This is a genomic window from Flavobacterium sp. CSZ, assembly GCF_015350725.1.
GTDB lineage: Bacteria > Bacteroidota > Bacteroidia > Flavobacteriales > Flavobacteriaceae > Flavobacterium.
Map to the genome: position 1 here is coordinate 57672 of NZ_JADKPQ010000018.1, position 57671 is coordinate 115342.

Annotated in this window: 53 protein-coding genes and 2 tRNA genes (1 of these 55 only partly in view); 27 read left to right on the top strand and 28 right to left on the bottom strand. The window is 34.6% G+C overall.

Translation table 11 applies throughout. From position 1 onward, the window contains the following. From IRZ78_RS19325 to IRZ78_RS19340, 4 genes are all read left to right on the top strand, one after another. Positions 1 to 1225, top strand: partial view of a trigger factor gene (locus IRZ78_RS19325; RefSeq protein ID WP_194618079.1) — the 3' portion only. Its footprint begins 98 nt before the window's first position; 1225 of the gene's 1323 nt are visible here — the last part of the coding sequence; the start codon falls outside the window, past its left edge; it ends in the stop codon at positions 1223 to 1225. A gap of 372 nt (positions 1226 to 1597) precedes the next feature. Next, positions 1598 to 2272, top strand: coding sequence for an ATP-dependent Clp endopeptidase proteolytic subunit ClpP (gene clpP / locus IRZ78_RS19330; RefSeq protein ID WP_055095106.1), 675 nt, complete (start codon positions 1598 to 1600; stop codon positions 2270 to 2272). Between the two features lie 175 nt (positions 2273 to 2447). Further along, complete coding sequence (gene clpX, locus IRZ78_RS19335) at positions 2448 to 3680, top strand: ATP-dependent Clp protease ATP-binding subunit ClpX (RefSeq protein WP_194618080.1); 1233 nt, start codon at positions 2448 to 2450, stop codon at positions 3678 to 3680. A 130-nt stretch (positions 3681 to 3810) separates the two neighbouring features. Beyond that, the gene (locus tag IRZ78_RS19340; protein WP_194618081.1) at positions 3811 to 4476 is read left to right on the top strand and encodes a murein L,D-transpeptidase catalytic domain-containing protein; all 666 of its coding nucleotides are present in this window, start codon (positions 3811 to 3813) and stop codon (positions 4474 to 4476) included. Between the two features lie 165 nt (positions 4477 to 4641). On the opposite strand, the gene IRZ78_RS19345 is transcribed toward IRZ78_RS19340, so the two are convergent. Then, positions 4642 to 5601 carry a helix-turn-helix domain-containing protein gene (locus tag IRZ78_RS19345; RefSeq protein WP_194618082.1) on the bottom strand — a complete coding sequence of 320 codons (960 nt, stop codon included), beginning with the start codon at positions 5599 to 5601 and terminating at the stop codon, positions 4642 to 4644. Between the two features lie 168 nt (positions 5602 to 5769). Here IRZ78_RS19345 and IRZ78_RS19350 point away from each other — a divergent pair, with 168 nt between their 5' ends. From IRZ78_RS19350 to serB, 5 genes are all read left to right on the top strand, one after another. Continuing rightward, complete coding sequence (locus tag IRZ78_RS19350; protein WP_194618083.1) at positions 5770 to 6174, top strand: SRPBCC family protein; 405 nt, start codon at positions 5770 to 5772, stop codon at positions 6172 to 6174. A gap of 151 nt (positions 6175 to 6325) precedes the next feature. Further along, entirely contained in the window at positions 6326 to 6733 is a 408-nt protein-coding gene (locus tag IRZ78_RS19355) for a VOC family protein (RefSeq protein WP_194618084.1), read from the top strand. Further along, positions 6733 to 7179: an SRPBCC domain-containing protein gene (locus tag IRZ78_RS19360; RefSeq protein ID WP_228520538.1), complete on the top strand. Its 447-nt coding sequence runs from the start codon at positions 6733 to 6735 to the stop codon at positions 7177 to 7179. The genes IRZ78_RS19355 and IRZ78_RS19360 overlap by 1 nt, the downstream gene beginning before the upstream one ends. 59 nt (positions 7180 to 7238) lie before the next feature. Beyond that, positions 7239 to 7685, top strand: a complete 447-nt coding sequence (locus IRZ78_RS19365) for a VOC family protein (protein ID WP_194618085.1) — start codon at positions 7239 to 7241, stop codon at positions 7683 to 7685. Between the two features lie 271 nt (positions 7686 to 7956). Next, the gene (gene serB, locus IRZ78_RS19370; RefSeq protein WP_194618086.1) at positions 7957 to 9186 is read left to right on the top strand and encodes a phosphoserine phosphatase SerB; all 1230 of its coding nucleotides are present in this window, start codon (positions 7957 to 7959) and stop codon (positions 9184 to 9186) included. Positions 9187 to 9588: 402 nt separating this feature from the next. Here serB and IRZ78_RS19375 read toward each other — a convergent pair whose 3' ends face one another. After that, entirely contained in the window at positions 9589 to 10314 is a 726-nt protein-coding gene (locus IRZ78_RS19375) for a hypothetical protein (protein WP_194618087.1), read from the bottom strand. Beyond that, positions 10315 to 11823, bottom strand: coding sequence for a GH3 auxin-responsive promoter family protein (locus tag IRZ78_RS19380; protein WP_194618088.1), 1509 nt, complete (start codon positions 11821 to 11823; stop codon positions 10315 to 10317). It abuts the gene before it with no gap. Between the two features lie 241 nt (positions 11824 to 12064). On the opposite strand from IRZ78_RS19380, the gene IRZ78_RS19385 reads away from it, so the two are divergent. Then, a complete protein-coding gene (locus IRZ78_RS19385) occupies positions 12065 to 12859 on the top strand; it encodes a DUF2797 domain-containing protein (protein ID WP_194618089.1) in 795 nt (264 codons plus the stop codon). Between the two features lie 258 nt (positions 12860 to 13117). Beyond that, a complete protein-coding gene (locus IRZ78_RS19390; RefSeq protein ID WP_194618090.1) occupies positions 13118 to 14197 on the top strand; it encodes a glycosyltransferase family 9 protein in 1080 nt (359 codons plus the stop codon). Positions 14198 to 14266: 69 nt separating this feature from the next. Here IRZ78_RS19390 and IRZ78_RS19395 read toward each other — a convergent pair whose 3' ends face one another. The 3 genes from IRZ78_RS19395 to sppA form a co-directional block, all read right to left on the bottom strand. Further along, entirely contained in the window at positions 14267 to 16891 is a 2625-nt protein-coding gene (locus tag IRZ78_RS19395) for an AsmA family protein (protein WP_194618091.1), read from the bottom strand. A gap of 175 nt (positions 16892 to 17066) precedes the next feature. Further along, complete coding sequence (locus tag IRZ78_RS19400; RefSeq protein WP_194618092.1) at positions 17067 to 18014, bottom strand: alpha/beta fold hydrolase; 948 nt, start codon at positions 18012 to 18014, stop codon at positions 17067 to 17069. A 14-nt stretch (positions 18015 to 18028) separates the two neighbouring features. Then, a complete protein-coding gene (sppA, locus tag IRZ78_RS19405; RefSeq protein WP_194618093.1) occupies positions 18029 to 19786 on the bottom strand; it encodes a signal peptide peptidase SppA in 1758 nt (585 codons plus the stop codon). 269 nt (positions 19787 to 20055) lie between these two features. Here sppA and folK point away from each other — a divergent pair, with 269 nt between their 5' ends. Beyond that, a complete protein-coding gene (gene folK / locus IRZ78_RS19410; RefSeq protein WP_194618094.1) occupies positions 20056 to 21189 on the top strand; it encodes a 2-amino-4-hydroxy-6-hydroxymethyldihydropteridine diphosphokinase in 1134 nt (377 codons plus the stop codon). A gap of 120 nt (positions 21190 to 21309) precedes the next feature. On the opposite strand, the gene IRZ78_RS19415 is transcribed toward folK, so the two are convergent. The 3 genes from IRZ78_RS19415 to IRZ78_RS19425 form a co-directional block, all read right to left on the bottom strand. Beyond that, a complete protein-coding gene (locus IRZ78_RS19415) occupies positions 21310 to 23496 on the bottom strand; it encodes a T9SS type B sorting domain-containing protein (RefSeq protein WP_194618095.1) in 2187 nt (728 codons plus the stop codon). Between the two features lie 108 nt (positions 23497 to 23604). Then, the gene (locus IRZ78_RS19420) at positions 23605 to 24147 is read right to left on the bottom strand and encodes an RNA methyltransferase (protein WP_194618096.1); all 543 of its coding nucleotides are present in this window, start codon (positions 24145 to 24147) and stop codon (positions 23605 to 23607) included. Between the two features lie 78 nt (positions 24148 to 24225). Continuing rightward, positions 24226 to 24660 (bottom strand): DUF1573 domain-containing protein, encoded by a 435-nt coding sequence (locus IRZ78_RS19425; RefSeq protein WP_055095086.1) that lies wholly within the window; start codon positions 24658 to 24660, stop codon positions 24226 to 24228. A gap of 158 nt (positions 24661 to 24818) precedes the next feature. Between IRZ78_RS19425 and mutS the strand changes: the two genes are divergently transcribed. The 4 genes from mutS (at position 24819) to IRZ78_RS19445 (ending at position 28284) form a co-directional block, all read left to right on the top strand. Then, positions 24819 to 27425, top strand: coding sequence for a DNA mismatch repair protein MutS (gene mutS / locus IRZ78_RS19430; protein ID WP_194618097.1), 2607 nt, complete (start codon positions 24819 to 24821; stop codon positions 27423 to 27425). Positions 27426 to 27574: 149 nt separating this feature from the next. After that, positions 27575 to 27647: transfer RNA gene (locus IRZ78_RS19435), tRNA-Gly, on the top strand. Positions 27648 to 27661: 14 nt separating this feature from the next. Continuing rightward, positions 27662 to 27747, top strand: a tRNA-Leu gene (locus IRZ78_RS19440). 153 nt (positions 27748 to 27900) lie between these two features. Further along, a complete protein-coding gene (locus IRZ78_RS19445) occupies positions 27901 to 28284 on the top strand; it encodes a DUF1508 domain-containing protein (RefSeq protein ID WP_194618098.1) in 384 nt (127 codons plus the stop codon). A gap of 238 nt (positions 28285 to 28522) precedes the next feature. On the opposite strand, the gene IRZ78_RS19450 is transcribed toward IRZ78_RS19445, so the two are convergent. Both IRZ78_RS19450 and IRZ78_RS19455 read right to left on the bottom strand, forming a co-directional pair. Then, complete coding sequence (locus IRZ78_RS19450) at positions 28523 to 28735, bottom strand: hypothetical protein (protein ID WP_055095081.1); 213 nt, start codon at positions 28733 to 28735, stop codon at positions 28523 to 28525. A 348-nt stretch (positions 28736 to 29083) separates the two neighbouring features. Further along, complete coding sequence (locus IRZ78_RS19455) at positions 29084 to 30313, bottom strand: glycosyltransferase N-terminal domain-containing protein (protein ID WP_194618099.1); 1230 nt, start codon at positions 30311 to 30313, stop codon at positions 29084 to 29086. A gap of 136 nt (positions 30314 to 30449) precedes the next feature. On the opposite strand from IRZ78_RS19455, the gene IRZ78_RS19460 reads away from it, so the two are divergent. The 4 genes from IRZ78_RS19460 (at position 30450) to IRZ78_RS19475 (ending at position 33436) form a co-directional block, all read left to right on the top strand. Continuing rightward, on the top strand, positions 30450 to 31583 hold the full coding sequence (locus tag IRZ78_RS19460; protein WP_194618100.1) for a DegT/DnrJ/EryC1/StrS family aminotransferase: 1134 nt from the start codon (positions 30450 to 30452) through the stop codon (positions 31581 to 31583). A 2-nt stretch (positions 31584 to 31585) separates the two neighbouring features. Then, a complete protein-coding gene (locus IRZ78_RS19465) occupies positions 31586 to 32026 on the top strand; it encodes a nuclear transport factor 2 family protein (RefSeq protein ID WP_194618101.1) in 441 nt (146 codons plus the stop codon). An 18-nt stretch (positions 32027 to 32044) separates the two neighbouring features. Next, positions 32045 to 33058 (top strand): UDP-glucose 4-epimerase GalE, encoded by a 1014-nt coding sequence (galE, locus tag IRZ78_RS19470; protein ID WP_194618102.1) that lies wholly within the window; start codon positions 32045 to 32047, stop codon positions 33056 to 33058. A gap of 156 nt (positions 33059 to 33214) precedes the next feature. Beyond that, positions 33215 to 33436, top strand: coding sequence for a hypothetical protein (locus IRZ78_RS19475; protein WP_194618103.1), 222 nt, complete (start codon positions 33215 to 33217; stop codon positions 33434 to 33436). 97 nt (positions 33437 to 33533) lie between these two features. Here the strand turns inward: IRZ78_RS19475 and fabD are convergent, their stop codons facing one another. Together fabD and IRZ78_RS19485 are read right to left on the bottom strand one after the other, a co-directional pair. Next, complete coding sequence (gene fabD, locus IRZ78_RS19480; protein ID WP_194618104.1) at positions 33534 to 34409, bottom strand: ACP S-malonyltransferase; 876 nt, start codon at positions 34407 to 34409, stop codon at positions 33534 to 33536. Between the two features lie 71 nt (positions 34410 to 34480). Further along, a complete protein-coding gene (locus IRZ78_RS19485; protein ID WP_194618105.1) occupies positions 34481 to 34843 on the bottom strand; it encodes a DUF983 domain-containing protein in 363 nt (120 codons plus the stop codon). Positions 34844 to 34992: 149 nt separating this feature from the next. Between IRZ78_RS19485 and IRZ78_RS19490 the strand changes: the two genes are divergently transcribed. Then, entirely contained in the window at positions 34993 to 35856 is an 864-nt protein-coding gene (locus IRZ78_RS19490) for a helix-turn-helix domain-containing protein (protein ID WP_194618106.1), read from the top strand. Between the two features lie 153 nt (positions 35857 to 36009). On the opposite strand, the gene IRZ78_RS19495 is transcribed toward IRZ78_RS19490, so the two are convergent. The 4 genes from IRZ78_RS19495 to IRZ78_RS19510 form a co-directional block, all read right to left on the bottom strand. Continuing rightward, a complete protein-coding gene (locus tag IRZ78_RS19495) occupies positions 36010 to 36543 on the bottom strand; it encodes a YceI family protein (RefSeq protein ID WP_194618107.1) in 534 nt (177 codons plus the stop codon). A 284-nt stretch (positions 36544 to 36827) separates the two neighbouring features. Beyond that, complete coding sequence (locus IRZ78_RS19500) at positions 36828 to 37544, bottom strand: pirin family protein (RefSeq protein WP_194618108.1); 717 nt, start codon at positions 37542 to 37544, stop codon at positions 36828 to 36830. A 522-nt stretch (positions 37545 to 38066) separates the two neighbouring features. Next, positions 38067 to 38426: a hypothetical protein gene (locus IRZ78_RS19505; protein WP_194618109.1), complete on the bottom strand. Its 360-nt coding sequence runs from the start codon at positions 38424 to 38426 to the stop codon at positions 38067 to 38069. 6 nt (positions 38427 to 38432) lie between these two features. Further along, the gene (locus tag IRZ78_RS19510) at positions 38433 to 39914 is read right to left on the bottom strand and encodes an XRE family transcriptional regulator (RefSeq protein WP_194618110.1); all 1482 of its coding nucleotides are present in this window, start codon (positions 39912 to 39914) and stop codon (positions 38433 to 38435) included. 196 nt (positions 39915 to 40110) lie between these two features. Here IRZ78_RS19510 and aceB point away from each other — a divergent pair, with 196 nt between their 5' ends. Next, complete coding sequence (aceB, locus tag IRZ78_RS19515) at positions 40111 to 41712, top strand: malate synthase A (RefSeq protein WP_194618111.1); 1602 nt, start codon at positions 40111 to 40113, stop codon at positions 41710 to 41712. A gap of 340 nt (positions 41713 to 42052) precedes the next feature. Further along, a complete protein-coding gene (gene aceA, locus IRZ78_RS19520) occupies positions 42053 to 43333 on the top strand; it encodes an isocitrate lyase (protein WP_194618112.1) in 1281 nt (426 codons plus the stop codon). A 193-nt stretch (positions 43334 to 43526) separates the two neighbouring features. On the opposite strand, the gene IRZ78_RS19525 is transcribed toward aceA, so the two are convergent. The 4 genes from IRZ78_RS19525 to IRZ78_RS19540 are packed head-to-tail and all read right to left on the bottom strand — an operon-like array spanning position 43527 to position 46067. Beyond that, positions 43527 to 44102 (bottom strand): Crp/Fnr family transcriptional regulator, encoded by a 576-nt coding sequence (locus IRZ78_RS19525; protein ID WP_194618113.1) that lies wholly within the window; start codon positions 44100 to 44102, stop codon positions 43527 to 43529. Further along, positions 44102 to 44419 (bottom strand): DUF6370 family protein, encoded by a 318-nt coding sequence (locus IRZ78_RS19530; protein ID WP_194618114.1) that lies wholly within the window; start codon positions 44417 to 44419, stop codon positions 44102 to 44104. The genes IRZ78_RS19525 and IRZ78_RS19530 overlap by 1 nt, the downstream gene beginning before the upstream one ends. A 2-nt stretch (positions 44420 to 44421) precedes the next feature. Continuing rightward, the gene (gene purT / locus IRZ78_RS19535; RefSeq protein WP_194618115.1) at positions 44422 to 45582 is read right to left on the bottom strand and encodes a formate-dependent phosphoribosylglycinamide formyltransferase; all 1161 of its coding nucleotides are present in this window, start codon (positions 45580 to 45582) and stop codon (positions 44422 to 44424) included. After that, a complete protein-coding gene (locus tag IRZ78_RS19540; RefSeq protein WP_194618116.1) occupies positions 45579 to 46067 on the bottom strand; it encodes a hypothetical protein in 489 nt (162 codons plus the stop codon). Before IRZ78_RS19540 ends, purT begins: the two co-directional genes overlap by 4 nt. Before the next feature lie 519 nt (positions 46068 to 46586). On the opposite strand from IRZ78_RS19540, the gene IRZ78_RS19545 reads away from it, so the two are divergent. Continuing rightward, the gene (locus IRZ78_RS19545; protein ID WP_194618117.1) at positions 46587 to 47369 is read left to right on the top strand and encodes a hypothetical protein; all 783 of its coding nucleotides are present in this window, start codon (positions 46587 to 46589) and stop codon (positions 47367 to 47369) included. A 41-nt stretch (positions 47370 to 47410) separates the two neighbouring features. Here the strand turns inward: IRZ78_RS19545 and IRZ78_RS19550 are convergent, their stop codons facing one another. The 3 genes from IRZ78_RS19550 to IRZ78_RS19560 all read right to left on the bottom strand — a co-directional run bounded on the left by IRZ78_RS19550 (position 47411) and on the right by IRZ78_RS19560 (position 50549). Further along, positions 47411 to 49285, bottom strand: coding sequence for a U32 family peptidase (locus tag IRZ78_RS19550; protein ID WP_194618118.1), 1875 nt, complete (start codon positions 49283 to 49285; stop codon positions 47411 to 47413). Between the two features lie 136 nt (positions 49286 to 49421). Beyond that, positions 49422 to 49967 carry a dihydrofolate reductase family protein gene (locus IRZ78_RS19555; RefSeq protein ID WP_194618119.1) on the bottom strand — a complete coding sequence of 182 codons (546 nt, stop codon included), beginning with the start codon at positions 49965 to 49967 and terminating at the stop codon, positions 49422 to 49424. A 123-nt stretch (positions 49968 to 50090) separates the two neighbouring features. Then, the gene (locus tag IRZ78_RS19560; RefSeq protein ID WP_194618120.1) at positions 50091 to 50549 is read right to left on the bottom strand and encodes a PA2169 family four-helix-bundle protein; all 459 of its coding nucleotides are present in this window, start codon (positions 50547 to 50549) and stop codon (positions 50091 to 50093) included. A gap of 367 nt (positions 50550 to 50916) precedes the next feature. Between IRZ78_RS19560 and IRZ78_RS19565 the strand changes: the two genes are divergently transcribed. Then, positions 50917 to 51972, top strand: coding sequence for a serine hydrolase domain-containing protein (locus tag IRZ78_RS19565; protein ID WP_194618121.1), 1056 nt, complete (start codon positions 50917 to 50919; stop codon positions 51970 to 51972). A gap of 60 nt (positions 51973 to 52032) precedes the next feature. On the opposite strand, the gene IRZ78_RS19570 is transcribed toward IRZ78_RS19565, so the two are convergent. Continuing rightward, positions 52033 to 53223 (bottom strand): pyridoxal phosphate-dependent aminotransferase, encoded by a 1191-nt coding sequence (locus IRZ78_RS19570; RefSeq protein ID WP_194618122.1) that lies wholly within the window; start codon positions 53221 to 53223, stop codon positions 52033 to 52035. Between the two features lie 73 nt (positions 53224 to 53296). Beyond that, entirely contained in the window at positions 53297 to 54391 is a 1095-nt protein-coding gene (locus tag IRZ78_RS19575) for an acyl-CoA desaturase (protein ID WP_194618123.1), read from the bottom strand. Positions 54392 to 54498: 107 nt separating this feature from the next. Here IRZ78_RS19575 and rsmG point away from each other — a divergent pair, with 107 nt between their 5' ends. Beyond that, the gene (gene rsmG / locus IRZ78_RS19580) at positions 54499 to 55128 is read left to right on the top strand and encodes a 16S rRNA (guanine(527)-N(7))-methyltransferase RsmG (protein WP_194618124.1); all 630 of its coding nucleotides are present in this window, start codon (positions 54499 to 54501) and stop codon (positions 55126 to 55128) included. 165 nt (positions 55129 to 55293) lie between these two features. Continuing rightward, positions 55294 to 56709, top strand: coding sequence for an alkaline phosphatase (locus tag IRZ78_RS19585; protein ID WP_194618125.1), 1416 nt, complete (start codon positions 55294 to 55296; stop codon positions 56707 to 56709). An 81-nt stretch (positions 56710 to 56790) separates the two neighbouring features. On the opposite strand, the gene IRZ78_RS19590 is transcribed toward IRZ78_RS19585, so the two are convergent. Together IRZ78_RS19590 and IRZ78_RS26250 are read right to left on the bottom strand one after the other, a co-directional pair. Further along, positions 56791 to 57300: a hypothetical protein gene (locus tag IRZ78_RS19590; RefSeq protein WP_228520539.1), complete on the bottom strand. Its 510-nt coding sequence runs from the start codon at positions 57298 to 57300 to the stop codon at positions 56791 to 56793. Continuing rightward, complete coding sequence (locus tag IRZ78_RS26250; protein ID WP_228520540.1) at positions 57297 to 57521, bottom strand: hypothetical protein; 225 nt, start codon at positions 57519 to 57521, stop codon at positions 57297 to 57299. Before IRZ78_RS26250 ends, IRZ78_RS19590 begins: the two co-directional genes overlap by 4 nt. Between the last annotated feature and the right edge of the window lie 150 nt (positions 57522 to 57671).

Below are 57671 nucleotides of genomic sequence, written 5' to 3' on the forward strand. Positions count from 1 at the left end.
CGAAAAAATGCCATTGGCAACCGTTAAAGGTTTTAGAAAAGGACAAGTTCCTAAAGACCTTGTTGAAAAACAATACGGAAAAGCTATTAAGCAAGAAGAAGTTAAAAAAGTAGTTGATTTGGCTTTAGAGCGTTTTGTTCAATCTGAAAGATTAAATCTTTTAGGAACTCCTCTTGCTAAAGAAAACGAAAACTTTGATTGGGATGCTGAAGAACTAACTTTCGAATACGAAATTGGTTTAGTACCAAACTTTGAAATTGACTTAGAAGCGAAAAATGATATCGTAAAATATATCGTTACTGCTGATGATAAATTAATCGACGGACAAGTAGAACGTATTCAAAAACAATTTGGAAAAGCAATTCCACAAGATAAAGTTGAAGCTGATTCAGATTTAACCGGAACTTTCGCAAACGAAGAAAAAGGAATCAACAATACTACTACAATTGCTGTATCTACTTTTAACAAAGCTGCTGCTGACAAATTCATCGGTAAAAAAGTTGGAGATGTTGTTACAGTAAGCACAAAAGGTTTATTTGCAGATGACCACCAATTAATGGATTATTTAAAAGTAGCTCATGATGATGTCCACGGATTAGATATCGAGGTAAACTTTACTATCGAAGCAATCAACGGAGCAGAATTGGCAGAATTAAACCAGGAATTGTTTGATAAACTTTTTGGTGAAGGAAAAGTAGCTTCTCTTGAAGATTTAAAAGCTAAAATCAAAGAAGATGCTGAAGCTCAATTCGCGCAACAAGCAGACCAAAAATTATTATTAGACGTTCAGGATTTCCTAATCGAAAATACAAAATTTGATTTACCAGCTGAATTTCTTAAAAAATGGTTACAAACTGTTGGAGAGAAAAAACTTTCTGCAGAAGAAGCTGAAGTTGAATACGCAAGATCTGAAAAAGGATTACGTTTTCAATTGATCGAAGGAAAAGCAATGGCACAAAGCAATATCCAAATTACATTCGAAGACTTGAAAGCTTTTACAACAAACGCGATCAGACAACAAATGGCTCAATTTGGACAAACAAACCCAACTGACGAAGAAGTACAAGGAATCGTGGCTAGAGTATTATCTAACCAAGAAGAAGTGAAAAGACTTTCTGAGCAAGTAGTAGCAGAAAAATTGTTAGAAGTGTTCAAAGAAAAAGCAAATCCAACAACTAAAGAAGTAACTTACGAAGAATTTATTGCTGCGTCTTACGGAGAATAATTTCTAAAACAATAAGTATATTTGAGCGTCGGGAAGTTTTTTCCTGACGCTCTTTTGTTTTAATTTATTTTTGATTACTTTTCAGAAGCTAATTCAGCTATTCGTTACAAGTTTTTTTATGGCTGCCTTTTTTTGTAAGGCAAAAAAAGAGCTTCCGTTGGTCGCTTTTTTTTACCAACAAAAAATAGTTGCCATTTCAAAAAGCTTTTTACTGCTATCTGGGCTATTTAAAAACAAGTTCAAAAACTTGAAACCTGAAACGAAATTAAACTTGAAACAAAAAACCAAGACAAATTGACATCCTTTAGAAAGAGGTACAACCTTTGATGAAGAGTAGATACAGATATAACATAAACTTAGAACACTTAAAATATGAACTACGGTAAAGAATTCAAAAAATTTGCTACAAAGCACCAGGGAGTAAATGCAATGTACTACGACAAAATCGTAGCAGCAATGAACCCAACAAACATGACTCCATATATTATCGAAGAGCGTCAGTTGAATATTTCTCAATTAGACGTATTTTCAAGATTAATGATGGACAGAATCATCTTTTTAGGAACAGGTATCGACGACCAAATCGCAAATATCGTTCAGGCTCAGTTATTATTTTTAGAGAGTGCTGATGCATCAAAAGACATTCAAATTTATCTAAATTCTCCAGGAGGAAGCGTTTACGCAGGTCTGGGAATTTACGACACTATGCAATACATTAAACCAGATGTAGCTACAATTTGTACAGGTATGGCAGCCTCAATGGGAGCAGTTTTATTATGTGCAGGAGCAGCAGGAAAACGTTCGGCTTTACCACATTCAAGAGTAATGATTCACCAGCCATCAGGAGGAGCACAAGGTGTTGCAACTGACATGGAAATCAACTTACGCGAAATGTTGAAACTAAAAGATGAATTGTACCATATTATCTCTCAGCATTCAGGACAAACTTTTGACAAAGTGCACAAAGACAGTGAGCGTGATTACTGGATGAAAGCTGACGAAGCAAAAGAATACGGAATGATTGATGAAGTATTAAGAAGAAGCTAATTTTTTTTAATGTTCAAAGTTACAAAGGGACTAAGGTTCTAAGATTAACTTGAAACTTGAAACAAATTAAACTTGAAACAAAAAAAATAAAAGTTAATAGCTTGCTAAGTTTTTGAGGTTTTATTGGTAAATCTCAGAAACTTAGTAACTTTGCGACTTATGTAACTAAAAAAGAATGGCTAAAGTAGTATTAGAATGTTCGTTTTGTGGAAGAAAGAAGCCAGAAACCAATTTATTAATTGCAGGTATAAATGCACATATCTGTGATAAGTGTATTGAACAAGCACACGGAATTGTAATAGAGGAATTAAAATCAAGCGGAAGCGCGAAACTTGTTGGGGATTTAATTTTAAAGAAACCAAAAGAAATCAGAGCTTTCCTGGATCAATACGTTATTGGTCAGGATCAGACTAAAAAAGTAATGTCGGTTGCGGTTTACAATCACTACAAACGTTTAATGCAACAGCAATTAGACGACGAAGTAGAGATTGAAAAAAGTAACATCATTATGGTAGGACAAACCGGAACCGGAAAAACATTGGTAGCCAAAACTATCGCAAAAATGTTAGACGTTCCTTTGGCTATCGTTGATGCAACCGTACTTACTGAAGCTGGTTATGTGGGTGAAGATGTCGAAAGTATTTTGACACGTTTGCTGCAAGCTGCTGATTATGATGTAACCAAAGCCGAAAGAGGAATTGTATTTATTGATGAGATTGACAAAATTGCCCGTAAGAGCGATAATCCATCGATAACACGTGACGTTTCTGGTGAAGGAGTACAACAAGCTTTACTGAAATTATTAGAAGGAACAGTTGTAAATGTACCACCAAAAGGAGGACGTAAACACCCAGACCAGAAATTTGTTGAGGTAAATACTCAAAACATCCTGTTTATTGCAGGAGGAGCTTTTGATGGAGTAGAACGTATCATTTCGAAACGTTTAAACCGTCAGGCAGTTGGATATTCTACTTCTAAAAATGTGGATAATATCGATAAAGACAATTTATTGCAATATATCATTCCAAAAGATATCAAAGACTTTGGTTTGATTCCTGAGATCATTGGTCGTTTACCGGTTTTAACGCATATGGATCCTCTTGACAGAGAAACGTTACGTGCGATTTTAACGCAGCCTAAAAACGCCTTAATCAAACAATATCAAAAATTATTCATGATGGATGATGTTGAATTTAATATTTCAGATGAAGCATTAGATTTTATTGTTGATAAAGCTTTAGAATACAAATTAGGAGCTCGTGGATTACGTTCGTTATGCGAAGCCATCTTAACAGATGCGATGTACGAATTGCCAAGTTCAGACGATAAAGTGTTGACAATTGATAAAGATTACGCAAAACATACTTTGAATAAAAATCTATTGAAGCGAATGGAAATTGCTTCATAAATCTTGATATACTTTGTCAAAGTTTGAAACTTTGACAAAGTATACCTAAAACCTGCTCCAATAAAAGAGCAGGTTTTTTTTATACTTTTTCTGTACTCTTTTCGTTTCTGTTTTTATGTAAATTGGCATTATGAAAAAAATAATCTTCATCATAATCTTTGCGTTGATGTTGTCCTGTAAAAACAACAAAAAGCATCAGGAAGCAAGCAATTTTAAGCCTGAAAAGGCATTAGAAATTACTCCTAAAGAAAAACCTCGCAGCGAAATCGAAGACATTGATTACAGCACTTATTACAAAGAAGCACTACAATATTGCAAACGCAACAATCTCAATCAGGATACATTTTTCCTGATCGATTTAGGCATGCATTCCGGTCTTAAGAGATTTTTTGTATATGATTTTAAAGAGAATAAAGTATCAAAAGCCTACATGGTTAGTCATGGTTGTGGCGAGAACAAATGGGGCGCAACGATGTCGAAAGAAAATGCCCCAATAAGCAATGAGTTTGATTCGCATTGTTCGTCAATTGGAAAATTTATTATTCTGGATCGCGGAGTGAGTCAGTGGGGTATAAAAGTGAATTATGTTTTGCAGGGAAAAGAAAAAACAAATTCACATGCCAGAAGCAGGGCAATAGTATTGCATTCCTGGGAAGCGATTTCAAGCGAGGAAGTTTATCCTCAGGGAACTCCCGAAGGTTGGGGTTGTCCTGCGGTTTCTAATACAGACATGAAAGAGATCGATAAACTTCTGAAGGAAAATAAAAAAGTCCTGATGTGGATTATTAAGTCGTAAAGCTTGGTTTGAATTTTTCGGACTGATTTTCTAATGGAAAATAAAATTTCTAATATGAGCCCTGATCGAAACGGCATCCTTTTGCTGTAGGGTTCACAGCAAAAGATATAGTGGAGAGCAGGACAGAAGGTGTTTTTAAAACGGAATTTCTGCTCCTGAAAAAAATTATTGTACTCTAAACTTTTCTCTGTATTCTATTGGTTTCATGCCCACCATTTTAAAAAATACTTTTCGAAATGCTTTTGGATCATTGTAACCAGTTTTTTCGATAATCTCCGAAATCGAAAGCTGGGTTTGCTCCAGATATTTCTTAGAACTTTCGACCCGTATATTTTGGAGATATTCAATTGGCGGAATTCCCGTAACTTGTTTGAATCGTCGTGTCATGTTTCGGGTACTCGTTGGGATATCTTTAGTGATTTCTTCCAGTTTTTCGATAGTTTGATACTGGCTTTCTATTTTTTGCTGCAGCATCGCGACCAAAGCATCGTTGTGCAAATGATTGGGTCTGAATGTGCTGAAATAACTCTGTTTATATCGGTTTAAATCGATCGAGAAAATCTTGGCAATCTGAACCGCAATTTCGTTTCCGCAATATTTCTGAACCAGTAAAATCAGTAAATGAAATGTTGAGGTCGAACCGCCGCTTGTGTATAAACTGCCGTCTGCCGTTAGGGTTTCTTCGGCTTTAAGTTTTACTAACGGAAACGCTTTTGTAAAAGCACTGCAGGCATCGACATGAGTTGTAGCCAGTTTTTCGTTTAATAATCCTGATGCGGCAAACAAAAATGCGCCTGTGCAAAAACTCGCCAATTCGGCTCCGGATCGATGTTGTTTTTGCAGCCAGGGAATGAAATTCCTGTTCTTTGCAATCATCTCACTCATATTATCTGTAGTAAAAGCAGGAATGAGAATTAAGTCTAAAATTTCATTAGAATCTTCGATAGGATTGACTTCATAACCAAATAAACGTTCCTGATTAATTTGTTCTGCCAATTGAAAAACCATAATATCAAAAGATTTTTGAGTACTTAGTTTATTGGCGGTTTCAAAAACTTCTAAAATCGCAGCTATGCTTAATAATTTATAGTCGTGCGGTACAATTAAGCCTACTTTCTTACTCATAATGATTTGTGTTTTAGAAAAATGACAACATACAAAAATAGCTAAATTGTCTTAAATGACCCTAAAGTTGACTTTTAATGTATGTTAAAGCTTTCTGTAATATTTTAAATTTGCTTAATAAATTTGTAAGTTTATATATAAACTGAGTATAAATTTAAGAAAAACACAATGATAACAGTACAAAATACGATTAATGCATCGATAGATAAAGTTTGGGAATTCTGGACACAGCCTGAACATATTAAAAATTGGAGTTTTGCTTCGGCAGAATGGCATACGCCTTATGCAGAAAATGATTTAAGAGAAGGCGGAAAATTCAAATCGACCATGGCGGCAAAAGATGGCAGCATGAGTTTTGATTTTGGAGGTGAATATACTTTGGTCGAAAAAAATAAAGCGATTGAATATGTAATGGAAGATGGCAGAAAAGTTGAAATTACTTTTACTGAAACTCCGGACGGAGTAGAAATTATCCAAAGCTTTGACCCTGAAACTCAAAATTCAGACGAAATGCAACAGGGAGGCTGGAATGCAATCCTGGATAATTTTAAAAGTTATGTAGAGCAAAATTAGTTTTTTTTGAGGTTAAAAGGTTCAAAAGTGGCAAAGGGACAAAGTCTTTAAATTCAGCAAAAAAAGCTTTGTGCCTTTGCGGCAAAAGGCACCTCTACTTAAATTATCTTATATAACTTATATGGTTTAAAATAAAAAAAATAAAAAAACTATGACAAAACAAATATGGCTGAATTTGCCAGTCAAGGATGTGGCAAAAGCAAAAGATTTTTTCTGGAAAATAGGTTTTTCTTTTAATGAGCAACACGATACACCCAGCTCAACATGCATGGTGGTAGGTGAGTCGCATTTTGTTGTGATGCTTTTTGAAGAATCATTATTTACCGGTTTTTCTCAAAACAAACTCACAGATACGCAATCAAGTTCAGAAGTTCTGATTTCGATTGATGCAGAAAGTACTGAAGAAGTAGATGAATTGGCAAAGAAAGTCGAAGAGGCCGGCGGAACTGTTTTTTCGCCCCCGGCAGAAACTCAGGGCTGGATGTATGGCTTTGGTTTTGCAGATTTAGACGGTCATCGTTGGAATGTTTTATTTATGGATTTTAGTAAATTATCATAATGATGGAAACTTTAGAATTTAAAATCAGAATCAAAGCTCCGGCCGAAAAAGTCTGGGCGGTTTTATGGGACGAGGAAACCTATAAAAAATGGACAGGAGTTTTTTGTGAAGGATCATATACAATAACAGATTGGAATCAAGGTGATAAAGTGCATTTCATGTCTCCTAGCGGAGAAGGAATGTATAGTATTATCGAAACTAAAATTCCAAATGAATATATGGCTTTTAAACATTTAGGTGAAATAAAAGACTTTAAAGAGATGCCTATTACCGAAGAAACAAAAAAATGGAGCGGGGCAATGGAGACCTATCGATTAACTCGGGATGACGAATTTATCGATTTAGTCGCTCAGATTGATACAGTCGAACAGTACATCGATTATTATAAAGAGGTTTTCCCAAAAGGATTAGAGGTTGTAAAAGAATTATCAGAGGAAAGAGAATAGAATAAAGAGGATAGATTGCAATAAACAATAAACAAAAAAACAACAAACAATAAATAATCATGGCAACATCAGTAAACCCTTATTTAATATTTAACGGGAATTGCGAGCAGGCATTTCTGTTTTATAAATCAGTTTTTGGAGGAGAATTTCCGTATATCGGAAAATTCAAAGACATGCCTGCAGGTGAAGACGGCGGTTGTGCCGAAATATCAGAGAAAGATGCCAATAGAGTAATGCATGTTTCATTGCCCATTGGAGATACTATTTTGATGGGAAGCGATAGTAACGACCAATCCGGCGATGTGGTTTTTGGAGGAAACTTTTCAGTATCTATAAATGTTGAAAGCGCTGCAGAAGCCGATAGAATCTTCAAGGGACTTTCTGCAAACGGAACGATTTATATGCCGATGAATAAAACTTTCTGGGGAGCTTATTTCGGAATGTTCAAAGATAAATTCGGCGTAAGCTGGATGGTAAACTTTGATGAATCAGAACCTATGAAATAATTCAGAAATAATTCGCCACGAATTCCTAAATTAAGCATTTAAAATTCGTGAATTCGTGGCGGAAAAAATAACATATAGAGTGGCATAATTTCTCTTTTTAGCCATCTACTCTAACTAAAAAGTTACGTTATTTTAATAGCGGAACATAATTGTTAAATTAATTCAAAAAGCACATTCTTATGTGCTTTTTCTTTTCAAAAAAACAAACAATATTCTTTTTTATCAACAATAGATTACCGATTTTTGTCGCTTCTTAAAATCAATAGATAAAATGGCAATAGAAGGTAAAGAGATTATTTTATTAAAAGTCTCAGGACATGATAAAATAGGAGTAACAGCAGGTTTAACAGCCGTATTGGCTACTTACGATGCTAATATTTTAGATATTGGTCAGGCTGATATTCATGATACACTTTCTTTAGGGATCTTGTTCGAAATCGAAGCTGGTTCAACTTCCGGTCCCGTTTTAAAAGACTTATTGTTTAAAGCATATGAACTGGGAGTTAAGGTAAAATTTATTCCAATTTCTGTAGAAGATTACGAAACCTGGGTAAAATCACAATCAAAACAACGTTATATCATCAATATTTTAGGCGAGAAACTGGCCGCTTCACAATTGGCCGCAGTAACCAAAATAATGTCAGATCAAAACCTGAATATCGATTCTATCATTCGATTAACAGGTAGAACCTCTATTGTCGAAAAAGAAGAATATCCGCGTTCTTGCATACAATTATCCGTAACCGGCGAAATTGTAAATAAGATCATTATGACGGCAAGTTTCATGGAAATTTCCAGAACCCTGAATGTCGATATTTCGTTTCAGGAAGATAATATTTACAGACGAAACCGTCGTTTGGTATGCTTTGATATGGATTCTACTTTAATCCAAACCGAAGTTATCGACGAACTAGCAGAGCTAAACGGAGTTGGAGATCAGGTTCGCGCTATTACAGAATCGGCGATGAATGGCGAAATAGATTTCAACGAAAGTTTCAAACAGCGTATGGCGCTGCTGGAAGGTTTGAGCGAAGATGTTTTGCAAAATGTTGCCATCAATTTACCCATTACAAAAGGAGCACATCGTTTGATGAAAGCCCTGAAATACTACGGATACAAAACTGCAATTCTATCGGGAGGATTCACCTATTTTGGAGAATACCTGCAAAAAGAATTGGGTATCGATTACGTTCACGCCAACCAATTAGAGATCAAAGACGGTAAACTAACTGGTAAATATTTAGGCGAAATCGTAGACGGTCAAAAGAAAGCCGAATACCTAAAAGCCATTGCCGAAAAAGAAGGAATCCACATCAACCAAACCATAGCAGTAGGAGATGGAGCCAACGATTTGCCAATGCTAAACTTAGCCGGCTTAGGAATTGCTTTTCACGCAAAACCAAAAGTAAAAGAAAGTGCATCAACCTCAATATCAAGTTTAGGTCTTGATGGAGTTTTGTACTTATTAGGATATCACGACAGGTATATCGATATGATGTAATAAAAAACGAGTGAGGTTAATTTTGTCTTTTCGAGGAGCTAAGCAATCTTGCTAACACGAGCAAATAATGTACTGCTAAGTGTGGTTGCTTAGTTCCTCGCAATGACTCGCAGCAGATCATTTTACAATAAAAATAAACCTTAGTTTTCAATAAAAAGCTTAGGTTTTTTTATGGGCATGTCCCTGTCCCTCCGGGTCGGTCTATCCGTTCCAATCTTTTGTGTCCGCCGCGGCGGACACAAAAGGATTTCCACTTCTATCCCTTATGCAACATAGCAATTCATGTATTAATGGAACTTGAGTTTTTATAAGTTTATCCATTATGCTAGTGCGAGCGTCTCGCTCGTACCCGCAAAGTAAATGATTTAAAATTGATTGTACTTGGGAGCGAAGTAATTCTGTTTATTGTCGTACAATAATTTGTCCGGTTAAAAAAATGGAATGCCAAGTTGCAAAAGTCAAAACGAACTTTTCAACTTGTAATTGATTTGTCTTACTAGAAGATTGTGTATTCATTTCAACTTTATAAAGATGATTTGAAGTTGCTAATTCAGTTTTCCAACATTCAATTATTCTACATGCAACTTCTCTTGGCTGCAGATTTTTGTCTATAAGCTTACACTTCACCAACATCATGCATTCTGGATTACCTGTCATGTCAAATTCAACATTTTTAATTAATCCTGTCTCGGTCAGCCAATGTTCAAAGTCAATTCGAAATCCAAGAAGATCATTAATATCAGAATAGGGTTTTATATTTTTATCAATAGATTTTAGAAAGGTCGAGCCATCCCAGTAATTGAAATCGGTTCTAATTATCGAAGTAATTTTTCCTTTAGCAACAGTTCTTGCTCCTTCTTTGATTTCAAAGTCCTGTCCAATAAAAAAATGTCCTACATGAAAGTCTGTACTTAATGTTTGCAAATAAACTTTTACTTTTTCGCCTGGATTACAAATTTCTTTGTCTATGAATTGCTGTGGAGCATCCCAGTTTTTTCCATTATAATAAAATTGACCACGATAACCACTGCTCACGGCAGTTTTACGGCCGCCTTCTTGTTCGGTTAGGTAGTAAATTTCGGCTTCAAGTTGAGGTTCTGTAAGTATGTGTCTATTGATAGAATTCATCTACATCTCCTTCAACTGCTCCAAATAATCCCTTTGATTCGAAAGTCTCGGAATTTTATGCTGACCGCCTAGTTTGTCACGTTCCTTTAGCCAATCATAAAATAAGTTTTCGCGAGCTACATTAATCACCAAAGGATTCAATGTCATATTGTTGTGGCGTTTGGCTTCGTAATCAGAGTTTAAAGTCTGTAAAGTTTCATCCAGCACTTTCTGGAAAAGACCAACATCAGATGGTTTTTTCTTGAACTCGATCATCCATTCATGTGCGCCTTTTTCTTTGTCCTGCATAAAAATAGGAGCAACGGTATAATCGATAACTTCGGTTTGGGTAATTTGGCAGGCTTTGGCAATCGCCTGATCGGTATTTTCGACCATTAATTCTTCGCCAAAAACATTAATATGATGTTTGGTTCTTCCCGTAACCCGAATTCTGTATGGGTTTAAGGATGTAAAACGAACCGTATCTCCAATTAAATAACGCCATAAACCGGAATTGGTTGTAATAACAATCGCGTAGTTCTTGTTCAGTTCAACATCGGCCAAACGAATTACTTTTTGATTCGGAGTTCCAAAAGTATCCATTGATATAAATTCGTAGAAAATGCCATAATCCAGCATCAGCAACAAATCGCTTGAATTGTTTAAGTCCTGAATGGCAAAGAAACCTTCAGAAGCATTGTATATTTCGTAGTATTTAAAATCTTTACTAGGTAATATTTTCTTGTATTGTTCTTTATAAGGAGAAAAACTCACACCTCCGTGAAAGTAAACTTCCAGATTAGGCCAAAGTTCTAGTAAGCTTTGTTTACCTGTATTTTCTAAAACCTTATTCATTAAAACCAACATCCAGGAAGGAACTCCTGCAAAGCTGGTCACGTTTTCGTTTTTGGTTTCGTTTATGATGGCCGCAATCTTAGCTTCCCATTCACTCATCAACGAAGTTTTACTGCTTGGCGTACTGCTAAATTCAGCCCAGATAGGCATATTCTCAATCAAAATAGCTGATAAATCTCCAAAGAAAGTATTGTTGTTTTCATAGATCTGAGAACTTCCGCCCAGACGAAGACTTTTTCCTAAAAACAATTCCGAGTCTTCGTTGTTGTTCAAATACAAACAAAGTAAATCCTTACTTCCTTTATAATGGCAATCCTCAAGTGCTTCGTTACTAACCGGAATAAATTTACTTTTCGCATTTGTAGTTCCGCTAGATTTGGCAAACCATTTTATAGGAGTTTCCCAAAAAACACCCTGCTCGCCCTGACGCGTACGTTCTATTAAAGGCTGAAGTTCTTCATATGTAGCAATAGGAACCCTTTCAGCAAAAGTGGCATAGGATGTAATCGATTCAAAATCATATTTTTTTCCTATAACTGTATTCTCAGAGGCCGTCAATAAATTGTGCAAGAGTTCTTCCTGAACTTCGTTGGGATATTTTAGAAAAAGTTCTATTTGATGTATCCTTTGTTTTAGGACCCAAGAGGCAAACGAATTGATTATTGATAAGGGCATGAGTTAATTTTTAGATTGCTGATTTTAGATTTTAGATTTCTCTTGACACGAAAATCTAAAAATATAAAATTTGAATATCGATCGACAAATACTAACTTTGCCGTTGTATCAAAAATAGTGTTTTTTTGTAAAAAACAGTTCTATAAAAGTAAAGATTCCAAGTGACAATTGGAATTTTAACAAATAAAAGTTCACAATCCAGAGTAAATCTAATATCTGAAATCTACAATCTAAAATTCTTATGACATATCAAGGAGTACTTACAAAAATGCAAACTGAACTAGGCAGCCCAATTCAATATTATTTGGTTTTCGAAGATAGTTTTCTTAATATGAATCAACTTTTAGATAAAGAGATTGAGATTAATTTTGCAGGTTACGAATGTCTGAATTGTCATAAAAAGAAAAAAATATTCCGTCAGGGATTTTGCTACGATTGCTTTTACTCCAGTCCTGCAGTGGGCGACTGGATTATGAGACCGGAATTAAGTACTGCTCATTTAGGAATCGCAGATCGTGATCTTGATTATGAGCAAAAAGTACAATTACAGCCTCATGTCGTTTACCTGGCTTTGGCGAGCGAAGTAAAAGTGGGGGTAACACGCAAAACCCAGATTCCAACCCGTTGGATCGATCAGGGTGCAACGCAGGCAATTGCAATTGTCGAGGTTCCTAATCGCTATTTAGCCGGAATTACCGAGGTAGCTTTAAAAGATCATTATACCGATAAAACCAATTGGAGAAAGATGCTTCAAAATACCAGCGGAACTTTTGACCTTCTCTCTGAAAAAGTTAAGGTGGAAAGCTTAATTCCTGATGAGGCCAAGGAGTATTTTTATTCCCAAAAAAATGATTTATATGAACTGCATTATCCGGTTTTAAATTATCCTGCAAAAGTGGTCAGTTTAAATTTGGATAAAACCCCATCCTTTCAGGGGAAATTAATAGGAATTAAAGGCCAGTACTTAATTTTTGAAAACGGAACTGTTTTTAATGTTCGCAGTTCAGAAGGTTATGTTGTTACTATAACCGTATAGGTTTATAGGTTACTCATCGGATTTTATTGGTTAACCGTCTAGTATTTATTTGCTTACAAAATAGTTTTTGTAATTTTAAATTACTTTCAAGTAGCTGAATATGTGAATGTTGATACATTTACTTACAATTTTGTAATAATTGCTTATTGAAAGAATTTAATTTTAAAAAATAAAAGAGACTAGTTTTAAACTAGTGCAACCACTCTGTTTTTTTTAAAATTTAAATGAAGATTTAATAATGCTTAAATTATTTATAAGATGGCCATTCTCAATAAACTAAATGTTTTTAGACGCGGCTTAATGCGCAATCTTACTAAGAATATTGGAAAAGCAAGATCACAAGAAGATATCATTTTAGTGGATAAAAATGATATAAAAAGAATCCTGATCTGCAGACCAAACGGAAGATTAGGAAACTTATTATTGATTACGCCTCTCGTTCAGGAAGTCACCGAAATATTTCCAAATTGTAAAGTCGATTTGTTTGTTAAGGGAACGTTAGCTCCAATCATTTTCGAAAATTACGATAATATTGATAAAATAATCGATTTGCCTAGAAAGCCTTTCAAAAGTTTATTGAAATACCTGAATGTCTGGATTTCAATCAAAAAACAAAATTATGATATTGCGATCAATGTCGATCAAAACTCTTCTTCAGGTCGTTTAGCAGTTCAGTTTTCAAATGCCAAGTATAAATTTTTTGGTGATGCAGATGAAGAAACCCAATTGGTAAAAAATGATTACGACCATATTGCCAAATATCCCGTTTATAATTTTCGAAATTACCTGACCAAACTCAGATTTCCAAAAAGCAATAAAATAATAGCGCCTTTAGATCTTAAATTGACAGCTTCTGAAATTACCGAAGGCAAGAGAATTTTAAATGACTTGTTTCATAATGATAAAAGAACCATTTGCATATTTACTTATGCAACAGGCGATAAATGTTTATCAGAAGAGTGGTGGGGAAGATTTTATACACAGCTTAAAGAAGAATACAAAAATTATAATATTATAGAAATCCTGCCTGTAGAAAATGTTTCGCAAATTGCTTTCAAAGCACCTACATTTTATAGCAAGGATATTCGCGAGATAGGTTCTGTAATTGCCAATGCCGATTTATTTATTGGAGCCGATAGCGGTATTATGCATTTGGCAAGTGCCGTACAAACTCCAACAATAGGATTGTTTTCTGTTTCGAAGATCAAAAAGTACGAACCATACGACAATTCAAGTATCGGAATAGATGTCAAATTATATACTAAAAAAGATTATCTAAAAATCATAAATTCAATTTTGAACAACGGAAAACTAAACAATTATTCAAAAGCAATTTAATAAAAAGATAAAATAAAAAAAGAGGCATCCCTTGTAATGGATGCCTCTTTTTTTGTGTAAATTTTTTGTTTATTTTTTCTTGAATAAACCATTTATTAAGTCGCTCGCTTTTTTCGTAGCTTCTTGCGTTTTCTGCTCTTTTTCTGTTTTTGCAGCCTGTGTAGTATCTTTTGCTTTTGTATTCTTATTGATTAAATCAGTAAGAGCCGAAGTACCTTTTTGAGTCAGTTTTTCTTTTTGCTGGTTTACCAGTTGAGTGGTTAAACTCGTAACAGCAGTTTTCATATCTGTAGAAACCTTCGGGTTAGAAAAATTACCTGTAATCAAGGCATTTATCGGAATGTTTTGTAGTTTTGCAGCATCCGCCGGAGACATTTTAGCAATAAAAGCGTTGGCCTCAGTTCCTAAATATTTAGCCGGTACATCTAACTTTAAGTTATAGTTCATCGTTTGGTCAAAACCGTGAGTTCCGCCAACAGTTACTTTAATATCTTGATATTTAATATCAAAAGGTTTTACGTTTACTTTTCCGTTTTCGAAAGTTAAAGCCGCTTTAATATCATTTAAATTCACCTTGCTCATATCAAGAAATTTGACATTTGAAGTCAGGGCATTCAATACCGTTGAATTTTTAGCATTTACAGTTGTCGAAAGCAATTGGCCGATTAAATCTCCTGAAATCGATTTTAGATCCGGAGTTAATTCATTAGCATCAAGATTTCCGTTTAGTTTAATAGTCGAATTCAGTTTTCCATTAATGATTCCTGCAATTGGAGCGATCTTTTTCATCATGTCTAATTGCGTAAAAGTTTGCGCAATATCTACCTGATTAAATCCTAAATTCATATCAAAAGTAGGCACTTTTGCTTTTGTAGAAACAGTTCCTGTAAGACCAATTGTTCCTCCAAAAATAGAGGTTTTAAAGTTTTCTAAAGTTGCTTTTTCATCCTTCACAATCAATTTTCCTGAAACAGCGGTTAGTTTTAAATTGTCATACAAAACCGTGTTTGCTTTTGCATTTACGGTACAATTTAAAAAAGCAGGAATCTTCATTGCTTCAGCAGGTTTTGCTGCGGTTGATTTGGTTTCTCCTTCTTTTCCATTTGCAGTTCCTGTTTTAGCAGGTTCTCCGGCAGTCATAAAATCATCCACTGCCAATTGGTTTGAACTCATATTGAAGTTTCCTCTAAGTTCTTGTTTCTTAAACATAAAACCATAAAAATTCTCCAGAACTCCATTAATGCTTAAATCACTTTTTCCGGTTGTAGCATCAAATTTTTTCAGGTTAATAGTACTTGGGTTAAACTCAACCAAAGCCGTACTGATATTCATCGATTTATTGTTTTCGTCAGTATATTTAAATCCTGACAAACTCATCGTTCCGGCATTTTTTATGTTTTGATACTGGCTTTTTTCTACAGAGGCCATATCAAATTGTGTTGTTACATCGGCTTTTAAAATACCCGCAAGAGGTTTGTCCATTTTAATTGGATAGGCTTTCGAAACATTAGCCAAATTGATGGTTCCTTTTAAAGCTGCATCTACAAACGGATTCACAGTTATGTTTTTGATATTTGCTTTAGCATTAAAAACATCCTGATCGATTCTAAAAGATAGTTTGTCTAAATTTACATAAGTATCATTCAGGATCCCCGTTTCATTGATAATTTTTGTATCGATTACAATGTTCTGAACTGATTTTGGTAAATTAGGATATTGAAAAGAAGCATTGTTTGATGCAATGGCAATATTAAATTTAGGAACAGTTTTGTCTGTTAATTCTCCTTTTGCAAAACCAGCAACAGTAAAGTCTCCCGTAGTTTTCACGCCATCTAAACTAGAAGCATAAGCAGACGGAATCAATCCGAGGAAATTGGTGAATGATGAGGTTGGCGTTTTAAACTTTAAATCATAAATCTGACCTGTATCTACCATTTGTATAAATCCGTCAAATTCTAATGGCAACTGGTTGATTAAAGCTTTATTTTCTTTAAAAGTATATTTACTTTTTTCTAAGTCAATCCCTAAAACAGCGTCAAGAGTCAGTTTTACATTTTTCATGTAATTGATTTTATCCATATCCAAAGATACTTTTGCTGTAGATTTTGTAGTTAAATCTAATTTTGAATTGGTAAAATCTCCGGTTCCTTCATGGTTTAAGCTGTCAATGACCATTTTTATTTTAGAACCCTGATCGATATATCTAAAAGTGAAATTCTCGATTTTATAATTCTGAATTTTTAAAGAAAGCGGTTTGCCTGCTTCATCTGTTTTGGTTTCCTTTTTATCTTTTAGGGCAATATCAAAGTTACCAACACCATCTTTATTAAAAATAATATTGATCAATCCATTGGTAGAACTTATTCCCTGAATGCTTAAAGGTTCGTCTTTTCCCTTAAAAAGTTCTTTGATGCTCATTTTTAAATTTAATTGGCCTAACGAAACCAATGTATCACCTTCAAAAGGAGCTTTATTGATGATTACCAGTTTTTCGATCCCAACAGTTGCATTGGGGAAATTCCTGAATAAACTTAAATCAGCATCGGCAAAACTTACTTTGGCATCAACACTTTCGTTGATGGCATCAGCAATTTTAGCTTTTATTTGATCTTTAAAGAAATACGGGATGGCAAATAATGCGGCTACAATCACAACAAGAACGATGGCTGTAATTTTTAAAATTTTCTTTAACATATAAATAGATTTGAGAGTTATAATTGATAATTGACTCCTTGCAAAAATAGTTTTTTTTGAATGAGTTCATAATAAAGTTTTTGTAAAATATAGGAATATACTTAACTTTTCGTTAAAAATAAAAATCCGTCTGAATATAGATTCAAACGGATTTTTTGTCATTTTATGATTTTGATTATTTTTTAATGAAAGAAATAATCTTAGAGGTCATGATTTCTGAAATAGTCAAACTCTCATTATTGTAGCTTTCCATATTGGCCTTATTATCACCTTCGATAGTTTTCATGATATGGTTCATTTTGTCAACAATCAATACTTCGGCATTTGTATTGGCCTGCGATAATAGTTCGGCATCTTTTACGGTTACCTGCAAATCTTTGTTTCCTTGTATAATTAAAATCGGAATTTTCAAAGCTTTAATCTCTGCTTGAGGATTATATTTAAACCAGGAAATTAAATAGGGCTGAATACTTGGTCTAAAAAGTGAATTCAGCATTGGGTCAACTTTTTGTGCGTAATGCCCGCTTTTTAAACTATCAATAATCGGGAAAGTCATTTCTTCTAATTGTTTGTTTGCTTTAGAAGCAATTTGCGACTTAATCAATTTATCAGCAGATTCTCCGGGACCGGCAATAGAAATAAATTTGTTTGCTTTTGCTCCGGCAATCATTCCTATTAGTGAACCTTCGCTATGACCTATAACAATTATTTGAGAAAAACGTCTGTCTTGTTTTAATAAGTTAATCCAGCTTTTGGCATCCTCAGTATAATTTTCGAATACCAAAGTTTGTTCTGTAACTGCTGAAGCTTTGCTTTCGCCAATTCCTCTTTTATCGTATCGTACTGATGCAATTCCGTTTTTTGCCAAAGCTTCTGCCAGCATTTTTAGCGAATTATTTTTCATCATCGGATTATTTCCGTTTCGATCTGTTGGACCTGAACCCGAAATGATTAATGCCACTGGATATTTTGTTGTGAGATCCGGAGTGGTCAGCGTACCAAAAATCTGATCGATATTAATTTTTAAGATTAAAGGAGATTCTTTAAACGTAAGTTCTTTTTTATCCTGAGCATTTAAAAGACTCAAAAATAAAAAGGCAGCAAGAGCAAATAATTTTTTCATTTTACAAAATGTAATTATTTAATATTTAATCCAAAAGGAAGCATTGCCTGAACTCCTTTTTGTTTCTGAAGTCTTTTTACCTGCTCGATAAGCATGTAATTCTCTTCACCAATTTCTTCTTTTATAAATGCTTCTTTCGATTGTGCAAAAGGCAAACCAGAAAGGATATCGTTGAAAGTTTTCTCGTATTCAGGATAGTTTTGTGTGCTGTATGATTTTACCTTGGCAATTCTTGCAGCTTCGGCAATAGCATCATTTAATCCGCCAATTTTATCCACCAAACCAATTTTTAAAGCCTCAGATCCTGACCACACTCTTCCTTGTGCAATAGCATCAACTTGTGCAAAAGTCATTTTTCGGCCTTCGGCAACATGTGTTACAAAAGTGTTGTAAATGTGTTCAACACCTTCTAAGGTAAAAGCTTTAAATTTTTCGTCAACAGGCACAAACGGACTATAATTAGCCGAGTTTTCATGCGTTTTTACCTGCTCAGTATTAATTCCTAATTTATTGGCTAATGGACTAAAGTTAGGTAAGATGCCAAAAACACCAATAGAACCCGTAATTGTATTGCTTTCGGCAAAAATAGTATTGGCATTACAAGCGATATAATATCCTCCTGAAGCCGCATAATTACCCATAGAAACTACAACGGGTTTTACTTTTTTGGTAATTTCAATTTCTCTCCAGATCAGGTCAGAAGTCAAAGCGCTTCCTCCAGGGCTGTCAATTCTAAGCACGATTGCTTTTACATCTTCATTTTTACGGGCTTCTTGTAGCGAACGACGCATAGAACCTTCACCAATCACGGTAACATCTCCTTCACCGCTTTGTATTTCGCCCTGAGCGTAAATAATTGCAATTTGATCAGTTGCTGTGTTGGTTAAAGCCGTGGTAACGTTATTTTGAGTATAATCTAAAATCGAGATTTTGTTATAATCATCATCACCGGTTACTTTAAGGGCTTTTTTAATTGCATTGTGGTACACATCTTCATACGCCACAATATCTACCAAATGTTGCGCTTTTGCCATTTCGGGCGTTCTGGCCAATAAACCGTTTGCGATTTCATTCAATTTATCAAGCGGAATGTTTCTGCTTTTTGCAATATCAGTAGAAACTGTTGTCCAGATTGAATTTAAAAGTGCCGTTACTTGTTCTCTGTTGGCATCACTCATTTTATTTTCTAAAAATGGTTCAACAGCGCTTTTGTATTTTCCGTGACGAATCACTTCCATGTGAATCCCTGATTTATCCTGAAAATCTTTAAAGAACATTACCTCAGAGGAAAGTCCTTTAAAATCTAGATCACCTGCAGGATTAATATAAACCGTATTGGCAACAGAGTTTAAATAATATTCTTTTTGAGAATAGGTATTGGCATAAGCCCACACAAATTTTCCTGATTTTTTGAAACTTTCAAGAGCGTTTCTCAAATCTTTATATTGTGCTAATCCTAAGGATGATTCATCATTTAAAATTGAAATTCCTTTAATGTTGTCATCTGTTTTTGCGGCTTCGATGGCATTGATAACATCGGTTAAACCAACTCCTTTTTTATCAGAGAAAACAGTTACCCACGGATCTTTATATTTTCCGGCATAATCGTTTTGAATTTGTTTTAAATTTAATTCTATAACAGAATCACTTTTGACAGAAACAGTATCATCTCCTCCAAAAATAGCTCCAATAAGAATTATTCCAAAAAAGAAGAACATAATAAATACGAAAATACCAATAACTGTGGCAATTACATTTCCTAAAAACTTCATAAGTATATTTTTTTTAATAAGTAGCGAAAAAGGCTGGTTTGTTACAAATGTACTCTAAAAACAAATTATTTCGGATATACGATTTGATCAAATAGTTGTACTTTTTACATTTTTAAATATCTAAATTAAAGATAGGGTATTTTGAAAGATATCTGATTTTTTTTAGAAAGTTATAAGAAATAAAAAATCAGAAACAGTTGGTAACTTCTGATTCTGGAATTAAATAATATGGGTAATTCTAAAATAGTTTTAGTTAATTTGCATTTATTATGAAGTCACAGCATCAAGTCGTTTTATCTATAGGGAGTAATCAGGGGAACAGGTTAGCAAACATCGAGGGTTGTATCGATTTGATACATCAGGAAGTAGGAACTGTAATCAGGGTTTCAAAACTATACGAAACTCCTGCTTGGGGGTTTGAAAGCGATGCTTTTTATAATTGTGCTTTGGTTTTGCATACTACTTCATCTGCACAAAAAACACTAAATCAGGTTCTAAAAGTCGAAAAACATTTAGGACGAATCAGATCAAATCAGAAAGGATATCAATCCCGAATTATCGATATTGATTTAATTGCTTTTGATGACGAAATTATTGATTCTGAAAAACTGAAAATTCCACATCCATTAATGCAAAACAGGAATTTTGTTTTGTTGCCGGTTCAGGATTTAAAATTAGACTGGAGACATCCTGTTTTTCAAAAAACCGTTTCAGAATTAATTGCCGTTTCGCCAGACGATAGTGTTTGTACAGTAGTTCAGGATTTAAAAAATCCTTTACGCGAAATAGCTTTAGAAACCTTTAATTATATTGCTTTTGAAGGAAATATTGGAGCAGGAAAAACTACTTTGGTTCAAAAAATTGCCGAAGATTTTAATGCCAAAACAGTTCTAGAGCGTTTTGCGGATAATCCTTTTTTGCCTAAATTTTATAAAGATCAGAACAGATATGCTTTTCCACTGGAAATGTCTTTTCTCGCAGATCGTTATCAGCAATTATCAGATGATTTGGCGCAGTTTGATTTGTTTAAAGATTTTATCGTAGCCGATTATCATATTTTTAAATCATTGATTTTTGCCAAAATTACTCTGGCCGAAGACGAATATCGTTTATATAGAAACTTATTCGATATTATTTACAAAGAAATGCCAAAACCTGATTTGTACGTTTATCTATATCAGAATTCAGAGCGTTTGCTTCAGAATATCAAGAAACGAGGGAGAACATACGAACAGAATATTGAGGCAGAATATTTGGATAAAATCAATAATGGTTATCTGGATTATATTAAATCCCAAAAAGATCTCAATGTTCTTATTATAGATGTTTCTGAGCGTGATTTTGTAAAAAAACACGAAGACTATCTTTTTATTTTAGATGAAATTCAGAAAAAATTGAGTTAATGTGTCAATGAGGGAATGTGTCAATTAGATAATTGTTTGAAGTCTGTTTTGAATTATCTAATTAAAAAATGTGTCATTAAATAATTCCAACAGTTTGTTTTTAATTATCTAATTCATAAGTTATCTCTTTAATGAAAAATGACCTTTAAAAACAGGATGGGTATTGTCAATTTTTAGGGCATACCAATAATCAGAAGCGGGTAGAGGCGTTTTATTGAAAGTTCCGTCCCAAGTCATTTGAGAGCCTTTTAATTGTGTTATAAGTTTTCCATACCGATCAAAAATAGTTATTTCTGCCTGAGGATAATTCTCCATTCCGGCAACTTCCCATACATCATTAAAGGAATCATTATTTGGAGTGAAAAATTCCGGAAAAACAAGAACAACAAAATTTAAAGTATTGCCACCACAGCCATTTTTTTCCTGAACAAAAGCGGTTCTTAATCCTGCAGGGACATCATAGAATATATTAGAATCCTGAAATTGTAATCCATCAACTGAATATTCATAATAATCAGCTTCTTTGGTAAGATGAATAATAGCTTTTGTGCCATTGACAGTAACTCGCGCAATTACTGGAATTAAATGTTCATCAACGGTGATTGTTTTTCTACTCGTGCAATTTTCAGGAGCTGGACTTGTAACATCAACCGTGTATGTGCCGCTGGCTGAAACGGTAATTATTTGTGCGGTTTCGCCAGTGCTCCATTTATACATCATTCCGGCAATTCCTGCATCAAGATTGACTTTTTGATATTGACATAAAATTACAGTTTCATCAGTAACAGCAGGAGGAGTATAAATTACAATGTTTACAGGTGTACGATCTGTATTAATGCAAGTGCCATTTGAAGCCTGTGCATAATAAGTAATATTGTTCGAAATGACTGGCGTTGTAAAATTATTTCCTGTATAAATACTAGTTCCTCCGGTAGAAGATGTAAACCAATTGATAGTACCAATATTTGAATTAGCTTCGATAGTTACATTGCCTGATCCGCAATTATAAACTGTTGAAGATGCTGCAACCGGTGTTGAAGGCGTAATATTTACAGTTGCCACAACCGATTTTCTGTTCGATTCGCAACCGGCATCAACGTAATAAGTTGTTGTGGTAGTTAGAGTTGGAGTAGTGTAGCTGCTTCCAGTCGCTAATAAATTTCCTCCAACGGCAGCATCGTACCAGTTAATAGTTGAACCAGTTGTTGCCGTAGCGTTGAATGTAAAACTTCCGGAATTACACACAGGATCAGGATTTGTGGCAGGTGTTGCGAAGGGAATTGTAATTTTGGTACTCGCAGCAATTTCTAGAGTCAACTCACCGGGCATGCCGCCATATTCTACAACATAGCCTTTTGGCTGATAATTACCGCTTGTATCTCCGGTATTGGATAAGTCATTCCATGATCCTTTTGTCCCAACTCCGGGTTGAGTAATATGGGCATAATCTTCATTTCCCTGATTATTTGGTTCACCATTATTCCAAAAAGCAAAATTTGGGGTTGAGCCGTTTGCTGTTCCATTCCAGAAAATTGTTCCGGCTTCAGGTCCTGTAACCCATTTCCAGATGCCTTCAGTTTCAGCATCGCTTCCACCAATCCACCCTGTCCCTGAAGCTTGTTCTCCAATTAATTTAGCTTCCTCAGCAGATAAAATAGTCGCGAGATAACCTTTTAATCCGTAATAATCACTGGCTTCGGCAGCAGCTTTTGCCGCTGTCCAGGAAATGCCGATGCTGGGAATAAATAAATAATAATGTTGAGTAGATGGAAGGTAATTGGCATTGCCAATTGTGATAGAAAAAGTTTTGGTTCCGAAAGCGGTAACCGAAGAATTAGAGAATACGACATCTTTGATAGCAGCTTCTAAATCAGTATATAAAACATTGCCGCCTGTTGCGCTTGCTATTTTTAATTTTCCGGCAGTAACATCCCAACTCGTGGTGATTGAAGGATGTGATGCAGGGTTTGAAAGTGTTAATTGATCTAAACCACTGGAATAACCAGAAGAGATTTGAACATATCCGGCTTCAGTTCCTGTTTCTAATGGGTCATGGGTAATTAAAATACTGGTAACAACATTTATAGTACTTTGTGGGCAATACAATTGATCTCCGGTAGCTTTGATTGCCGGAGGAATGATCGCAAGACTTAAATTTGAATTCTTTTTTTTGTTTGATTTAAGGGTATCATTTGAGAGTGTAATTAGATTGCTGTTTAAGGATCTAATTTTTCCAATTGAATAAGACTTATTGAAACTTAAAACAAAAAATATTATGATTATTTTTAAGAAATTGATACTTTTCATTTTATAAAAGTATCAATTTTATAATAACAAAAAAATATATTTAAATTTCTAACATTTAAAGCTTAAATCCTCTGGAAAAATAACATTTTATGAAAGTAAATTCTGCTTTTAAATCGTATTTGGCCAGTTTAATTTTTGAAACAAATCCCAAACCACAATTCCGGCACTTACTGCAATATTTAAGGAGTGTTTAGTTCCTAGTTGAGGAATTTCGATACAGCCATCGCAAATGGCAACTGCTTCCTGAGCAACGCCATAAACCTCATTGCCAAAAACAAGAGCATATTTTTGATTTTTCTCTACTTTAAAATCCTGAAGAAAAACCGAACTTTCGACTTGTTCAATAGCCATTGTTATTACGTTTTCCTTTTTTAGATTTTCAATAACTTCCAATACGTTTTCGTGATGTTCCCAGGCTACAGTTTCAGTAGCGCCAAGAGCTGTTTTATGAATTTCTTTATTAGGAGGAGTTGCTGTAATACCGCACAAGATTATTTTTTCTACCAAAAAAGCATCAGAAGTTCTAAATACAGAGCCAATATTATGTAGACTACGGATGTCGTCTAACACTATTATAAGAGGAGTTTTGTCTGATTTTTTAAAATCTTCGATCGATTTTCTGTCCAGTTCGCTATTTTCGAGTTTTCTCATTGGTGTTGTATTCAGGTCATAAAAAAAGCTTCCAAAGATAAGGAAGCTTTTTCGATTTATTTTATTTTGTTTTTCAGATTAGCTTTTAACCGGATCTGGTAAAACAGTACCTTTAATAGTAAGTACTTTTGTTGGTTGTCCTTCAGCATTAGAAGTTACAGTAACCGTTTTTGTAAAAGCACCAACTCTGTCAGTAGCGTATTTTACACCAATAATACCTTTAGCACCTGGAGCGATTGGCTCTTTTGGAGTTGTTGGTACAGTACAACCACAAGATCCTTGTGTGTTTGTAATGATTAATGGTTTTGTTCCGTTGTTTACAAAAACAAATTCACGTTTTCCATCAGCATTGTGAGCGATAGTTCCGTAGTCAATAGTTTCTGTTTCGAAAGCCATTCCAGCTCCTTCAACTTTAGCAACCTTAGCAGCTTTAGCTGTTGTTTTTTTAGCTTGAGCGTTAGAAGCAGTAATTCCAACTACAGCTAACATAGCGAATAAAATTATTTTTTTCATCTTTAAGAATCTTTGTTTTAATTATGAACAAATCTATAGAAAAATCTAATATGTTAATATAAAAATATCTTAAAATATTTTAATTTTTGATCCACTTCGATATTCCTTTAAAATATTATAAATTCGCTGTCTTAATTTTTCATTTAAAACACAATAATTTGGCAGCGAAAGAGAAAGTGGTGAAAGAAACACCCTTAATGAAACAGTACAACGAAATCAAGAGAAAATATCCTGATGCATGTCTGCTTTTTAGAGTGGGTGATTTTTACGAAACCTTTGGGGAGGACGCTATTAGAGCGTCAAAAATCCTTGGAATTACCCTGACCAAAAGAGGTGCGGGATCTGAAACCGAAACAGCTTTGGCTGGTTTTCCGCATCATTCTATTAATACCTATTTGCCAAAATTGGTTAAAGCCGGACTTCGTGTAGCGATTTGTGATCAGCTTGAAGATCCAAAAATGACCAAAACTATCGTGAAACGTGGCGTTACTGAACTGGTAACTCCCGGGGTTTCTTTAAATGATGAGGTTTTACAATCAAAAACAAATAACTTTTTAGCATCAGTTTATTTTGCTAATAAAAATATAGGGGTTTCTTTTCTGGATGTTTCAACCGGAGAGTTTTTAACAGCTCAGGGAAATGCAGAATATATAGATAAATTATTGCAGAATTTTAACCCAAGTGAAATTCTGGTTCCAAAGAATAATAAAGGAGATTTTAAAGCTTCTTTCGGGGAAGATTTTCATACTTTTTATCTGGAAGACTGGATTTATAAAGAAGATTATGCTTTAGAAACCCTGACCAAACATTTTCAGACCGTTTCATTGAAAGGTTTTGGAATCGAAGAATTAAAAGAAGGAATTATCGCTTCCGGAGCCATTTTATATTATTTGTTCGAGACGCAACATAATCGTGTACAGCATATCACCGCTATTCAGCGTATTGCAGAAGATGCTTACGTATGGATGGATCGTTTTACTATTAGAAACTTAGAATTATATCATAGCTATAATCCAAATGCAGTAACGCTTTTAGATGTTATCGACAGAACGCTTTCGCCAATGGGAGGACGTTTGCTGAAGCGCTGGCTGGCTTTACCGTTAAAAGATAGTAATAAAATAAAAGGACGTCACGATGTGGTTTCGTATCTGAAATCAAATTCTGAAGTTCTGTATAATATTCAGTATCAAATTAAGCAAATTTCAGATTTAGAGCGTTTGATTTCTAAAATCGCTGCGGGGAAAGTTTCACCGAGAGAAATTGTTTATTTAAAAGAATCTTTGGATGCTATTATTCCAATAAAAACTTTGGCGTTGGCAAGTCCGCAGGAAGCCGTGAAAGTTATAGGGGATAGTTTACATGCCTGTGATTTATTGAGGGAAAAAATCAAAACGACTTTGAATCAGGATGCGCCTGTTGCTATTGCAAAAGGAAACGCAATTGCAAGAGGTATTAGTGAAGAATTAGATGATTTACGTGATATTTCAACTTCCGGAAAAGAATATCTGGAAGGAATCGAAAAAAGAGAGTCAGAGAGAACAGGGATTTCATCTTTAAAAATATCTTTCAATAACGTTTTTGGATATTATATTGAAGTTAGAAATACGCATAAGGATAAAGTGCCGACAGAGTGGATTCGTAAACAAACTCTTGTAAATGCCGAACGTTATATTACTGAGGAATTAAAAGAATACGAAACAAAGATTCTAGGCGCCGAAGAGAAAATTCATAAAATCGAATCGGAGCTTTTTGAGCAATTAGTAGCCTGGATTGCGACTTACATCAGGCCTGTTCAAATGAATGCTAATTTGGTGGCGCAATTAGACTGTTTGTGTTCGTTTACGCAATTGGCTGTAGAGAATAAATACGTTTGTCCTGAAATTGACGAGACATTCGAACTCGAAATCAAAAACGGTAGACACCCGGTTATCGAAAAACAATTGCCGGTAGGAACGCCTTATATTGCCAACGATGTTTATTTAGATAGAGAAACGCAACAAATTATAATGATTACCGGACCCAACATGTCGGGTAAGTCGGCTATTTTAAGGCAAACCGCTTTAATTGTGTTATTGGCTCAAATGGGAAGTTTTGTTCCGGCTGATAGCGTGAGAATGGGAATTGTAGATAAAATCTTTACCAGAGTAGGAGCGTCGGATAATATTTCGATGGGAGAATCTACTTTTATGGTTGAGATGAATGAAACGGCTTCTATTTTGAATAATATATCAGATCGTAGTTTGGTTCTTTTAGATGAAATTGGTAGAGGAACCAGTACCTATGACGGAATCTCGATTGCCTGGGCTATTGCTGAGTTTTTGCACGAGCATCCGGGGAAGCCTAAAACATTGTTTGCAACGCATTATCACGAGCTGAATGAAATGACGGAATCGTTACCGAGAATTCAGAATTATAATGTTGCGGTAAAAGAATTAAAAGATACCGTTCTTTTTATCAGAAAACTTGTAAAAGGAGGAAGTGCCCACAGTTTTGGAATTCACGTTGCTAAAATGGCGGGAATGCCTCAAATCGTAATTTTGAAAGCGCAGAAGCTGTTGAAAAAATTAGAAAAGAATCATTCAAACGAGGCATTAAACGGAATTAAAGAAGCTGGTGACGAAATGCAAATGAGTTTCTTTAATCTGGATGATCCATTGTTGGAAGAAATAAAAGAAGAGATCATGAGTCTTGATATAAATGCGATAACACCAGTAGAAGCGTTGATGAAGCTTAATGAGATTAAAAGAATGTTGGTTAAAAAATAATTTCAGATTTAAAGTTTAGGTTATCAGAAAGTTATGAAATAAGCGTAATATTTTTTCAAAAAACGCTTGTGTAATTGAATAAATGTCCTAAATTTGCACTCGCAATACAGAACAAATCAAGTATTGTAGTTCTTACAAGAATTTGAAATGCGAAAATAGCTCAGTTGGTAGAGCGCGACCTTGCCAAGGTCGAGGTCGCGGGTTCGAGCCCCGTTTTTCGCTCAATGCCATATAATGCTCGGATGGTGAAATTGGTAGACACGCTGGACTTAAAATCCAGTGAACAGCAATGTTCGTGCGGGTTCAAGTCCCGCTCTGAGTACTAAAGCCTCTTCTTTTGAAGAGGCTTTTTTTATTGTGTAAACTCATGCAGTATAAAACAAATTTACGAAGTAAATTTGTTTTATAGAATCTAAGAGTCTATCCTGATAGCTGTCGGGACTAAAAATCAACAATCTAAAATCTAAAAAAATAAATGGGTGCTTTCGTAATTAGCAAAAGGTTCAACGATGAATATAAATTTGTGTTTACTTCGAGAAAAGGTAAAGTGATATTTACGAGTTTGAGTTATGAATTGAAATTTGAAGGTGAGGAGGATATTGAAAAGTTTAAGGCGAATATAGATCAGGCCAGGTTTTTGAAATTTAAAGGCTCTGGAGGGAAGTATTTCTTTAAGTTGATGTTGGGCGAGGTTCACTTTGCAACAAGTCGTAAATATACTACTGAATTGCTTTTGCAGAAAGGAATAAAAGAAATTGTTACTTACGGTGCAAGATCTGAAGTTTTGGACTTTTCTTCAAGCGAATCGATTTTTGAAGATGAGGAAGTTGAAGAGGTTGGGGAAGAGGTTGAAGATTAAAATGAAATTCCGGTGTTTTAAATTCTAAATTCCAATAGTTAGGCTGCTTATTTGGTTTTGTCTAAAAAAGTTTTGAAAAAAAAATCCCAAATTCCAAAAGACATTTAGTGTTATTGGAATTTGGGATTTGTGTTATTAGAAAAGCTAATTTAAAATTATTGGAATTTTAAATTAGTTTTTGAGCATAAAAAAAACCATCTCAAGGATGGTTTTAAAATTTTTAGAAACTAGGTTCTAATTATTTTTTTACTTCTTCTACTTTAGCAGCAGCAGAATCAACTTTAGCAGCAGCAGAATCAACAGTTGCAGCAGCAGAATCAACTACAGCAGCAGCAGAATCAACAGCAACAGCAGTAGAATCTACAGACTCAGTAGCTGCAGCGTCAGCTTTTTTACAAGAAACAACAGTTAAAACAGCAACAACAGCTAAACTTAAAAATACTTTTTTCATCTTACTTTATTATAAAAGGTTAATTATTAATTCGTGGCAAAGATATAAATTTTTTAATATGTAAAATATTTTTTTATTTTTTTTTTAAAATATTTTCATTGCTCACGATTATCTTAGTTATCAAATAATATGCCACAATGCTAAAATTATGTTATATTGTTGTATTTTTTGAATAAATTATTTTTCGTTGAATATTCAATAAGAGAATTGGCTGTTTCTATTCTCTTCCTTGCGGTTTATTTTGTTTTTGATTCATTATTTGATAAGCTAAAAAAGCGAAAAAGAGCTTATTTAAGCTCTTTTATAAATAATAACGACAGTAAATCTCATATTGTTTGAATAAATCGCTTAAGAAACGATATTCATAATGGTATTTGTTGCTCCTGTATTATCCTGAATATACGATCTGCAAATGTTGCTTTTTTCTTCAAAGAAAAGATTATCATTAAGCAAACGATCCAGATTTTCTTTTAGCTCATTACTGTTAGAAATTACCATACATCCTTCAAGTGCAACTAATTGAATTGCTTCTGCAAAATTGGAGTAATTTGGGCCAATTACAATCGGGATTCCAAATGTTGCGGGTTCAAGAATATTATGAATTCCCGGATTTCCAAAACCTCCGCCAACGTAAGCTATCGTTCCGTAGCTGTAAATTTTGGTCAATAAACCTATTGTATCTATAATAAAGACATTGTAGCCCGATAAGTCAAGGTCTTTCTTTTCTGAAAATAATACAGTCGATTTTGTGATTTGACTTTTTAAACTCGCTATTTGATCTGCTTTAATGTTATGAGGAGCAATAATAAATTTTACATGGTCTGGCGCCTGATTAATATATTCTGCTAATAGAGCTTCATCTTTTGGCCAGGAGCTTCCTATTACTATGGTCGGTGAATTGTTTTTGAAATTTTCGATAAAATCAAGCGTATTGTCTCTTTCTAAAATAGCATTGACACGATCAAAACGCGTATCGCCGGAAACAATAACATTATGAAATCCTATCGCTTCAATTTTTTCTTTAGAACTTTCATTCTGAACAAAAAAATGGGTGAATGCCTTTAATGCTTTGCGGTAAAAACCGCCATACCATTTAAAGAACATCTGATTGTCTCTGAAAATTCCCGAAATTAAATAAGTAGGCGTTTTGCTTGTTTCAAGTTCTTTTAGGTAGTTAAGCCAAAATTCGTATTTAATAAAAAATGCTAATTCCGGGTGCACTAATTTCAAAAATTTCTTCGCATTGTTTCTGGTATCTAACGGAAGGTAAACAGTTATATCGGCAACTGTGTTATTTTTACGCACTTCATAACCTGAAGGAGAGAAAAAAGTAACAATGATTTTATGATCAGGGTATTTTTCTTTGATTTTTTCGATTACCGGTAAACCTTGTTCGTATTCACCCAATGATGCCGAATGAAACCAAATCGTTTTATCTGAGGGTTTTATTTTTTCTTGTAAAATAGAAAAAACATTTTTCCTACCGGCTACAAAAAGTTTAATTTTCGGACTAAAAAGCGCTACAATTTTCAGAAAAAACCCCGCAATAGAAATAACTAAATTATATAGAAAAAGCATCTGTTTATTTTTGTGGCTAAATTACGCTTCTTTCGATTATTTTCATTGGTTTGAAGGTATTAAATAACTATTTTTGTTCCTCCTTTTAGAGATTCTGATTACAAAACAGGTCTTTAATTTTAAAAATATATTGAAAATGAAAAAAATTCAAATGGTTGACTTAAAAAGTCAATACGAAAAAATAAAAACTACCGTTGATGCTTCTATTCAGGAAGTTTTAGATACAAATACTTATATAAACGGACCTTTAGTGCATCAGTTCCAAAAAAATCTTGAGGATTATTTGGGAGCAAAACACGTAATTCCGTGTGCAAACGGTACAGATGCTTTGCAGATTGCCATGATGGGATTAGATTTAAAACCAGGTGATGAGGTAATTACTGCCGATTTTACTTTTGCAGCTACAGTTGAGGTTATTGCTTTGTTGCAATTAACTCCGGTTTTGGTTGATGTTGATATCACTAATATGAACATTGATATCGAAGCAATTAAAAAAGCAATCACGCCAAAAACTAAAGCAATTGTTCCGGTACATTTATTTGGACGCGCGGCCAATATGGATGCGATTATGGAAATTGCAGCTGAGCATAACTTATATGTAATTGAAGATAATGCACAAGCAATTGGAGCTGATTATATTTCGAAATCAGGAACAAAAAGTAAAGTAGGAGTAATTGGTCACGTTGCGGCAACGTCATTCTTCCCATCTAAAAACTTAGGCTGTTATGGAGATGGAGGAGCAATCTTCACAAATGATGATAAATTGGCACATATTATCCGCGGAATTGTAAATCACGGAATGTACGAGCGTTACCATCATGATGTTGTGGGGGTGAATTCACGATTAGACAGCATTCAGGCTGGAGTTTTAAATGCGAAATTGCCTTTATTAGACGAATATAATGCAGCACGTCGTTTGGCTGCTACAAAATACAATGCGGCTTTTGCCGGAAATGCACATATCATTACACCGGAATTTGATGCAAAGGAAAATGATCACGTTTTTCATCAATATGTATTGAGAATTATCGATGCAGACAGAAATGCTTTATTACAGCATTTGCAGGATAAGCAAATTCCATGTGCTATTTATTACCCAATTCCGTTGCATTCTCAAAAAGCGTATGTTGATCCTCGTTATAAAGAAGAGCAATTTCCGGTTACCAATCAATTGGTGCAAGAAGTTATTGCTTTGCCAATGCATACAGAATTGGATGATGAGCAAATTAAATTTATTACAGATTCTGTTTTAGAATTTTTGAATAAGTAATTATGAGAAGTTTACGTGTTTTAATTTTGATGGTTTTGGTTTCTTTTTCTGCTTTTGCTCAAAAGTCGAATACGAAGGATGAAACCAGTATTGTTAATCAGGTTGAAATTTTGCGAAAAGCAATGATCGATGCTGATGGAGCGAAATTAAAAGCACTAACCTCTGATAAATTAACGTATGTTCATTCGAACGGTAATTTTCAAAACCAGGTAGAATTTATAGACGGAATAGCGAGCGGAAAATCTGATTTCGTTACTATAGAGTTTCAAAACCAAACCATATCGATTCAGAATGATGTAGCGATAGTGCGACATGTTTTGTCTGCTCATACCAAAGATGACGGAATCGACAGGGATATTAAAATAGGAATAATGCTTGTTTGGCAAAAGCAAAAAAATAACTGGATTTTGATTGCCAGACAGGCTTACAAATTAACTACATAATAAAAAAACAACCACAAAATGAAAGTATTAGTAACAGGAGGATTAGGATTTATTGGTTCTCACACCGTAGTCGAATTGCAGAATGAAGGCTTTGAAGTAGTGATAATTGATAATCTTTCGAACTCTTCAGAAGATGTTTTAAAAGGGATTACAGCCATTACAGGAAAAACGCCTTTATTCGAAAAGTTAGATTTAAGAGAAAAAGCATCGGTTCAGGATTTTTTTAAAAAACACAATGATGTTACCGGAGTAATTCATTTTGCCGCTTCAAAAGCGGTGGGAGAAAGTGTAGAACAGCCTTTATTATATTATGAAAACAATATTGCTTCGTTAGTTTATTTGCTGCAGGAGTTACAGCAAAAACCCGAGGCAAGTTTTATTTTCAGTTCTTCTTGTACAGTTTACGGTCAAGCCGAAAAAATGCCAATTACAGAAGATGCTCCAGTACAAGCGGCAATGTCTCCTTATGGAAATACCAAGCAAATAGGAGAAGAAATTATTACAGATACTGCTAAAGTAACTAATATTAGCGCAATCTTATTACGTTATTTTAACCCGGTTGGAGCGCATTCAAGTACTGAAATTGGAGAATTACCATTAGGAGTTCCTCAAAATTTAGTGCCTTTTATTACGCAAACCGGAGTAGGATTACGTAAAGAATTGTCCGTTTTTGGAGATGATTACCCAACTCCGGACGGAACAGCTGTTCGTGATTATATTCACGTAGTAGATTTAGCAAAAGCACACGTTATTGCATTACAGCGTTTATTCAATAAAAAGAATTTGCAAAAAGTAGAAACCTTCAATTTAGGAACCGGAAAAGGAAGCTCGGTTCTGGAAGTAATTCATAGTTTTGAAAAAGTAAGCGATAAAAAATTACCATACACAATTAAACCGCGTCGTGAAGGTGATATCACCGAAGCGTATGCCAATACAGATAAAGCAAACAATGTTTTAGGCTGGAAAGCACAATTAAGCTTAGACGAAGCCATGGCAAGTGCATGGAAATGGGAACAAAAAGTTCGCTCTTAATTAGTTTTCAGTCGCAGTTCCAATAGAGACGCACAGCAGTGTGTCTAACATTAGTAAATAAAAATCCCAAATAGTAAATTTAGATTATTTGGGATTTTTTATTTTGGGTTGATTTATTTTGAAATTTTGTAAGGTTAAACCGAGTTAGTTGTCGGTATGAAAAAAGCAGATAACATGATTACTTTTAATTTTGATGCGGAGTTTGCAAAGGGATTGACACTAGAAGAAGCGAAAGCTGAGTCGAAAAGAGGAATTAGGGAATGTTGGGTAGATGATTTTGATGCTGAATTTGCAAAAGGTTTAACTCCTGAAGAATTTAAGGACGAAATATCTAAAAGAATAAAAGCTTATCCTTGGAAGAATAAATTTCAAGAATAAAGTAAAAAGCAAAATCCTCACAAACAATCTGTTCATGAGGATTTTTTATTTATATCGTCAATAACTGAAAACTGTCACTGCGACTGAATGCTAAAATTTAAGCATTCGCAGTAACCGCTTCTTTGTCGATTTTATTAATCAAACCTGCCAATACTTTTCCTGGGCCAACTTCAGTAAACAAAGTAGCGCCATCAGCGATCATTTGTTGAACAGATTGAGTCCATTTTACAGGAGCAGTTAATTGTATAATTAAGTTCTTTTTGATTTCGTTTGCGTCAGATACTGCACTTGCCGTTACGTTTTGGTATACCGGGCAAATAGGATTAGAGAATGTAGTTGCTTCAATTGCCGCAGCTAATTCTTCTCTTGCTGGTTCCATCATTGGTGAGTGAAAAGCTCCTCCAACAGGTAAAATCAAAGCACGTTTTGCTCCGGCAGCTTTCATCGCCTCGCAAGCTTTTTCTACTGCAGTAGTTTCTCCTGAAATAACTAATTGTCCAGGGCAGTTGTAGTTGGCTGCAACCACAATTCCGTCGATAGAAGCGCAAACTTCCTCTACAATATTATCGGCTAAACCTAAAACAGCAGCCATTGTAGATGGAGTAATTTCGCAGGCTTTTTGCATCGCAAGAGCACGTTGTGAAACTAATTTAAGACCATCTTCAAAAGATAAAGTTCCGTTGGCAACCAATGCTGAGAATTCTCCTAAAGAATGTCCTGCAACCATTTCTGGTTTAAAATCTTCACCTAAAGTCTTCGCTAAAATAACCGAGTGTAAAAAAACAGCCGGTTGAGTTACTTTAGTCTCTTTTAGTTCTTCGGCAGTACCTTCGAACATGATATCTGTAATTCTAAAACCAAGAATTTCATTGGCTTTTTCGAATAATTCTTTGGCTAAAGCCGATGTTTCATATAAGTCTTTGCCCATTCCTGTAAACTGTGCGCCCTGACCCGGAAATACGTATGCTTTCATTTGTCTAATTTAAGATTGATTTTTTTTAAATTGAAAATTAGTTTCAATTGAAAGGCAAAAATAGTACTTTTTTATTTCGTATAATCCTTAAACATGTAAATCCATGCTAATCTTGAAAATCTAAGATTGAAAGAAGTAAGTAAGGTTATAACCACTGCAATAATGGGAATGATTCTTAAATCAAAATTTTTCTCGAAGAAAAACTGTGCAATACAATACGTAGCGATTCCCTGAGCGACTGTTAATCCGTAGTTTACGTACATGGCGCCAAAGAAATAACCAGGTTCTTTCTGGAACTTATAATTGCAATGACTGCAGTATTCGTTCATTTTTGGAAGCCCGAAAGTCAAAAAAATACTTTTGTCTTTAAATACTTTTCCTTTATGACAAATAGGACATTCGTTGCTTAAAATATGAGTTAATGCACTTGACATGATCTTGTTGTTTTTTATTTATACAAAGGTAATTTGTAATCTATTAAAAGTCTTTTTTATATCTTCGCTACTTATAGCACAATAAAGACATTTTGATTGAAATTCCAAATCCCAAAATCTAAAGTCTAGAATCTAAAATTAAGTTGCGTATGAAAAGATATCCTGTTTATAGTGTTCAGAATTTTAGCTGTAATGATATTCGCCGTGATTTTTATGTGAATACTTTTACCGAACATCTAAAAAGTCACAGTTTTGTCGAAGAACCACATCGTCACGATTCGTATTTAATGGTTTTTTTTACCAAAGGTTCAGGACAGCATGAAGTCGATTTTGATCAATTCGAAATCAAAAAAGGAAGCTTATTTGTGTTGCAGCCCGGACAAATGCATCACTGGAGTTTGTCTGAAGATATTGAGGGTTTTGTGATTATTTTTTCGCAGGAATTGTATAATCTGTATTTCGGACAAAAAAACATCAACGAGTATAACTTTTATCATTCGATTCACAATAGGCCGGAAATGGTTTTTGAAGAAAAGGAAATTCCGAAAATCCTCCCATATTTTGATTTATTAATTCAGGAAAACAATAATGAAAACAAATATCAACTCGATAAAATGCTGAATCTATTAGACTGCATTCATATCGAAATTGCCCGCAAATACAACGAAACCTATTCACATCAAGCGCATTCGTATAATGTTAAAATCGATAAGTTTGAAATACTTTTAGAACAATATTTCAGAGAAGAAAAACTGCCCTCTTTTTATGCCGAAAAATTAAATATCACGTTAAAACATTTAAATCGAATCTGCAATGAAATTCTACAAAAAACAGCCACAGAAGTTATTACAGATCGTGTAGTTTTAGAAATAAAAAGAATGCTAATCGATAAACAATTAGCTGTAAACGAAGTTGCGTTTAAAGTAGGTTACGAAGATTACTCCTATTTCTCCCGATTCTTCAAAAAACAAACCGGAATGTCACCAACAGAATTTCGAAATGCAATACGTTGAGTTTTATTAGCCACGAATTCACGAATTTTTTATGCATAAAGTTTGGAAAAAATAATTCGTGAATTCGTGGCTAAAAAAAAAACAAAAATCCTGCACTTCCTAAAAAAAGTACAGGATTTTAAACCAATCAAATTAAATTCTATTATTGTTGGATTAAGCTTGTTTTGTAAATTGTAATTCAATGTTTAAACGAACTTCTTCTCCAACTAAGACACCACCAGTTTCAAGAGCAGAGTTCCAGTTTAGACCCCAGTCTTTACGATTTATTTTTCCTTCTATGCTTAAACCTACTTTTGTATTTCCCCAAGGATCAGTCAGGATTCCGCTATATTCTACAGGAAAAGTTACGCTTTTAGAAACCCCTTTAATGTTTAAATCTCCAGTAATTTCATAGCTTCCTGCATTGATTTTTTTGAAAGATGAAGCTTTGAAAGTTAATTTTGGGTGATTTTCTACATCAAAAAAGTCACCGCTTCTTAAATGCCCGTCTCTGTCTGCATTTGCAGTATCGATCGAAGCGATATCAGCAGAAAATTCAATAGCTGCATTTTCGAAGTTATCTCCATCTGTAGTAATTGTAGCGTCGTATGTTCCAAATTTTCCTGAAACATTTGTAAACATCATGTGTTTAACTTTAAAACCAATTTCTGAATGTGTTGGGTCAATTGACCATTTTGTAGTTGCCATAATTTTTATTTTTAAATAATTAATTTCATTTTGATAGGACAAAGTTACGTCCGTAGTACTCGAATCACACTTAACCTAGATTAAGAAATGAAAAGGAGTTGATTTTTGATTTTATTTTTTTTATAGATTAAAGGATTTTCACAGATTATTAATTCAGCATAAAAAAATCATTTTAATCTGTGGCAAAATTTCGCTCAGTAATTATTAAAAAAAGAAGTGATAATAATCTGATGATCATATTTATTACCACTTCTCGAGAAAAAGTATTAATTGTAATCTTTGAATTAATAGTTCATAGGAATATCCATCAATAAAAATTCAGCATCAGTATTTGCTTGTATGTTTAAAGTGTCAGTTCCTGAAATTCCAATAGCATCACGAGTGTTTAATTCCTGACCGTTGATGGTAACGTTTCCTTTCAAAACAAAAGCGTAAACTCCGTTTCCTTCCTTTTTGATTTTGTATTCAGTAGATACACCTGAGTCAAAATTACCCATATTAAACCAGGCATCCTGATGAATCCAAACTCCGTCATCATCAGTATTTGGAGATAAAATTTGTGCTAATTTATTGTGTCTGTCAGCAACATCCAGAGTGATTTGCTGGTAACGTGGTTCTACATTTCTTTTGTTCGGAAACAACCAGATTTGTAATAATTTAGTCTGCTGATCTGCATTGGGGTTAAACTCACTATGCTGAACACCAGTTCCGGCACTCATTACCTGAATATCACCGTTTTTGATGATTTCAGTATTTCCCATACTGTCTTTGTGAGCTAAATCTCCCTCAAGCGGAATCGTAATGATTTCCATATTATCGTGAGGGTGAGTTCCAAAACCCATTCCGCCGGCAATTGTGTCATCGTTCAAAACACGAAGAGCTCCAAACTGAATTCTATCCGGGTTGTACCAGCTTGCAAAACTAAAACTGTGATAAGCATTTAGCCATCCGTGATTTGCATTTCCTCTTGTTTCTGCTTTGTGTAATACTATATTTTCCATGATGATATGTGTTTTGTTATTTTTATAGTACAAAGATACAGCCAAGGTCAATGAAAGGCACTTAACCTAGATTAAGAAAAGATTTTTCTAAGATTATGAGGTTTTGAGATGCTAAGATTCTAAGTTTTTTGCAGGAGCAGAAATTTTAGTTTCAAAAGACCTGAAGTCCCGCTATCCGTTACACTCGAGATAGCGAACTGACGAAGTAATCTTTTGTGCCGAACGCCGGCACAAAAGGATTTTTGCTTCTATCGATGCTAAACGAGAAGCTTCATTTTCAGAAGAAATGTATATTTCTAATCTGCATAAAAGTTCCGGAGGAACGAATTATATTGTAGGGATGGATTTCAATCCATTCTGCGCAATCATAATCGACAAAGATTGACTATTATTGGATCGGAGTTTCTAGTGCGATCTCTCCTCCGTCGAGATGACAAGATTGTGGTTGAGTTCAAAATAACAATAAAACTTTGCGACTTCGCTTCCGATAATTATCAGGATTGCGAGATCATTAAAATCGAACTATTTAATTTTAATTAATTTCCCTTTTCCAACTACTTCATCAAGGTAATTCGCAGCTGAACTTTGTTTATCATGCATGTAAAATAGAATAGTGTCTTTTTTGATTTGATCTTTTGAAATACTTATAATTAAATCTGTATTGATGAAATTGTCCAATAGTATGGCATTTCCATATAAGATTTTTCCTTTTGGCAAATACTTGTTATCAAACACAAAAACACTATCGTTAAAAGTAATTTTATCCTTTTGAATGTAGAAATTGTTCTCCTCTATTAAATAATTATAACTGCCAGTAAGTTTATCTGTTTGCTGGTTTGGAGTAATAAAAAACAGCGTTATTATTAAAGTCAAATATTTCATAATGTTTTAGCTATATTGATTTATAAACTGCTGAACCACCGCATCTGTATTCTCATGACGCTTTTTCTTCTCCAATGCGATTGGCGGTGCAGCTCTTTCGAAACAATCTTTTACATCGCAGGTTTCACATGTAACACCAACGATTCTTTTCACCAAAGGTTTTCCTTCGATGAATTTGAATTTCTTTTTCATTGCCGGAGTAATCAGGATTCCAACAGAAATACTGCGTATATTATGATCAATAAAAGGATCTTTTGTTGCTGATGAAAAAACCAAATATTCATTCCCGCTATGCACATAGCTTGAAATTTGAGCATCAAAAAAATGAGGTTTATTTTGTTTAATAGCTTCATCGATCGTTTTTACCGAAACCCATCTTCTGCAATAATGTTCATCGGTTTCGTTGGCGTGAGGTTCCTGCTGATTGGTAATATGTAATTCTTTTTTGATTTGATATTTATCAGAACCAATTTTATGCGACATTCTTAAAAAGAACAAGTTTTTAAGATGAAAATCCTTTGGCAATAAATTCGTCAATCTCTGATAGAAAGATTCGGGCGAAACTTCAAAACTCTCGATTAGCGCCACAAATTCTTCGGGATTTGGTTTTTCGTTATTTAAAAAATCATTGATTTTATCCGCAACTAATTGTCTTGGTAATAGCAAAGCTCCCGCAAAATACGACGCATAAAAATTGTGGAGAACCTGATCGAAATTTTCGAACTTAATCCAGCTAAAAGTCAGTAAGCGATCTGAAATTTTCAAATAATTATAAGCAATTTCCTTGGCTAAAATAAAGGCTTTCTGCGGATGGTCTAATTCTGTAGAAAGTAATAAAGTCTTGCTTTTAGGAACATAAATAGAACGTAAATCTCCCAAGGCTTCCTGTTCAGAAAATATGATTTCTTTTATTTTATATTCATACTCTTCTTTTAATATGGCTTCTAATTCTTCGATACTTACTTTAGAATCTAAATTGATTTGAAATGATTTCGAAAAAGAAATGACTTTGTCTTCCAGATCTTCAAAATAATTATTGTGTGCTTCCTGGTACGATCGTAAAGCAGCCAAAAAGAAACTTTCACGACTTAAATTATAATGCTGCGCGATTTCGATAATCGTACTAATAAACGCATTGACCTTAGCTGGCGCATTGGCAATAATATCAATTAAATCCGCTTCCTGAATCCCAAAAAGTTCTAACGGAATCTCTTTTAAAATACCTGACTTCAGAATTTCTCCAATCGGTGCGAGGTTATTATCGAGTTTTAAGGATACCATTTGGTCGTAACTAACGTCCAAATGTTCGCATAGAAGCAAAATTTTATCTGTTTTTGGATATTTTTTTCCTTTTTCAATCTCGTTTAAGTACGATTTTGAAAGATTAGTCAATTTGGCTAAGCCAAAAAGAGAAAGATTTTTTTGCGTTCTGACCTGCTTGAGTTTTAGTCCAAAGATCAGCTTTATATAGTCTTTTTCGATATCCATGTATCAAATATAGTCATTTGAAAAATAATCGCCAAAAAATTATTTTTAATATTTAGCGAACGTTCGCTTGTTTTGTAAAAAACTTTTTTCTAATATTGTGGTGTAGAAAATATTAGATATCAATCGATTATGAATTTAAGTCTTGAAAAAGATATGATTGATTTGATTATTACTAATTAAAATAAAATCAACAGCTATGAAAAACCAATTAGAAATTACCGAAACGGCAATGGAATTTTTAGCCGAAAAGAAGCTTTCTTATCCAAAGATCTGGACAGAAGAAGCAATTGTTTTTATCACCGATTTGCATCGAAAATTCGAATCGCAACGAAAACTGTTATTGTTACAACGCGAACAAAAACAAACTGCTTTTGATCAGGGCGTCATGCCTGTTTTTACTCCGGAAACAAAAAGTGTCAGAGAAGGTAATTGGACAGCTGGAGTGATTCCGAAAGATTTGTTAGATCGTAGAGTGGAAATTACCGGACCGGTTGATCGTAAAATGATCATTAATGCATTGAACTCCGGGGCAAAAACTTTTATGGCTGATTTTGAAGACAGTACTTCGCCAACCTGGCAAAATTTAATGGACGGTCAAATGAATCTAATCGATGCGGTAAACAAAACCATTACATACACCGATTTGGTAAAGCAAAAGTCTTATCATTTGAATGAAAAAATTGCTACGCTAATTGTACGTCCGAGAGGTTTGCATTTGCCGGAAAAACATCTGTTGATTGAAGGAAAAGAAGTTTCAGGCTCTTTGGTAGATTTTGGATTGTATGTTTTTCATAACCACAAAAGGCTTTTAGAAAACAATTCAGGACCGTATTTCTACATTCCGAAATTAGAGCATTATCTCGAAGCACGCTGGTGGAACAATGTAATTGACTTTACCGAGGATTATTTGAAACTGGAAAGAGGAACCATAAAGGTGACGGTTTTAATAGAAACCATAACGGCGAGTTTTCAGTTAGATGAAATTATTTATGAATTGAAAGGACATATCGTAGGCTTGAATTGTGGACGTTGGGATTATATTTTTTCTTATATCAAAAAGTTTAGAAAGAATCCAAAATTTATCGTTCCGGATCGCGATCAGGTAAACATGACTTCACCTTTTATGAATGCTTATTCGAATCTGGTAATTCAAAGATGTCATAAACGCGGGATTCATGCGATTGGCGGAATGGCAGCTCAAATTCCGATTAAGAATAATGAAGAAGCGAATGCTGCTGCTTTCGCAAAAGTAAAAACCGATAAAGAACGCGAAGTTCGAAACGGTCATGACGGAACCTGGGTAGCACATCCGGATTTGGTTGCTATTGCAAAAGAAATTTTTGATAAAGGAATGCCAACTCCAAACCAGATTCATATAAAAAGAGAACATCGCAAAATTACAGAAGCTGATTTGATTGAGCCACCAATTGGAATCATTACTGAAAATGGTGTTCGTAAAAATATCAACGTAGGAGTTTTGTATCTGGCTTCATGGCTGAACGGACAGGGCGCTGCGGCTTTGCACAATTTGATGGAAGATGCCGCAACGGCCGAAATTTCGAGATCGCAATTGTGGCAATGGCTTCAGAATAAAGTGGTTTTGGATAATGGCAAAAAATTAGATTTGGCGTATTATCATGAACTGGCTTTAGATGAATTCAGAAAAATTAAAGACGAATTAGGCGAGGAACTTCATGAAAAACGACAATTTCCTTTGGCTGAAAAAGTTTTGGAACGACTGGTTGTAAATCCCGATTTCGTTGATTTCTTGACTATTCCGTGTTATAAATATCTATAGTAATTAAAAATTGAGAATTAAAAATGAAAAATCTGCTTGATCTGCTAAATCTGCGGGCGAATAATTTTTCACGCAGATCTAGCAGATAAAATGAGAATAAAAAAATCTGCGAATGATCTTAAAGACATAGAAACATAGATTAAAATGTGAATAAAGACAGTTTTAAAAAAAAACTAGATTTTCACACATAGCTATGTTTGTTTAAACAAATGAAATGCCTTTAACCACAAAGGAAAACTATGTTTCTATGTGTTTAAAAAAAATAAGTCCAGTTAAAACTGAAAACTTGAAACTGCGACTGAAAACTATTACTTACTAACCACTTTAACTCAAACTATTTATGAAAACAACAGAAGACAGAATTCAGGAATTGATTAACGATTGGATTACGAACCCAAGATGGAAAGGTGTTGAACGTCCTTATACCGCTACAGAAGTAATTACGCTTCAGGGTTCGTATCAAATTGAGCATTCTATTGCCAAAATGGGAGCGCAAAAATTATGGAGAAAGTTAAAAAATCAGGATTATGTTGCTGGTTTAGGCGCGTTGACAGGAAATCAGGCGATTCAGGAAGTCGATGCTGGTCTTGAAGCGATTTATTTGAGTGGCTGGCAAGTAGCGGCCGATGCAAATTTGGCGGGAGAAATGTACCCGGACCAATCGCTTTATCCTGTAAATAGTGTACCAATGGTGGTAAAAAAAATAAACAATGCGCTGTTACGCGCTGATCAGATTCAGACCGTAAACGGAGTGGAAGATAAAAAAGATTATCTGGTTCCGATTGTGGCGGATGCCGAAGCTGGTTTTGGCGGAAACTTAAATGCTTTCGAATTAATGAAATCAATGATTGAAGCGGGGGCTTCAGGAGTTCACTTTGAAGATCAGTTGAGTTCTGCTAAAAAGTGCGGGCATTTGGGCGGAAAGGTTTTGGTTCCGACACAAGAGGCTATTAATAAACTGATTGCGGCTCGTTTGGCGTCTGATGTTATGGGAGTTTCTACACTTATCGTAGCAAGGACAGATGCTGATGCGGCTAATTTATTAACCAGTGATGCTGACCCAAGAGATGCTAAATTTATAACGGGTGAAAAAACAAACGAAGGTTTCTTCTATGTAAACAGCGGAATCGATCAGGGAATTGCAAGAGGTTTGAGTTACGCACCTTATGCTGATTTGATCTGGATGGAAACCAGTAATCCGGATTTGGTTTATGCTAAAAAGTTTGCCGATGCCATGAAAAAGGAATTCCCGGATAAAATGCTGGCGTACAATTGTTCTCCATCTTTCAATTGGGCTGCGAAATTATCAGTAGCTGAAATGGAAACGTTCAGGGAAGATCTGGCGGCAATGGGATATAAATTCCAGTTCATTACTTTGGCAGGATTCCACGCTTTGAATACCAGTATGTTCGAATTGTCTAAAGCGTATAAAGAACGCGGTATGGCAGGATATTCTGAATTACAGGAAAGAGAATTTGCTTTGCAGAAAAATGGTTTCCGAGCTGTAAAACATCAGGCGTTCGTAGGAACTTCTTATTTTGATGCCGTTCAAAACACGGTAATGATAGGGAAATCAACCATAACAGCAATGGAACATTCTACAGAGGTTGAGCAATTTTAATTCAAAAGAAAAACCAGTTCACTGAACTGGTTTTTTTGTTTTTTGCTACAGATTAAAATGATTTTTTTTCCACGAATTTCACCAATTCACACAAATTAATTGGCTCAAAATTGAATTAAAATTCGCGTGAATTCGTGAAATTCTTGGCAACATTTTTTTTAATCATTATAATCCTTTTAATCTGTGGCTAAAATTATTTTTTTAAAAGCCTGGCTTTCATTTTACTGAAAAATTCGGGTGTGACACCAATGAAAGAGGCGATTTGTTTTTGAGGAACTTTGTGAACCAGCGTTCCGTATTTTTTGCAGAATTTATCAAAACGTTCTTCGGCAGGTAAACTTAAATTGTCCATTAATCGTTGTTGATTGGCAACCAATGAATTTTCGATTAATATTCTGAAAAAGCGTTCTAATTTTGGAATTTCGAGATACAATTGTTCCTGATTTTCTTTTGATAGTGAAACTACTTCTGCATCTTCCAGAACTTCTATAAAGAGCTGCCCCGGTTTTTGAGAAAAGAAACTGTACATGTCGCTAATCCACCAGCCTGCGCAAGAAAAGGACAATACATGTTCGACAATATTATCGTTGATATTGAAACTTCTTAAAATTCCGGAATTTACAAAATAAGAATGTTTGCAAACTTCTCCGGCACTTAGTAAAATAGTTTTGGCTTTATAGGTTTGCGTTTCGGTTTTCGATAAAAAAAGAGCTTGCTCTTCAGGTGTTAGCGAAACGTGTTTGGCAATATTTTCAAGAATTAACTCCATTATTTTTCTTTTATCAAAGTGAATGAAGTAGCTTTAAAACGACCGTTTTCTACCTTTCCGGTCACAGAAGCTTTGCGGATTTTATTGCAGAAACCATCCTCAGCATGAGCATCGCCATGTTCGTCGATCGTGGTTCCGTCTACAAAATATGGTTTTCCGTCAATGCGAACGGCTAAATCACAGCTTTTTCCTTTCATCCCAAATTGACATTCACCGCAAGCGGTTTCTACGATTTGAGGTTTTTCGGTTGTTTTTTTGTCCTGAGCCTGCGTTGCGATTCCAACAAATAGGAATAATAGAAATAGTGCTTTTTTCATTTTTAAGAGTTTACAGTTATTAATTTAGAAGTTGCTTTGGCGCGTTCGACAACTTCTTCGATTGGGGTTGCCAATGAATCATGACTTAAAACAACTCCCATTCGGCGATACGGTCTTGAAGTTGGTTTTGCAAAAATTCTAAAATCGGTTTTGGGTAAAGCAGCTACTTTTTCGATTCCGGTAAAAGTGGGATTTGTAGAATCTTCAGAAGCTAAAATTACGGCACTTGCTCCGGCTTTTTCTAATGTAATTTCGAAAATAGGAAGACTTAAAATCGCACGTAAATGCAATTCGAATTCGTTGAAATTTTGCGTTCCGGCTAAAGTTACCATTCCGGTATCATGTGGGCGAGGAGAGAGTTCGGAGAAATAAACACCTTCATTGGTTAAGAAAAATTCAACACCAAAAAGTCCTGCTCCACCAAGAGCTTCAGTAATTTTTTCGGCCATATCTTGGGCTTCGTATAAATCGGCTTCAGAAACTTTTGCGGGTTGCCAGCTTTCCTGATAATCACCACGTTCTTGTCGGTGACCAATTGGTGCGCAAAATAAGGTTGGATTGTTATTTTGTGTAATGGTTAGAAGTGTGATTTCTGAATGAAAATCTACAAAAGCTTCTACAATAACTTCGATAACATCTCCGCGTGAACCTGCAACGGCATATTGCCAGGCTTTTTCGATATCACTTTCGGTTTTTATGGTAGATTGTCCTTTTCCCGATGATGACATTAAAGGTTTTACCACACACGGAATTCCAACTTCCTGAACCGCTTTTTGCAATTCTTGGGCAGAAGTTGCATATTGATATTTGGCTGTTTTTAACCCCAATTCTTTTGATGCTAAATCGCGAATGGCTTTACGGTTCATGGTAAAGTTGGCCGCCTTCGCTGAAGGAACAACGGTAATGCCTTGTTTCTCGTAATCGTAAAAACGTTCGGTACGAATGGCTTCTATTTCTGGAACTATAAAGTCTGGTTGGTGTTTGGCTACGATTCTATCTAAAGCTTCGCCGTCTAGCATGTTGATGACTTCAAAACCGTGTGCAACTTGCATTGCGGGAGCATTTTCGTAACTATCAACAGCAATTATGGTTTGTCCGATTCTTTGCGCGGCAATGACAAATTCTTTGCCTAATTCGCCCGAACCGAGGAGTAGTATTTTCATTTTGTTTGATTTAGAGATTGAGAATTTTGGTTTGCTTTTACAATTATTAAACTGCTTATAAAAGTTAGAATCATTAATACAAAGGATAAAAATAATATCGTGAGTATAGAAAAAATAATCTGATCCAGAAATTGAGATCTTAATGGAGTGGATATTCCATTTATGAATTTTCCGATTATATAAAGTGTAAAAAGAGCTAATATGATTTTTGAACTTACTCCAAAAGAAAATTGAGAACAAGCTTTAAAGTATGCTATTTGATTTAATGAAAAGCTGATTTTTTTAGCAGTACTCCAAAAGAGAAAAACAATAAATAATGGGAATAAAATTCCCCAGAAAATTGGATTCCAAAAAATACCAAAATCGCATATTTGGATACAAAGATCAAAGAAATAGCTTTTTGAGAATATCAAAAGTGGAAAAATAGAGCATACAAAAAATCCAGCTATAATTGAATCTTTTCGGATGCTGGTTTTTTGTTCCATTTGATTGTGATTTTGAGAGTAAAGATAAATAAAATGGAATTTATTCTCACGCAGATTTTGCAGATTCAACAGATTTAATTTAATTGGAAATTTAATCTTTAGACAAAGTAACCACATAGTTTGTCATTGTGAGGAACGAGGAAGCATACCAGAAACTCGCAATCAAAATCGCCAATCTTTGTCGAATTCCGAGTGTGATTTACTTCTCTGTTCGCTATCGCTCGGATCTCGTTCTTCGAAGTTGACAAGATTGTGAGTGTATGAATCTTGGAAAGCGTAAACGGTCTAATGAACCGTTCGCGTGAGGGATAGAAGTGGAAAACCCACAGCCTGACGAAGGAAGTGTGAGGACTTGCAGCGGATAGCCTGATTCGCCGTGGCGAACACGCCCAAATTATTTTTATGGGTAAATTTTTGTTAATAATTATAGCATAACTTCATGTTTGGCAGCTTTGAAACTTTCCTTAAAACGATGCGATATTTCTATATTTGCCAGCTTATAAATAAAACCCCAAAAGAATGAAATTAAATATTTTTTTAGTGATGAGTGCTTTGTGCGTTACATCTCTTTTACAAGCGCAGTCGGCAGGAATTACATTTAAGTTAGGAATGGGAGAACAAAAAGCTGATGCGATCGTTTTTAAAAAAGACAAACAAAAAATTAGCGGGATCGTTAAGTTCCCTGGTTTTGCTGATAAAAAAGTAAAGATTAAAGTTGGTGAGGAAAATGAAAAATATGCTAGTAAAGATTTAGATTCAATTCAGATTTTTGATGCAAATAAAAAGCTGTCATATACTTTTGTATGGACAAAAACGAAAGTGTACAAAAAAAAGGGTACAGAATTTAAAATTATTGATGAAAATTGGATCTGTAAAATGATCGAAGGAAAAACTTCTTTATATATAGGTGGAGAGGAATACGGAATAAAAGAGGTGAAAGTGGAGGATGAAAAGACAAAAGAAAAGGTAAAGGAGGAGAAGATGAAGGTAGTTTCTAAAGATGTTAACCATTATTTAAAGAGAAGTAATGAAGATTATCCTGTATTGGTTTCTATGAGTTCAAATGCTCTTTCGGCAGGATATAATGCTTTTTTTAGGGAATATGGAGTTTATTATTTTAAGGATAGTCCGGAAATCGCTAAAAAGATTGAAGATAAAGAATATAAATATGATGACATTGAGAAAGTTGTGGCTTTATATAATGTGAAACCAAAGAAACAAGAACAAAAAGCAGAGGTAAAAGCGACAAAAACAAAGGCGACGTCAAAAGCAGGATCGAAAACCACTGCTAATAAAAAATAAATAAAAAAAAGCGATACTGTAAAGTGTCGCTTTTTTGCTTTTTAGTGAAATTGATCTTCTTCGATTTCGAATTCGGCATCTTTTTCCCAGATTTCCATTTCGCAGGGTTTGCAGTTGAATTTTAGTTTGTATTCGAGCTCGCCTTGTTTTAAAACCAATGGTTCTTTTACTTTGACACCCATGATATCTTTTTGGTGTATTGGGCATTTTTTTAATTCGTATTTGATACAATATTTTGTGGTCATTACACGAGATTTTCCCGGATCCCATTGCAATTCGAATGCTTTTTCTATTTCGGTTACACCATGACGCTCGTAGAATTTACGTGCGGTTTTGTTCGAAACGTTGTACATGAAATCCAATTTGGTTTCAGGATACGGATGTGACGTTTTTACCAATTGGTGTTCTTCGCGTTTGTAATTGGCCAAACGAATCTCGGTTAACTGATCGTAAACGGTTCTTCGCATTTCGTTGATTTTTGAAATAGGAAGGAACCAGTTTTGAGAGAACATGATATTAATTTCATCAGCAGTATAAGGGGTAAAACCTGTTTTTGCCAATTGTGTTTTGATGTTCTCTTCGATTGATTCGCCGGTTTTAGTCTGTTCTTTTGAATGTTCTAAGTTTACGGTGCTTACATTTCCGTCTTCATCGGTTGCGATTAGTTCAAAACCAGTTTCGGTTTCTGCAAGTAATAAAGTAGTGCTCAGTTTACGAACAGCACTGTCTTCTCTTTCTACAATTTTGATAAAAGCAGCGTCGTTATTTCTGTAAATGAAAGTGCCGTCTTTTACTTCTTTTAAAACGTTTGGATATATTTTACCGTTTTCGGCTTTGTTTACGTAGATTCCGTCGGCTTCGTTATTTTCGTTGATGAAACAAAGTCCGTCGCCGTTGTTTAGTAATTCGCCATTTTCGATTTCGTAAGCGTTTCCAACAGTTCGGATCAATTTACCAATGTATTGTCCTTTTGATTTTGGGCTTTCCCAGGAACCAATACTGTGATTTCTATCGTTTACAAAATAATCAGTATAACCACGATTAAAAGTTCTGCTTAAAGAAGAATCGAAAGTATAAGTACAAGTTCCAGATGAAGCTTTCATGTATTTTTCGCTTCCTGCTCCTTCTAAATAGCTGTCGAGTTTTTGACGTAAAAAGGATACGTTATTTTTAACGTAAACTACATCTTTAAGTCTTCCTTCGATTTTGAAAGAAACAATTCCGGCTTCAATAAGATTAGGAATCTGATCTGAAATATCTAAATCTTTGATAGAAAGTAAGTGGCTGTTTTTGATCAGGGTTTCTCCGTTTCCGTCGATTAGATTATAAGGTAGACGGCAGTTTTGTGCGCAGGAACCACGGTTGGCGCTGCGTTCTCCGTTGGCTACACTCATATAACAGTTTCCACTAAAGGATACGCATAAAGCTCCAGTTACGAAAAATTCTAATTCAACATCTGCCTCATCGTAAATCGTTTTAATTTGGTGCAGGTTCAATTCGCGGGCTAAAACCACACGTTTGATTCCGGCATCTTTAAGGAATTTAATTTTATCGGCATCACGGTTATTGGCTTGTGTGCTGGCATGAAGTACGATAGGAGGTAAGTCCATTTCCATGATTGCCATATCCTGAATGATCAGGGCATCGACACCTATATCGTATAATTCATAGATCATTTTGCGACATGTTTCTAGCTCGTTGTCGTACAAAATGGTATTCATTACTACAAAAACCTGAGCATTAAATAAATGCGCATATTTTACCAATGCTGCAACATCTTCGATTGAATTGTTGGCATTAGAACGGGCACCAAATTGCGGAGCACCAATATAAACTGCATCGGCACCACTATTTATCGCGGCCATCCCTCCAATTAAATCTTTTGCTGGAGCTAATATTTCAATCTTCTTCTTCATTTCTAAAACTTTAGGCTTTTGTGGTATTCATGGAAAAAAGTTTGCAAAGTTCTTATAAATAATTCGAGTTTGCTAATGCTGAAGTGACTTTTTTTGAAATAGTTAACTAATATGGAATGATGATAAATGAAGTTTTTTATTTAGCGGGTTCGTAAATAAGTTGCACAACCCCTGATTTGAAAATATTGGTTTTGAGTAATTTTAGTTGTATTCGGTTTTTTAGATCTTCAAATAATGGTTTTCCGCTTCCTAAAGCAATAGGGTGAACAGATATTCTATAGGTATCAATGAGGTTCAATTGAATGAAAGTTTTAATAAGGCTTGCTCCGCCATATAACCAGATGTTATTGCCGGATTGTTTCTTAATCTCATTTACTGTATTTGTGATATCAGAATTTATGAAGGTGGCATTCTCGTCTTTTTTATTTTGGCTGGAAAAAACGTATTTCTCTTTAGCATGTACTTCTTTCCAAAGTGATTTTTCATCAGGACTGGCGTTTTCATCCGGTTGATAATTCCCCCACATATCATAACTTACTCTGCCATAAAAAATAGTATCTATAGTGGATAGGAAACCATCAAAATCCATATCGTCGTCCATGATACACCAATCAGTTTCTCCTTTGGGACCTTCAATAAAACCGTCTAATGTTACTGCCAGATCTAAAATTACCTTTTTCATTTTTTGATAAATTTTGTTTTATGTATTGGAGATAAAAATATAGAATTTGAGATTTAATAAAAACAAAAAACTACTTAGTTTATTAACCAAGTAGTTTTCTTCTCAAAAATATAGTGCCAAATATTATGACAATTTTTTCGCTTTGATTTTTGTCACAGTGTTTTCGATACTGTTTAATTGTTTTGAAACAATACCAATTTGACTTGCGTCAAGATGGTTGTGTTCAAGAGCCATTTTGTATTTTTCGATAGCAGCTTCTTCTCCGGTAATACAAGCATTGATGATGGCTTCGGTATCTCCGCTTGTAAACGAAGATTTAATATCGATCCAGGCACGGTGTATTGCTCCTAATGGTCCGCCCCCTGAGGTATCTGTTGATTTTCCCAGTTTGTTGATTTCGTCTTGTATTTCTACAATGAATAAGGCACGTTCGCGGGCATAATCGAGAAAGTCGGTTTTAATTGCCGGGCTGTCTACATGTTCTGCGGCATTGGTGTATCCTAGTTTTCCGTCTTCCAGGATTGAAATTAATCCTTCTAAGGTACTAACTGCTTTTTCTGTGGTTTCATCTGTATGTATCATAATAAATAGTTTTTTAAATTTTATATTACAAAGTTGGGATTTTATTAAGCGTTATATCTTATAGAATTATGAGGGGTGTTTATAAAATTGTGGAATGGGAATTTTGAAAGTGAATTTAATTTTTCTCGCAGATTAGGCAGATGGAGCAGATTTAATTTGATTTCTTAAACTAAAAGGTCTTATATGAAGATTTGGGTTAGGGATAGAAGTGGAAATCCTTTTATGTAATGAAATGAAGCAAAAGATTGCAATGAATAGCCAGGGCGTAGGTAAACCCATAATATTTTAGGTTCAGAGCTTTTGTTTTTGTAACCTGAAGTTTGTTTAAGTCGTCAAAGTTTTTATTAATTATTAATTAAACGGATAAATGAAATCAATTTCAATTTTTTATGTTATAGCATTTTTAATTTTCTCATCAGCATTATTTTCTCAGCATAGAGAACGTAAAATAGATAGTTTGATTACTTCGAAATTTAAAGCTGAAGGTCCCGGAGGAGTTTTTTTGGCTGCCAAAAACGGAAAAATCATTTACAGGAAGGCTTTTGGAATGGCTAATTTAGAAATGGATGTTAAGATGAAACCTGAATCTGTTTTTGAAATTGGATCAATGACAAAACAATTTACAGCAGTTTCTGTTTTAATGCTTGCTGAAAAAGGAAAACTAAATGTGAATGATGAAATTAAGAAATTTATTGCGGATTATCCTAATGGGAATGCAATTACAATACATCATTTGCTAACTCACACTTCGGGAATTAAGGATTTTACGAGTATGAAGTCTATAAAAGATATTGCCAGACGAGATTTGTCTCCAAAGGAATTAGTGGATTTTTTTAAAAATGAGCCAAGCGATTTTGAACCTGGTGAACAATATAAATACTGTAATTCCGGATATGTACTTTTAGGTTATATCATTGAAATTGTATCAGGACAGACTTATGAGGAGTTTGTAACTGAAAATATTTTTAAGAAAATAGGAATGGAAAATACGTTTTATGCAAGCCATGAAAAGATTATTAAAAACAGGGTTGCAGGTTATCGTGATAAAGAACATTATGTAAATGCAAATTATATTAGTTTTTCGATACCCTATGCTACTGGTTCGATAATGTCGAATGTAGATGATATGTTAAAATGGCAAAACACGATAAATTCTAATGCTTTATTAAATCCTGTTTTTACAGAAAAAGCTTTTACTAATTATCAGTTAATTAATGGGGTAAATATAGATTATGGATATGGCTGGCATCTTGAAAAAGTAAAAGACAAAATCGTTCGCGAGCATGGAGGAAGTATTTTCGGCTTTAAATCAATGGGAGTTTATGAGCCTACTGAACATATTTATGTAATAGGTTTAAGTAATTGTGATTGTAATTCTCCTACTTCGATTGCAAGAGATATTGCTTCGCTTTTAATTGACTAAATGAAAAAAGGGTGTTTTTGAAAAAAAAAAAAAACACCCTTTGAATTATTATTTATGATATTACACAGCCAAAGCTTCTTTGATTCTGCGTAATGCTTCTTTTAAGATATCGTCGCTTGTCGCGTAAGAAAAACGGATACAGTTTGGATTTCCAAAAGCATCTCCTGTTACTGTTGCAACATTAGCTTCGGCTAAAAGGTACATCGATACATCGTTTGCATCTTTGATTTCGGTTCCTTTTAAAGTTTTTCCGAAGAAAGAAGAAACGTCCGGGAATACGTAAAATGCTCCTTCAGGAACGTTGATTTTTACACCAGGAATTTCTTTTAATAATCCAACCACTAAATCTCTACGAGTGTGGAACGCCTGAACCATGTGGTTTAATACGCTTGGATCAGCTTCTACGGCAGTAATTGTTGCACGTTGCGCTACAGAATTTGCTCCTGAAGTTACTTGTCCCTGAATTTTTGTACATGCTTTTGCGATGAATTCCGGTGCTCCGATGTAACCAATTCTGTATCCTGTCATAGCGAATGCTTTTGCTACTCCGTTTACAGTAATGGTTCTTTCAAGCATTCCAGGGATTGAACCGATGCTGCAGAAAGTTCCTGAGAAATTGATGTGCTCATAAATCTCATCGGCAACTACGTATATATTTGGGTATTTTTCTAACACTTTTGCAAGAGCTGTAAGCTCTTCTCTACTGTAAACAGATCCAGATGGGTTACAAGGAGAAGAGAACCACATCATTTTTGTTTTTGGTGTGATGGCAGCTTCTAATTGTTCTGGTGTAATTTTGAAATCAGTATCTACAGATGTTGGAACTTCAACTGGAACTCCGCCCGAGAGTTTTACAATTTCGAAGTAAGAAACCCAGTAAGGTGCTGGCAAAATAACCTCGTCACCATCGTTTAGCATTACTTGTGCAATGTTGTACAAAGATTGTTTTGCTCCTGTAGAAACTACGATTTGAGTTGGTTTGTAATCTAAATTATTGTCTCTTTTGAATTTTTTGCAAATTGCTTCTCTCAATTCTAAATAACCTTCTACCGGAGAATAGGTGCTGTAATTTTCGTCTACTGCTTTTTTAACAGCTTCTTTGATGAAGTCAGGAGTATTAAAATCTGGTTCACCTAAACTTAAACTGATAATGTCTTTTCCTTGTGCTTTTAACTCACGTGCTAAAGCAGCCATTGCTAAGGTTTGTGATGTCGCTAAGTTGTTGATTCTGTCTGAAAGAATATGATTCATTATAAAAATTTTGAATGTCCTTAATTTCAACTTTAATTAAGGAAGGTTAATTATTAATAGATTTTTTTTAGTTTTATGCTAGTTCCGGTTTCATTCCAAGATCTTTAAGATGCTTGTAATGCGCTACAATTGCTCCTCTCATGGTTCTGAATTCATGATAAGGCAAGTTGCATTCGATTGCAGTTTGTTTTACGATTTCGGCAATTTTTCCGTAATGAATATGACTGATATTCGGGAAAATATGGTGCTCAATCTGATGGTTTAATCCTCCTGTAAACCAGTTGATTATTTTGTTTTTTGGAGCAAAATTAGCAGTTGTATACAATTGGTGAATTGCCCAGGTATTTTCCATTTCTCCTTCTTCATTCGGGATTGGATTTGAAGTTTCTTCTACTACGTGAGCCAATTGAAAAACAATACTTAAAATTAATCCGGCTACATAATGCATTACGAAAAATCCAACAACAACTTTCCACCAGGTTACACCAAGAACCATTGGTAAAACCATCCAGATTAAAACGTAGATTATTTTTGTGATAACCAAAACAGTCCATAATTTGGCAGGACTTTGAGGTGTTCCATAAGATAATTTTCTTTTCAGATAGTTTTTCATTTGCTTGAAATCGGTCGTTAAAGCCCAATTGAAAGTCAATAGTCCGTATAAGAAAAAAGAATAATAGTGTTGAAATTTATGAAAACGTTGCCATTCGGCGTTTTGTGTAAAACGAATAATTCTTCCGGCATCAAGATCTTCATCATGTCCGTGAATGTTAGTATACGTGTGGTGCAATACATTGTGCTGTACTTGCCAGTTGTGAACATTTCCTGCCAGAATATAAATACTTCCGCCCATAATCTTGTTGATCCATGATTTAGAAGAGTATGATCCGTGGTTTCCGTCGTGCATCACATTCATTCCAATTCCGGCCATTCCAACTCCCATTAAAATGTTTAATAACAATTGTGCCCAAAACGGCATGTTAAGAGTTAAGATCAAAAAGTAAGGCGTTAGAAAAACTGCAAAAAGAATAATTGCTTTTAAGTGCAACTTCCAGTTTCCAGTTTTCTGAATGTTATTCTCCTTGAAGTAATTGTTTACTCGTGAGTTAAGTGTTCTGAAGAACTTCAGATTGTCTTGTTTGGCAAATGTAGGCGCAGTGTTATTCATAATTAATTTAAATAGTTTTCAAAGGTAATTATTATAAATTTTCAATTTGCAAAATTGAGTTAAATATTTCAACTCTAAAGTAGTACTTTTGTTAAAAAATTAGAGCAATGGATGAGATATTGAAATATTTTCCTGATTTGACCGACATTCAAATCGAACAATTTCAAAAATTAGACTTTTTATACCACGATTGGAATGAAAAAATCAATGTTATTTCGCGTAAAGACATTGATGCATTATATACAAAACATATTTTGCATTCGCTTGGAATTGCAAAAATAATGAAATTTGAACCCGGAGCAACGGTTCTTGATGTTGGAACCGGTGGAGGTTTTCCTGGAATCCCGTTAGCGATTCTTTTTCCTGAAACGCGTTTTTATCTGATTGATGTTATTGCCAAAAAAATAAAAGTAGTTCAGGGTGTTGTTGATGCATTAGAATTAAAGAACGTAAAAGCAGAACAAAAACGCGCTGAATTGGTAAAAGGCGATTTTGACTTTATAGTGAGTCGTGCCGTTACCAATATGCCGGATTTTGTTTCCTGGATTAAAACTAAAATTAAAAAACAGCATAAGCATACGTTGAAAAACGGAATTCTATACCTAAAAGGAGGAGATTTGACCGAAGAATTAAAGGATTTTCCAAAAGCAACTTTATATGATTTGTCTACGATTTTTGAAGATGAATTTTTTGAAACCAAAAAAGTAGTGCATTTGCCTTTGAAGTTTACGGTTTAATATTCTTAAAATAATAAAAAACCCGACAGCATACTCAATAAGTATACTGTCGGGTTTTTGTTTGTCATTATAATAAGCTGCCTTTGAGTAATTATCATAACACAATGATAATTTTGTGGTTGGGTGTATTTCTTTATCTTTGAAATTACTATAAATAAAGTAATAATGGATAGAAGGAAGTTCTTTAAAAGTGGTTCTTTATTAACGATTGGAGCCGCAGTTATGAATCCGTTTCAGGGTTCTGCAAATATTTTAGATTTAGAAGCTGTAAATAAAAATAAAAAAGCTAAAAATATTATTTTACTCGTTAGTGACGGAATGAGTACCGGAACATTGAATATGACCGATTTGTTCCTGAACAGAAAAACTGGAAAAGGTTCTAATTGGATTCAATTGTACAAAGACAACAGAGTTTCAAGAGCTTTGATGGATACAGCTTCTGCCAGTTCTATAGTAACGGATTCTTCGGCTGCGAGTTCTTCGTGGGGAGGCGGTTTTAGAGTCAACAACGGAGTGCTTAATGTGAGTGCGCAGGGAGAACCTCATTTACCCATTTGGCAAAAGTTCAAGAAGGCAGGAAAAATGGCGGGTTGCGTAACAACAGTTCCTATTACTCATGCTACTCCGGCGGGTTTTTGCGTAAACAGTAAAAGCAGAAACGCACAAGATGATATTGCCGAACAATATTTAGATCTTGGTTTTGATGTGATGATGGGTGGAGGTTCAAATTATTTTAGTCCCGAATCCAGAAAAGATAAAAAAGATATGTTTGCCGCTTTTAAAGCAAAAGGATATCAGGTAGTAAAAACACGTTCTGATATGGAGGTGGCTTCAAATTCTCAGCCAATTTTGGGTGTGTTTGCAGAAGATGGTGTTCCTTATTACGTAGATAGAAATAGTGACCAAGATTTACAAAAAAACATTCCAAGTCTTGCTGAAATGGCACAGAAAGCTATTGAGAGAATGAAAAATCATAAAAATGGTTTCGTTTTACAAATAGAAAGCGGTAAAGTCGACTGGGCTGCTCACGGAAATGATATTGCAGGTTTGATTCATGATCAGATCGAGTTTGATGAGGCGGTGAAAGCTGCCATAGATTTTGCCGAAAAAGACAAAGAAACATTGGTCATTATCACAACAGATCACGGAAATGCCAATCCAGGAATTATTTATGGTAAAGATGCCAATGATAATTTTGATAGTATCCAGAAATATACCCAGACAAATGAATGGATCCTGAATCAGATAAAACCACAATCTTCTGTTTCGCAAGTAAAGGAAATTATCGAAAAGGCAAATGGTCATTCGGTTTCTGATGAAGATGCAAAAACAGTACTAAGTTATTATGATGGATTGCATAAAGAAGACGGACTGTATAATTATAAAAAATTGCCCTATAAAGCTTTTGCAGAAATGCAGGGAAAAATAAATTCTGTTGGATGGATTAGTATGGATCACTCTGCTGATTATGTAGAGTTGGCTATGTTTGGTCCGGGAAGTGAACTTTTGAAACCTTTCGTAAAAAATACCGATTTGCATTATCTCATGTTGCAGGCTGCAGAAGTTGAAAATAAGTTTTAATTGAATTAAGATAATAACCCCACAAGTTTCAAAAATAATTGAAGTTTGTGTGGTTCGTTTTTTTTTAAGTGTATCAATCAATTAAGAAGCGCTTTTTGGGAAACACAAAAATGGATTGGATTTAGTATCTAAATTATGAATGAGTTCGTTTATCTCTTTTTCTGTTGCATCGGTTGAATTTTCAAACTCAGGATTAAAGAAAAAATCACGACAAATTAGAGCTTCATGAGATGAGTCATAAATGGCTTCGTAGTATTGATTTACATCTTCATTATTATATTGACATGGATAATCACGTTTTAAAACTGCTAATGTTCTGTTGAACCATTTGTCAAAAACTCTTTTTCTTGGTGTTGTAATATGGCGCGCTAATAATACTAGTCCAATAAGTTCGCTTTGAATAGCGTATAATCCTTTTCTATACATCACATCAATCATAGTTACATTCATAAGGGCTATCCATAATGGCCCGTTTACATGTCTGGTGGCCGAAATATCAAATTCAGTATCAAAAACTAATGGTTTTGTATTTTCGATATTACCAATAGAACACCATAAAGCTTCGATTCTTTTTTGGGTATCATTATTCATTTTTGTGTAACCTGTATATCGCCAGTAGATCCATTCGAGCAAAGCGGCTGCCCTGTATTGGCTTTATGGTTAATTTGCATTAAGGCATGTTCAAGTTCGTCGTTTCCTTCTAAAGGATCTAAAGGCTGGTGTATCTTTTTTTTATTCCATTTAAAGTCAATTGGATGTCCAATACTTTTTGCCTGTATAATTATTGGCGGTGTGTTTTGTAAATTTCTCATTGTTTCTTTTTTATGTTTTTTCTGTGGATTGTTGTAAATTGGATTGTAAATCCATCTCCGAATTAGTTTAATTTCTACTAATTTTTTCCACTTTAAATCTGATGTAAAAGTATGTTGAGATATGTTTTTAGAGTAGTACAAAAAGTTTTT

Excerpts from the sequence above, each read along its gene's own strand:
- IRZ78_RS19570 (WP_194618122.1), bottom strand. The coding sequence starts at position 53,223 with ATGAATCATATTCTTTCAGACAGAATCAACAACTTAGCGACATCACAA.
- IRZ78_RS19540 (WP_194618116.1), bottom strand. The coding sequence starts at position 46,067 with ATGGAACAAAAAACCAGCATCCGAAAAGATTCAATTATAGCTGGATTT.
- IRZ78_RS19550 (WP_194618118.1), bottom strand. The coding sequence starts at position 49,285 with ATGAAGAAGAAGATTGAAATATTAGCTCCAGCAAAAGATTTAATTGGA.
- purT (WP_194618115.1), bottom strand. The coding sequence starts at position 45,582 with ATGAAAATACTACTCCTCGGTTCGGGCGAATTAGGCAAAGAATTTGTC.
- IRZ78_RS19355 (WP_194618084.1), top strand. The coding sequence starts at position 6,326 with ATGACAAAACAAATATGGCTGAATTTGCCAGTCAAGGATGTGGCAAAA.
- IRZ78_RS19420 (WP_194618096.1), bottom strand. The coding sequence starts at position 24,147 with ATGAGAAAACTCGAAAATAGCGAACTGGACAGAAAATCGATCGAAGAT.
- aceA (WP_194618112.1), top strand. The coding sequence starts at position 42,053 with ATGAAAACAACAGAAGACAGAATTCAGGAATTGATTAACGATTGGATT.
- IRZ78_RS19375 (WP_194618087.1), bottom strand. The coding sequence starts at position 10,314 with ATGAATTCTATCAATAGACACATACTTACAGAACCTCAACTTGAAGCC.
- IRZ78_RS19525 (WP_194618113.1), bottom strand. The coding sequence starts at position 44,102 with ATGGAGTTAATTCTTGAAAATATTGCCAAACACGTTTCGCTAACACCT.
- IRZ78_RS19530 (WP_194618114.1), bottom strand. The coding sequence starts at position 44,419 with ATGAAAAAAGCACTATTTCTATTATTCCTATTTGTTGGAATCGCAACG.
- IRZ78_RS19385 (WP_194618089.1), top strand. The coding sequence starts at position 12,065 with ATGACATATCAAGGAGTACTTACAAAAATGCAAACTGAACTAGGCAGC.
- IRZ78_RS19500 (WP_194618108.1), bottom strand. The coding sequence starts at position 37,544 with ATGGAAAATATAGTATTACACAAAGCAGAAACAAGAGGAAATGCAAAT.
- IRZ78_RS19360 (WP_228520538.1), top strand. The coding sequence starts at position 6,733 with ATGATGGAAACTTTAGAATTTAAAATCAGAATCAAAGCTCCGGCCGAA.
- IRZ78_RS19445 (WP_194618098.1), top strand. The coding sequence starts at position 27,901 with ATGGGTGCTTTCGTAATTAGCAAAAGGTTCAACGATGAATATAAATTT.
- IRZ78_RS19505 (WP_194618109.1), bottom strand. The coding sequence starts at position 38,426 with ATGAAATATTTGACTTTAATAATAACGCTGTTTTTTATTACTCCAAAC.
- IRZ78_RS19485 (WP_194618105.1), bottom strand. The coding sequence starts at position 34,843 with ATGTCAAGTGCATTAACTCATATTTTAAGCAACGAATGTCCTATTTGT.
- IRZ78_RS19340 (WP_194618081.1), top strand. The coding sequence starts at position 3,811 with ATGAAAAAAATAATCTTCATCATAATCTTTGCGTTGATGTTGTCCTGT.
- IRZ78_RS19560 (WP_194618120.1), bottom strand. The coding sequence starts at position 50,549 with ATGATACATACAGATGAAACCACAGAAAAAGCAGTTAGTACCTTAGAA.
- IRZ78_RS19395 (WP_194618091.1), bottom strand. The coding sequence starts at position 16,891 with ATGTTAAAGAAAATTTTAAAAATTACAGCCATCGTTCTTGTTGTGATT.
- fabD (WP_194618104.1), bottom strand. The coding sequence starts at position 34,409 with ATGAAAGCATACGTATTTCCGGGTCAGGGCGCACAGTTTACAGGAATG.
- IRZ78_RS19575 (WP_194618123.1), bottom strand. The coding sequence starts at position 54,391 with ATGAATAACACTGCGCCTACATTTGCCAAACAAGACAATCTGAAGTTC.
- IRZ78_RS19590 (WP_228520539.1), bottom strand. The coding sequence starts at position 57,300 with ATGAATAATGATACCCAAAAAAGAATCGAAGCTTTATGGTGTTCTATT.
- clpX (WP_194618080.1), top strand. The coding sequence starts at position 2,448 with ATGGCTAAAGTAGTATTAGAATGTTCGTTTTGTGGAAGAAAGAAGCCA.
- IRZ78_RS19450 (WP_055095081.1), bottom strand. The coding sequence starts at position 28,735 with ATGAAAAAAGTATTTTTAAGTTTAGCTGTTGTTGCTGTTTTAACTGTT.
- IRZ78_RS26250 (WP_228520540.1), bottom strand. The coding sequence starts at position 57,521 with ATGAGAAATTTACAAAACACACCGCCAATAATTATACAGGCAAAAAGT.
- IRZ78_RS19490 (WP_194618106.1), top strand. The coding sequence starts at position 34,993 with ATGAAAAGATATCCTGTTTATAGTGTTCAGAATTTTAGCTGTAATGAT.
- clpP (WP_055095106.1), top strand. The coding sequence starts at position 1,598 with ATGAACTACGGTAAAGAATTCAAAAAATTTGCTACAAAGCACCAGGGA.
- IRZ78_RS19345 (WP_194618082.1), bottom strand. The coding sequence starts at position 5,601 with ATGAGTAAGAAAGTAGGCTTAATTGTACCGCACGACTATAAATTATTA.
- IRZ78_RS19390 (WP_194618090.1), top strand. The coding sequence starts at position 13,118 with ATGGCCATTCTCAATAAACTAAATGTTTTTAGACGCGGCTTAATGCGC.
- IRZ78_RS19460 (WP_194618100.1), top strand. The coding sequence starts at position 30,450 with ATGAAAAAAATTCAAATGGTTGACTTAAAAAGTCAATACGAAAAAATA.
- IRZ78_RS19565 (WP_194618121.1), top strand. The coding sequence starts at position 50,917 with ATGAAATCAATTTCAATTTTTTATGTTATAGCATTTTTAATTTTCTCA.
- IRZ78_RS19555 (WP_194618119.1), bottom strand. The coding sequence starts at position 49,967 with ATGAAAAAGGTAATTTTAGATCTGGCAGTAACATTAGACGGTTTTATT.
- IRZ78_RS19380 (WP_194618088.1), bottom strand. The coding sequence starts at position 11,823 with ATGCCCTTATCAATAATCAATTCGTTTGCCTCTTGGGTCCTAAAACAA.
- IRZ78_RS19510 (WP_194618110.1), bottom strand. The coding sequence starts at position 39,914 with ATGGATATCGAAAAAGACTATATAAAGCTGATCTTTGGACTAAAACTC.
- IRZ78_RS19545 (WP_194618117.1), top strand. The coding sequence starts at position 46,587 with ATGAAATTAAATATTTTTTTAGTGATGAGTGCTTTGTGCGTTACATCT.
- folK (WP_194618094.1), top strand. The coding sequence starts at position 20,056 with ATGAAGTCACAGCATCAAGTCGTTTTATCTATAGGGAGTAATCAGGGG.
- IRZ78_RS19455 (WP_194618099.1), bottom strand. The coding sequence starts at position 30,313 with ATGCTTTTTCTATATAATTTAGTTATTTCTATTGCGGGGTTTTTTCTG.
- serB (WP_194618086.1), top strand. The coding sequence starts at position 7,957 with ATGGCAATAGAAGGTAAAGAGATTATTTTATTAAAAGTCTCAGGACAT.
- IRZ78_RS19365 (WP_194618085.1), top strand. The coding sequence starts at position 7,239 with ATGGCAACATCAGTAAACCCTTATTTAATATTTAACGGGAATTGCGAG.
- IRZ78_RS19350 (WP_194618083.1), top strand. The coding sequence starts at position 5,770 with ATGATAACAGTACAAAATACGATTAATGCATCGATAGATAAAGTTTGG.
- IRZ78_RS19400 (WP_194618092.1), bottom strand. The coding sequence starts at position 18,014 with ATGAAAAAATTATTTGCTCTTGCTGCCTTTTTATTTTTGAGTCTTTTA.
- rsmG (WP_194618124.1), top strand. The coding sequence starts at position 54,499 with ATGGATGAGATATTGAAATATTTTCCTGATTTGACCGACATTCAAATC.
- IRZ78_RS19495 (WP_194618107.1), bottom strand. The coding sequence starts at position 36,543 with ATGGCAACTACAAAATGGTCAATTGACCCAACACATTCAGAAATTGGT.
- sppA (WP_194618093.1), bottom strand. The coding sequence starts at position 19,786 with ATGAAGTTTTTAGGAAATGTAATTGCCACAGTTATTGGTATTTTCGTA.
- galE (WP_194618102.1), top strand. The coding sequence starts at position 32,045 with ATGAAAGTATTAGTAACAGGAGGATTAGGATTTATTGGTTCTCACACC.
- IRZ78_RS19465 (WP_194618101.1), top strand. The coding sequence starts at position 31,586 with ATGAGAAGTTTACGTGTTTTAATTTTGATGGTTTTGGTTTCTTTTTCT.
- IRZ78_RS19585 (WP_194618125.1), top strand. The coding sequence starts at position 55,294 with ATGGATAGAAGGAAGTTCTTTAAAAGTGGTTCTTTATTAACGATTGGA.
- IRZ78_RS19425 (WP_055095086.1), bottom strand. The coding sequence starts at position 24,660 with ATGAAAAAAATAATTTTATTCGCTATGTTAGCTGTAGTTGGAATTACT.
- IRZ78_RS19415 (WP_194618095.1), bottom strand. The coding sequence starts at position 23,496 with ATGAAAAGTATCAATTTCTTAAAAATAATCATAATATTTTTTGTTTTA.
- IRZ78_RS19475 (WP_194618103.1), top strand. The coding sequence starts at position 33,215 with ATGAAAAAAGCAGATAACATGATTACTTTTAATTTTGATGCGGAGTTT.
- aceB (WP_194618111.1), top strand. The coding sequence starts at position 40,111 with ATGAAAAACCAATTAGAAATTACCGAAACGGCAATGGAATTTTTAGCC.